Here is a 57,671-nt window from a genome sequence, read left to right as displayed (position 1 = left end):
CAGATGTAAATATATCGACATCACTTTTACCTTCAAAATCATCAACTCCACTCTTTCTCACTTCTTTGACCATTGCATCAATAGCTTCATAAACAATTTTCTCTGCTATAAATCTCTTACCCTCCCACATAACGCAATTAATAAATTTAGCCAATAAAACATCACCATACTTATAATCCGGTGATATTTCACGCCTATTAGCTCTAGCACGACGAGACATAATTATTTCCCTCCTATAATCTCAATATATTATTTTTTTGTTACAGTTTTAGCAATTTTCGCTCCATATCTAGAACGCCCCTGAGACCTATTTTTGACTCCAGCAGCATCAAGAACACCTCTAACAATGCTAAAATTCACTCCAGACAAATCTTTAGGCCCACCACCACGAATCAAAACCTTACTATGCTCCTGTAGATTATGTCCCATACCAGGAATATAAACTGTAGCTTCAACTCCATGAGACATACGAACACGAGCAACTTTTCTTATAGCAGAGTTAGGCTTACGAGGAGTAGTAGTAAAAACTCTTGTACAAACAGCAGATCTCTGTGGAGCTCCGCGCAAACTCACAAGCGGAGTACCTTCTTTCTTAGGAGATCTACCCTTCCTAACCAGTTGATTTATAGTAGGCATCAATAAAAAACAAAAAAACACATGGAATAGTATCTATCAAGATATTATAAAAAATCAATAGCAAATTTAGTTTTAAAATGTAAATAAGCATCAAAAACGTGCACCAGCAATTTCTAAAATCATGCATAATTACTTTGAGTTTAAGCAAAAAATCAGTATCTGACATATAAAAAAACTAAAAACACAGTTATCTTAACAAAACAAAATCACTAGAGAATTGAATCAATGTAAATCCATATTAAATTTTTTCATTTTCTTAGATCTAGTAACTCCTCCAGTACCAGCAAATATTAACTTGCCCGCTATAGATGCAGCTTTATTACTTCTTAATAAATCAACCATATTATTTATGGCAGCTTCAGTAATTATAGGTATAGGAGCTCTAAAAGATGCCGCCGACATAAAAGAATCACTTGCCAGAGAAGCTTTTGTGATACCATCTAATCTACGCACACCAACAGGAGGCCTTTTGCCCTCTTCTAACATTGCCTTACGAACATTAATATAGTTATGAAAACTAATGACACTATTTTCCATATATTCAGAATCACCAGGGTCTACAATGTTCACTCTTAGTAGCATTTGCCGCACCATTACTTCAAAATGCTTATTACTTATCTTTATTCCTTGCATTCTGTAGACATCTTGAATCTCATTGATTAAATAATCAGCAAATTTCTCAACTCCCAATATAGCTAATATATCATGCAGAGAAGCCTCTCCATCGGTTATCAAATCTCCTGCACGAACCTTATCTCCATTTTGAACCATAATCTTTCTACTACGTGGAATGAAATAACTATCACGCTCTCCATCCATAGTATTTACATATACTATATTTCCAACCTTAAGATCATAATCAATAGATATTGAACCATTTCTAGCAACCATCACACCAACTTCTTTTTGCTTTTTAACTTCAAATAATTCAGAGACTCTCTGCAAACCATCAGTAATATCTTTAGATTTTAACATCTCTTTAGGCAAACGAGCCAAAACATCACCAACAGAAACAACATCTCCATCAGAAACTTGCAAAACAGATCTCGGCAGAACAGAATAAGACACTTCAGATCCATCTTCCAATTTTACAACAATAGATGGAGAAATTTTATCACCCTTAGATAGGGTCTTCCAATCCAAGACAGAAACAACCGATATACCTGTAACATCATCGACAATTTCCTTCAAAGAGACACCATCAATCAAATGTCTAAACACTACAGTTCCACTAAATTCAGAGATAAGAGGGGTTGCATAAGGATCCCATGAAGCTAAAACATCATTAGCTAACACTTGTTGGCCATCCTTAATATTCATTAATGAACCATAAGGCACCTTATACCTCGCAACCTCATCTCCAAATTCATCAATAAGAACGATATAACTAGATGTACCAACAGAAATTGTATTATATTCAGACTCAATAAATCTACAATTATCAAACACAGCCTTTCCCCCAACAGATGCAATAATCGCAGATTCTCCCGTATCTGCCTGAGCCAAACCACCCGCTTGAAAGTTACGCATGGTAAGCTGAGTACCAGGCTCACTTATAGATTGCGCAGCTACAATTCCAACAGATTCATACATATCAACAATGTGAGACTTAGCCAAATCCAATCCATAACACATTTTGCACACACTTCCATCTTTAGAGCCACAAACCAAAGGTGACCTAACCCACACAGCATCAACATACATTGAAATTTTTGCAGCCAACTCTTCAGAAATATACTCATTTCTACTACAAATAACCTCTCCACTTTTAGAGACCACATCTTTTGCAGTAAATCTACCAAATATTGCCTCAAACAATGAAACTATGGTCTCTCCCCCTCGCTTAACAGCTCGAACATAAATACCTTCTTCACAACCACAATCTTCTTCGCAAATTATACAATCTTGAGCAACATCAACTAATCTTCTAGTCAAGTAACCAGCATTCGCTGTTTTGAAAGCTGTATCCATCAAACCTTTTCTACCACCATGAGTAGAAATAAAATATTCAATCACGGTCAAACCCTCTATAAAAGAATGCACAACTGGCACTTCAATAACCTCATCTTTGGTATCAGTCATCATACCCCTAATAGCACAAAGTTGACGAATTTGCCCTTCAGAACCTCTTGCTCCAGAAGCACTTATAACATGTATATTGTTAAAGAACCCATCATTTTCAGCTTTTATTTTTTTCATCAGAGATCCATACAAAACCTCAGTCGCCTTAGACCAAGCCGCAAGAACTTTGTTATACCTTTCAGAATCAGTAAGTAATCCATTTATAAATTGCTCTCTATATTGAGAGACCATTGCCTCAGTTTGAGCAACAACTTCTTGCTTATCAGTTGGCACAATCATATCTTTCATACAAAAAGAAATTCCTGACATAGTAGCATAATAAAAACCTAAATCTTTTAATATATCTGCAATCTTAACTATACAACTATCTGGTACTTTCTTAGCAATATCAGTAAAAAACAACTTTATCGTTTTAGACGAAAAGACAAAATTCACATTATCAAAAGACAACAATCCAGAACTCACTTCATCAAGTTCAGTTTCAAATGCATGAAATAGAACACACCTACCAGGAGTTGTAACAACAAATCTAGGCCTACTTAAAGATAATCTCAGAATAATTTTCTGATGCATATAAACAACTTTAGAATTTAATGCAGAAATTACATCAGAAACAGACGCAAATCTTTGACAATCCTTATCATTAGAATCAGGATTCACCATGTAAGTCAAGTAATATAAACCTAAAATCATATCTTTGGTAGGTACTATAGAAAATGAACCATTTGCAGGGCTCCTAATATTTTTAGAAGACATCAACAAAACTCTAGCTTCAATCTGAGCCTCAATAGACAAAGGAACATGAACCGCCATTTGATCTCCATCGAAATCAGCATTGAAAGCACTACAAACTAATGGATGCAATTTTATTGCCTTTCCATCTGTAAGCACAACCTCAAACGCTTGAATACTCTGCCTATGCAAGGTTGGAGCACGATTTAAAAGAACTGGATGGCCAGAAACGACTTCTTCAAGCACATCCCAAACTTCACTAGCCCCAACTTCAATCATCTTTTTCGCACTTTGCAAAGTCTGAGCATACCCATGCCGACGTAGCATATTTAACACAAAAGGTTTAAATAACTCTATTGCCATCTCTTTGGGCAACCCACATTGATGAAGCTTCAAATCATGCCCTACAACAATTACAGACCTACCAGAATAATCAACTCTTTTACCAAGTAAATTTTGCCTAAAACGACCCTGTTTCCCACGAAAAGAGTCAGATAAAGACTTCAAAGGCCGCTTATTCATCCCCAAAATTGGACGAGGCCTTCTACTATTGTCAAACAGAGCATCAACTGACTCTTGTAACATTCTCCTCTCGTTTCGAATAATTATGTCTGGGGCTCTTAAATCAATCAACCTACGAAGACGATTATTTCTATTAATAACTCTTCTATACAAATCATTCAAATCAGAAACTGCAAATCTACCACCATCTAAAGGCACTAACGGCCTCAAGTCAGGTGGCAAAACTGGCAAAACATCTATCATCATCCATTCTGGTTTATTTCCACTGCGAATAAAAGATTCCACCATATCCAATCTCTTCATCGCCTTCTTTTTCTTTATATCAGAATTCGTAGCAGATATTTCATGCAACAACGCATCACGCTCAGCCAGCAAATCCAAAGATGACAACATATTTTTTATAGCCTCAGCTCCAATAAAAGCTACAAACTCATCTCCTGTTTCTTCGCATTGATTTACTTCTTCTAAATATTCTTCTTCAGAAAGAAGTTGATTTTTTTCAAGAGCTGTAGTGCCAGGGTCAACCACAACATATTTCTCAAAATAAAGGATAGCATCCAATTCCTTCATAGACATACCCAAAAGAGTAGCAACTCTACTAGGAACTGACTTTGTGAACCATATATGAGCTACAGGCGAAGCCAAATCGATATGACCCATTCGAAATCTACGAACTTTTGATAAACAAACCTCCACTCCGCATTTTTCACAAACCACACCTACTGACTTGCCAGCATATCTACTGCGTTTATATTTTCCGCATATACACTCATAATCTCTCACAGGACCAAATATGCGACAACAAAACAAACCATCTCTTTCAGGCTTGCCAGTCCTATAGTTTATAGTCTCTGGACGCTTAACTTCTCCACTAGACCATGACCGTATCATATCCGGACTAGCTATTGATAATGATATAGCATCAAAATTTTCAAACATTGAATCTACATCTGCAACTCTATTAGATCCCTTAAAATTAAACATATTCATACCAACCTCATCAAAATTAAAGAATTAACGTAATCACTATTCATCATCAGTTGTTGAACCAAAATCACGAGCAACCGCAGTTTCATCAGATTCATCTGAAATGACATCACTCACATCGAACACCTTCTCAGAATCAGAAATATGACCTTCATCTGAAGATTTGCTATCAAAAAACTTACAAGAATAACGAGAACTATCATTCATAAACTTCATAGAATAAGCATCATCGGCCGAATGCAAATGAGGATATATACACAAAGCTTCCAGCTCTTTGCACAAAACTTGAAACGCAGCAGAAGTACTAGAACCAGCTTTATGAGAATGCTGTCCCTCTATAATTCCAGAATAGATACGACCTCGGCCTTCAACAGAATCAGATTTATCTGTCAACATCTCTCGCAAAATATAAGCAGCTCCATAACCTTCAAGAGCCCAAACTTCCATTTCTCCAAGTCTTTGACCTCCAAACTGAGCCTTTCCACCAAGAGGTTGCTGCGTCACCAAACTGTACCCTCCAACAGAACGAGCATGAATCTTATCTTCAACCAAATGGTGCAACTTTAAATAATGCATTACTCCAACAGTGACTGGACGGTCAAATTTCTCTCCAATTCTTCCATCAAATAACTCATGCTCTCCACTTGCATCAACTCCAAGAACATTAGCCAATTGCTTTATATCTTCATTTGAGACTCCATCAAATATCGGAGAAGCAATATGCATACCACGTGATAATCCAGTTGCAAAAAGAATCACTTCATCATCAGTCATACCATCAACAGAAAAACCACGCACAAAACAACCATCTCTAATCACGTCACAAGAATACAATTTTAGTAAGAACTCTCTCAATTTAGAACAATCAAAGACCTCTTGAACAGATATTTCACACAAAAATTGACGAATAACTTCACCAACTTTTAACAAAAGACCACCAAATACAGTCTCAACAATCTGCCCTATATTCATACGAGAAGGCACACCCGTAGGAGTAACAGCTATATCAATAGGAGTCCCATCACTAAGATAAGGCATATCTTCAACTGGTAAAATACACGCAACAACACCCTTATTTCCATGACGACCAGCCATTTTATCTCCAACCATCAAACGCCGCTTCGTCATCAAAGTAAATCGAACCTTAATAGAGCCAGAAGGCAAATCATCCCCCCTCAAAATTCCACTACGATCCTCATCATACTTATTTTCTAGAGCCACAAACTCTTTCTTATACAAATCGACAACAGAGTCAATTTCTTTTTTATGAAGCTTATTAGTCGATGAAATAAGAAAAAACTTCTTTAAATCAACCATTTCATTTAGCAAAGACTCTGTCAACTTAACTTTATTTACATATAAATCATAGCCCTTCTCAATCAAAGTCCTAAAAAAATGCCTCAAGCCAAAAACAAAAAAAGTACAATCATCTTTAAATTTTTTCTCAAGCTCATCAAGTCTTTTCCTTTCCATAAACAGCACAGAAGAATCCTTTTCCTGACCACCTTTTACAAAATACTCAACATTCACAACAGTTGCATTCCTCACACCTGGGGGCACTCGCAAAGACAAATCTTTAACATCATGAGCGACATCACCAAAAAGCGCTTTTAATAACCTCTCTTCAGGTAAAGATCTATAACCCATAACATTTCTACTGACTTTACCAGCCAAAATATCACCAGTATTGACCACACTTCCAACACGAGCCAAACCAAATTCATTTAAATGCACAAGCTTTCCGGAAGCCACATTTGGAACATTTCTGGTAAATTCTTCTTCCACTCCCTTTGAATTAGAAACTTTGCACTCATACTGAGACAAATGACACGACGTAAAAGCATCAGCAACTTTATCTGACACAACAATAGCATCTTCGAAATTCATTCCATGCAAAGAAACAAAAGCAACCAACAAATCTCTTCCAAGAGCCAACTCACCAGCATTAATTGCCGGGCCAGTAGAAATAACCTGTCCAGATTTTACAAAATCACCAACACTAACGAAAGGCTTTTGATTAACGCAAGTTCCAGCATTTGACTTCTGAAATTTCCTCAGATAATAGACATCAACTCCTGAAAAATCACTTCTATTAACAACAATCACACTTCCATCAACCTTAACCACATATCCATCAAAATTAGCTCGCACGACAGCCCCAGACTCTCTAGCAACATAAGCTTCATATCCTGTACCAATTAATGCCTCTTGAGGGTTCAAAAGTGGAACAGCCTGCCTCTGCATGTTTGCCCCCATCAAAGCCCTATGCGCATCATCTTTCTCAACAAACGGAATAAGCGAAGTTGCAACAGAGAACCCTTGAACCGAACTTACATCGCATAAAGTGACTTCATCAGCAGATACAAGAACATAATCTGGACCACTTCTAACAACAACTTCTGTTTTTTTTTCTCGATCATTCAACAAATCTGTAGCCTGAGCAATTTTATGACCAGACTCTTGACCTGCCGTGAGATGAACACAATTTCGATCAACCACTCCACTCACCACAGGATGATAAGGCGTTCTCAAAAACCCATGTTTATCAACATTAGCAAACATCGCGAGCGACACAACCAACCCCAAATTCGGCCCTTCCGGCGTTTCAGCAGGACATATCTTACCATATTGAGTATAATGCACATCGCGAGCTTCAATTCCAGCACTCCTATCTCGAGAGATAGCTCCATGACCAAGAGCAGACAACCTTCTTTTATGACTAACCTCAGAAAGTGGATTGGTCTGATCCATAAATTGCGATAATTGACTCAATAAAAGACAATCTCTGAGAGGAATATCCAAAAATTTAACACTAACAAGATCAGAAGGCATAACCGTAGACGGATCAGACGCATTCAAAGCATCTACCATACTTCGCTCAACACGACCAAAGCTCAAAACACACTGATTTAAAAACAATTCACCAACAGATCTAACCCTTCTACAAAGCAAACTATCGACATCATCAATATTTTCATTTCCAGCGATGACGTTTATTAACATCTTAACAACTTTTATTAAACACGCAGGAGTCAATACATGCACATCATCATCAACATTCAAACACAAACGCTCATTTAATTTTGCTCTACCCACAGATGTGAGATCATAACGCATAGAATCAAAAAATAAACCATAGAAAAACGATCTCGCTCCATCAAAAGACGGAGTATCACCAGGCCGAATTGCCCTATACACATCACAAATAGCATCTACTGGCAAAACATTCTTATCAGCAAGAATTGTATTCATCATATGAGGAGACTTATTAACTTCACAACTAAAAATAATAGTCAAACTTCCAACATTAGTATCTCGAAAAACTGAGAGCATATCAGAAGAAATCATGTCACCAGCTTTAGCAATACACTCACCAGTAGCCATATCAAAAACATCTGAAACAAGATAAGAATTTATCAAAAAAGACTCATCAATTTCGACACTTGAACTATCACGACTAGCATATTCAATAGACAAAGAATCAACCACCCTTCCTTTTTTAAAAAGCACATTCCCAGTCTGCAAATTCACGAAATCATTACTCATGATACAACCTTCAAATGTAGAGAAATCAGAATTAACAAGCCAATTATCACCAACTCTTGAAATTTTCTTCACTCCATAGAAAAATGCCAACAATTTAAATTTATCAAGCTCAATCGCACTATCCGAATCATGATTTGAAGACAAAAAATCACACGATTCTGCAGGCAAATTCAAACTTAGCAAATGAGATCTCTTTAATAAATCATTTAAAGAAAGCAAAAAAGTGCTAGCAAGAACCTTTCTTTTTTTATCAATTCTAGCAAAAATCATACTCTTAGCATCTTCAAAATCAATCCAAGACCCCCTATAAGGAATGATCTTAGCATAATAAGAAGAATGCCTATCCTTTAAACCGTCAGAACCAAAAATCACTCCAGGAGAACGATGAATCTGTGAAACTATCACCCTTTCAACGCCATTTACAATAAAAGAACCATTCCTCACCATGCATGGCATTTCTCCCATATATATCTCTTCTGGTCTAACAAACTCCTCGCCCTCATTCTTATACACAATCTCAAAAGTAGCAAATATTGGCACAGAATAAGTCAATTCTCTTTTGATACACTCTTCAGGAGAGAATCTATGAATTCCAAAACGATAATGCAAATACCTCAATTGCAACGACTTCGAAGAATTGTACAAAGGGAAAAACCTTCGCAAAGACAAAGACAAATCACCTTCAAACTCATTACTTCCCATAAATCTAAAGTAAGATTCTTCTTGAACAGACAGTAGGGAATTATCAGGAAAAACAATAGGCAAGCGAGAAAAAGACCTACGAGTCACACAACGACCGCGAACAGGACGATCATTACAAAATCCGATCTTCATATGTAACACTTAATACAATTATTTCAATTCGACAGAAGCGCCAGCCTCTTCAAGCTTACTCTTCAAAGCATCAGCATCAATCTTAGATACCCCTGTCTTAATTACACCTAATCCCTCTACCAAATCCTTAGCCTCCTTCAAGCCCAAACCTGTCAATTCTCTAACAACTTTTATCAACTCGATTTTCTTAGCTCCCACTGAAGTTAACTTCACATCAAAAGAAGACTTCTCTTCTTGAGAAGGCATCGCAGCAGCTGAAGGAGCCGACATAGAAACAGCTGAGACCCCCCAAGCCTCTTCCATTTTTTTGCACAACAAAGCCGCCTCTTCAATACTTAACTTAGACAAATTATCCAATATATCATTCAACCTTTCCGACACAAATTCCTCCCAAAGTAAAAAAAACGTAAAAACATTCACAATCACGGTGATTTTATACCACACAAATAACAAATGCAATATAAACTCAGGATTTTTTTACACTTTCATAATCCAAACAACAATCAAAATATTAAATTAAAAATTAATGAAAAATAGTAAATATTACCGCAAATTTAAGGCAATAAAAGATTGTAAAAAACAACCAACATCATATCAAAGCACTCATAGATCATGAAAAACAATTCTTAAAAAATCATCACAAATTCACACAAATCTTCATGCACAAATTCATAAAATCACAACCTCATAGACAAATCCACACAAATCAAATATTAAGACCTTTTAGCCAATGCATTCATAATACACGCAAGTTTAGATCCAACCGAAGACAAGCAAGATATCATTTTAGATCTAGCATCATCAATAGAAACAACATTTCCGATACACTCAATCTCAGCCGCGTCTAAAACTCCGCTTGTAGATATTCCACCCAACACAAAACTCACTTTTGTCGATTTTAAGAATTCATTCAAAATCCTAGAAATCGCTGCAGAATCATTTCCAAAAATCATAAAAATGGAGTTAGACAAAAATTTCATCAAATCTGAATATTTATCACCAAAACGACTCAAAGCAATAGAAGCCAAAGTGTTCTTAGAAAAAAGAACAGCAGCACCAACTTCTCTCAATTTTCTACGCAAAACAAAAATTTCAGAAAAAACCAAGCCATTATTTGATAATATAACGAAGAAAGAATTTTCACTAAGCATTCTTTCAAAATTATTAACAAATTCTTTTTTTTCCAACTTATTCATTTTACACCCCCACAAACCGTAGACAAATCTATCTTAACAGAAGGCCCCATCGTTGAAGAGACAAACGCACTCAAAATATACGAACTTCCCTTCAAAGTCGCTGGACGCATACGAACAACTTCATCAAAAAAAGCAGAAGCATTCGCAACCAAATCATCAACAGAAAACCTCACTCGCCCAATAGAACAGTGCAACGCTCCTTGCTTGTCATTTTTGTAACGTATCACTCCAGACTTAGCGCGCTTGACAGCATTTAACAAATCATCCTCTTTTTCAAAAATTGTCCCCATTTTTACATCTGGCATAAGACCTTTTGGCCCCAAAATTTTAGCAACCTTCGAGAGTTGAGACATTGCACTCTTCATCGCAAAACATATGTCAAAAGAAATAGCCCCACTCTGAATATCAGACACCAAATCATCAAATCCGACATAAGCCGCACCAGCCGCCTTAAAATCATTTGACGACAACCCTTTTCCCACAACAGCCATCACCAAATCCCTTCCAATTCCAGCAGGAGGAAAAAGCGAACCTTTCACAACTTGCGTAGAAATCTTTGGATCAATAGCCAAACGGACATTCAAATCAACAGACTCATTAAAATTCGCAAAAGCCATATCTTTCACACACGAAAAAGCATCTTTCATAGATACAGCACTCGAAGGCAACGAAGCGCACGCAGTAACGAATTTTTTCCCCATTTTTTTCATACACCCTCCAAAATACCAGGCGCCAACAAAACACCCATCGACATAGCAGAACCAGCTATAATCCTAAAACCACCAGTTCGATCATAACAATTCAAATCATCTTTCTTTTTGTCAAAAATATTTTCCATATCCTCAAGGTCTAGAACACCAACCACAGATTTTCCAGGAGCACGAGCTCCCTTAAGCGGCCCATCAGCAGAAGAAACCTTAGAAGTAGCAACCTTTTTTGCACCCTTCTTCACCTGCACATCTTCCTCCACAACATTCTTCACACCTTTCTTCGTCAACGCCTCCTTTATCAAAAACGACACTGACGGAGATTTTATATCAAAAACAAAACTTTTATCATCATAAACAGTAACAACACAAGGCAATTCGATGCCTTTTTCATAACCAGCAACACGCTCTTCAAAAGCCTTGCAAAACATAGGAATATTAGCACCGTGCGCACCCAAACGAGGCGCAACAACAGCAGTAAGAGCTGTACCAGTAACCAACCTCAAACGCAAAACAGCCTTGATATTTTTCTTTACAGCCATTAATCCTCCTTAACTTTCTCAACTTGATCAAAAGCAACCTCCAAAGGAGTTGACTGACCAAAAACAAAAACAGACACCTTTAAAGAACATTTTTCCATCATAACATCCTCCACAGTCCCAACAAAAGAAGTAAAAGGACCATCACAAATTCTAACTCGCTCCCCAACAACAAAAGCACTTACAGACGACGACGCGATATCATTTAGCCTACCAATCATAGAGTTAATCTCTTTATCAGAAACTGGCATTGGAGCCTCTCCACCCAAAAACGAAGTAGACTTATTTATGGATGATATCGCAGACAAAACATCATCATTAAGATCCATCTTGATAAAAACATAACCAGGTAGCGCTCCTCTCTCTTTTTCTAAAAGAGCTCCCTTAACAACCTCAACAACCTTTTCCCTAGGTGCAAAAATTTCGCCAATTCCCGAAACTCCCCCATCTCTCACAGCTTCCATCTCACGCACAAAACGCTTCTCTTGACCAGCATAAACTTTTAAAACATACCATTTCATCCCCATAAGAGCCTCTTAAGAACGCAATACAAAGGAAAACTTACACAATATAACATAAAATTCCAAAAAGAAAAACACTTTTTATAACTATCAATCAAGTAAAAATGCCACAAACTTCGAGAGCAAAAGATCAACAAAGAAAAAAAATACCATAAACACAAACATCATCAAAAAAACTATAGAGGCATGAGCGTAAACCTCTTTTTTTGAAGGCCAACTGATCTTACTTATCTCCATAAGTGAAGATTTTATAAAAACAATCAGAGAAGACAAAACACTCACAATAAATCACTGGATAATAATTACACATTATTTCATAAAACAACCATAATATAAATATCTACAATAAAAAAACAGGAGAGAAGGGACTCGAACCCCCAACACTCGGTTTTGGAGACCGATGCTCTACCAATTGAACTACTCTCCTAAAAGCAAAGAGCGGGTGATGGGAATCGAACCCACATCAACAGCTTGGAAGGCTGAGGTTCTACCATTGAACTACACCCGCGGAAATTTGGAGGGGGCAGGATTTGAACCTACGTAGGAATTAACCGACAGATTTACAGTCTGTTGCTTTTGACCGCTCAGCCACCCCTCCTCATCACGATTTGGATTATCACAGCATTTTTCAAAAAAATCAATAGAAAAACTCAATAACATAAAAAGAACTAAAGAATTTATACAAATAATTTCAACTCAAAAGCAAATACCATTTTAACATAATTTGAGTAAGCTATTCATCAAATTTACAATACATTAGATGATCATGCACATCTCATATATAATCAAATTTAAAAAAACAATCCACAAAATACAAAACAAACTGATATAGCAACACTGGACAAACTTTGTAGCACAAAATTTTTCAAAAAAAACAATTTTATTATCATAAGGTCAATTAAAAAAACGCAAAATCTTCAAAAATTGAAAGATTTTCCACATCCACAACCACCTTTTTCATTTGGATTATTAAATACGAACCCCTCACTTAACAAACCAACATTGTAATCCACTTCACAGCTATTTACAAACGAACTGATCGAAGAATCGACATAAAACTTAACTCCATTCAGCTCAAACACCAGATCATTTTCATCAATTTCCTTCACCACCGACATATCATAACTCATTCCGGAACAACCATACCTCTTCATAGAAAGACGCAACTCTCCACTTTTCGATAGATCGAGAATTTTTCGAATCGCCACATCAGTAAAAAACAACTTAACATCTCTATTAATCGAAATCAGCTCCATTTTGCCTCCTAAACCTTCTTTAACGCAGCTAGAGACTTCCTTTTTTGCTTATAATCCTCCACAGCCTCCTTTATTGCCTCTTCAGCAAGGACAGAACAATGACTTTTTATTTTCGGCAACTGCAAATCAGATGCTATATCAGTATTTTTGATTGAAAGCACGTCATCAATATGCCTGCCCATTAGCAATTCAGTCACAAGCGAGCTAGAAGCAATAGCAGACCCACAACCAAAAGTCTTAAAAACAACATCATTTATCATTCCAGTCTCTGAATCAACCATAATCTGCAATTTCATAACATCACCACATGCGGGAGCTCCAACTATTCCAGTGCCAACGTTCATATCATTTTTATCAAAAGACCCGACATTTCTGGGATTCTCGTAGTGATCAATCACTTTCTTACTGTAAGTCATAATAAAAAAAAACACAACACAAAGGATTATAGACACATATCAATCAAAAAAAACACTATTAAGTATAAATTGAATTTACAGCAATTTTTAAAGCAATCAAATTAATTAAATCAGCAGAAGAAAAACCCACTCCTTGATTAATATAAACGAGAGTACCGCCATCAACTGAAACAGCTTCACTATGAGACTTATCTCGAATAAAATGATCTCGACAATCGTATTGCAGTCTCAATTGCTCCAACAATCTTGAAGGATCGCTTTTCAAATTCATAAGCTTATCTATCAAAGACTTATGGGCAGTTGCATCACTCGACAAAGGGACAAAAACTCTCAACACTCCCGCATCTTTCAAAGATAAAAAAATCATACTGTCAATGTCATTTATTGAAGACATTGCTTTACGAACTAAAAGTCTAATACTATCTATCTCATTTTTAAAAACAGCAAAAAACAAAAGAGCATTTTTACGACTCACACCAATATTAGCACAAGATCCCAAAATTAAGTCAAAATCCCTTCCAGTAGCAGAAATAACAAAATCACGCACATCTCTGTATTTGACCTCACGCGAATTAGCGTAGAGATTAAGCATATTTAATATACTCGCACGAATTTTTTTATGTACATTAATCATATCAGAATCAGTTACTCCGAATATATTTTTAAATAACAAGCACATCTGTTCTACATCGCTATTACACACAACAACATTATGAATAGTACGAACGTACTGATCGGAAATTCCCCAAGAAAAATGAACAAAAAAGAGAGAAAAAATAAAAGCAATAAAGAACATACACACTCACTAAGAGGCTATAGCATTAAAAGAAGATACAATATAATCCCTTATAACACCAGCAATAACATCGGGCGTATCGGATGAAAATCCACCACTTAACTTACAGTGCTCAAGCTTTATCGGAGAGTTAATGGATGTTTTTTGAACAAACTTAGACACTTCACTCGTACATTGCAAAGACTCACCTTCAGAAACAGGAGCATCAATAATTATTCCAGAACAAGGACATGGAGCCAAAAAAGAGAAATCGCTAGTCTTAATAGGAGGATTAATTGCTATAAATCTATCAAATTCCGGTCTCCTCATTAAAAGCTGCATTCCGACCCAAGCACCATCATTGACTCCAATGACAAAACACTTTGAAGCGTATGGATTCAGAGAGCGCAACCTAGACCAGCAAAAAACAGCATTCATAAGATCTCGATTAGTGGATCTAGCTTCCATAACCAAAACATTAAAATGCAATCCACGCAAAGTATTTACAATAGAATTCTGAACAGAATCATTTACACGATGAACCAGAAACAAAACAAGAGGAGAGTAAGAAGAAGACCTTAAATACTTACACCTAACCTTATCTCCGTTTTCTACTGTAATACTCAATATTTGCACAACAAACTTCAAAAAGAAATGCTGAATTGTACCATTAAAATTTTCATTATTCTATAACATGTTCAAAAATTTCAATCATAAAGATTTTTCACTATAAATTTGCAAAAAAATCAAATAAAATGCAATACTTAAATGATAAGAAAAATGAATATAGAGGACATAATTCTCAATCTGCAGCAATTTTGGAAAGATTACGGATGTACGATTTTACCACAGTATGATATGGAGATGGGAGCAGGCACATTTCACCCAGAGACCTTTTTCAGATCAATAACCAAATCAAAATGGAATTGCGCATTTATTCAGGTATGTCGGAGACCATTTGACGGAAGATACGGAGAAAATCCTAACAGATTGCAGAAATTTCATCAATTTCAGGTCACTTTAAAACCATCTCCACTTCATGCACAAGAACTCGCACTAAAAAGTTTAGAGAAAATAGGAATTACCCCAGACGAAAATGAGATTCGATTTCTGGAAGACAATTGGGAAAGCCCGACATTAGGCGCATCTGGAATAGGATGGGAAGTACAGTACAATGGAATGGAAATTCTACAGTTCACATACTTTCAGCAATTTGCATCTGTTCAATGCAATCCCATTACTGTTGAGATAACATATGGAATAGAAAGACTCGCTATGTGTGTTCAAAACTGTCAAAATACATACGATCTAATATGGTCAGACGATGTAAAATATCGAGACTTATTTTACATTCAGGAGAAAGAGTGCTCAGAATTCAATTTCAATGAAGCTGCAACAGATATAATATCTCGACAATTTTTCGAATCACTACTTGAGTGCAGGCGTTTAATTGATAAGGGCTTAATACTTCCTGCATACGAGTATTGCATAAAATCAAGTCATTTATTCAACTTAATGGAAGCTAGAGGAGTCATAAGCACAAGCGAAAGATGTAACAATATTTTAAAGATTCGAGAACTTGCATCTTTATGCGCTCACAGATATCTTGAGAACAATCAAGAGCATTCATTACGTTTTAGCCTGGGAGATTTATAAATGAAATCACAAGACCAAAATACTTTCATATTTGAGTTATTATGCGGAGAATTGCCATCACATTCTCAAAAATTCATCTTACAAGAGTGGAATAAACACATAAACAGCACATTCAAAACTTACGGATCTACTGAGATACCATGTGAATTTCAGCTATTTTCGACTTCTCGCAGAGTTATAGCTAAAATATGGAATTTTCCTTTAACTTTCATATCAAAAGCTGTAAGAAAGCAAGGTCCAGAAATATCAAATATTGATGCATTTGAGGCATTTTTAATTGCAAATAATGCTACAGAAACAAATTGTACAAAGAAAACATTCAAAGATAAAACTTTTTGGGAACTTACAAAAGAATCATCTACACAATCAATTGAGTCTTTACTACAACATTTATCTAATAAATTTATTTACGAAACTAAGGGGCCAAAAATGATGAGATGGAGCGAATCCACACTTCATTGGTTTCGACCAATAATATCAATATTATCCTTACTAAACGATAAACTCATGACATGGCAGTACGATTACATCACCACAAGCAACAAGACTTCTGATCATCGTCAATTAAATCGTCAAGTAATAATCACAAATGCTACAAATTATGAAAATTCCATGCAACGGGTAATATTAGCTCAAAAAGAGAGAGAAGAAAAAATCATAAATCAATTAACTGAAGCATACAAAAACAACAAATGTGAGTTTCATCTCACAAATGAGAACGCATCAATCGTAGAAGAGAATGCTTACAATGCGGAATTTCCATCTGTTCTCACCGGGAGCTTTGAAAAAAAATTTCTAGAACTCCCTTCAGAGATAATCTTCACTGTTTTAAAAAATCACCAACGTGCTTTTTATATCAAAAACGATTTATTTCCAAAATTTTGCATAGTATCAGACTCATTATCTGAAAGAAAAGATAAAATCATCAATGGGAACGAAAATGTTATATCAGCTCGTCTTGAAGATGCTCTATTTTTCTGGAGATTAGATATAAATACTCAAAAATCGGTATGCGAGAACAAACTAAGACAAAAGACATATTATGAAGGATTCGGAACAATCTTTGATAAGATACAACGAATGAAGGAGATCGCGAAATGGATTTGCAGTCAGAAAGAAATTTACGATAACATCATTATAGCAATTGAGTATTCAAAATTAGATCTAATTTTACAAACCGTTCAGGAATTTCCAGAATTACAGGGGATAATAGGAGCTTATCATTTCAAGCATCAGCATCAGCATAAGAATGAAATTTTCGATGCAATATACAATCAATATAACCAGTATAAAATTACTGATAAATTGAATAACATTACTAAACACATCATTCTTATCGACAATATAGATAAACTGATTATGTTTTTCATGTTAGATATCACTCCCAAGAGCAGCGGTGATCCCTTTAGCTTAAAACGTAGTGGAAATTCTGTAATAAAAATGCTTTGCAACATTGAAGATTTTTCCATAAATGATCTAATATCACTTATAGAAGTATGGGCAAAATCATTTGCATCAGACAAGCAAAATTTTGATATACAATCACAAAAACTCTCATCATTTTTAATAGATAGAACCTATAGAGTCTTCTCGGACGAAATGAATATTCATAAAGATATTTTGAGCAAAATGAATTTACTCAAAAAATACAATTTTCACACTGAAATGAATCGTGCAAAAATATTGCAAGAAAATTATGAGTATTTTGATAAAATGATCAGCCTTCATAAAAGGTTATCTGGACTAATAACTGAATACAATCATAATATTAACGAACAAGATAAGATGGATAGCCTAGATCACAAAACTACATTTCACAGGACATTAATGAATAAAATAGAAGGTGTGTCTTCATCAGAATTGGAATCAAATATAAAATATGCAATTGAAAACATTGATAAAGTAAACCATTTGATAGATACAGAAGCTATTCACGATTCAAAGGAGTCAATTAACTACGATATCGCGTTTATGTTTCATAAATTACTTGACAACATCATTTTTTGCGAAACAAAATGATTTACCGTGATTTCAATCATTAATGAATCATCTAGAACACGCAAGCAGCATATTAATATACTTATGTACATACCTAGGAATTATGCTAATACTGAGCATCGTATTCAGGTCAAAAGCAATAACAGATCATATGCTAGCAGGGAGACAGATGACAACAATACAAACAGCAATGAGCGTCGCATCAGCAGACACTAGCAGCTGGGTCATAATATCTTTACCCGCAGCTGTTTATACTTATGGAATGAGTCAATCACTAATTCCAATAGGTTTGATCATTGGGTCATACATTAGCTGGAAATACGTAGCAGCAAAATTAAGACAAAGGACTATTGAGACAGATTCAATGACAATTCCAGAGTATTTAAGTAAATGCTGTGTAAACGGTAAAAACTCATCAATTATAAAAACACTCAGTTCAATAATCATCTTAATATTTCTAGTAATATACATCGCGTCTGGATTAAAAAGTGGAGCAATACTAGTACAGTGTTTCACAGGTATAAAATACCACAATGCACTAAAAATCTTCACAATTTTCATAATATTGTACTCTTCAATTGGAGGAATGAAAGCGATGGGGAAACTTGATATTATTCAAGTATCACTTATAATGCTGACATTAATATCAATTCCTTTGTACACAAGGCGCAGCACGAACATAATAAATGAAATTCACCAGTGGATATACTCAAAGAATGATTATTCTTATATATCGATAATTTCATCTTTGTGCTGGGGGCTTGGATATCTTGGAGAACCTCACTTACTGTTAAAATTCATGGCATCAAAATCTTCAGAGAACATCGAGAAAGCAAGAAAATTTTGCTTAAGCTGGATGATAATTGCTTTTTCTTGTGCTGTAACAATCGGGTGCATAGGAAAAACCATGTGGACGGTTGAAGACCCTGAGCAACTATTTTTTCATGCCGTATTTAATAGCTTTGGAACACACATGATCGGAATAATTTTCTCTGGAGTAATAGCTGCTATACTAAGTACAATTTGCGCACAAACATTAGCATGTTCTTCCATATTAATGAGCAAAATAAGCTATTATATAAAGCTAAACTCATTTGGATTATCGTTCATACCAATATTCATAACATCCGGACTATCGTTCATAGTGTCATTTAATCCAGAGAACAAAATTATGGACTTAGTAGCATATTCGTGGGCTGGATTAGGATCATCTTTTGGTGCAGTAATTGTATACTCAATTTACTCAAAACGATGTTATTTTTATGAAATATTTCTAGGAATTGTTATGGGGTTTTTTGGAGTAATTCTTTGCGGATTTTTAAAATGGTCTCAAATAGTGGATCAAGACCTGTACGAAATGATTCCAGGGTTTGTTTTGAGTATAATTGGCATTTTATTTGGAAGATTCATACACAAAAATAGCAACAAATCATTATCCTGCTCATAATTATCTGATAAAATTGTAAAATTTCACTTAATCACATGTACGAACTATCTTCAAAAAACATACAAATAATCCTTATTGGATATGGGAAAATGGGACACGCGATAGAGTCATTAATTCAAAAAAATGACTTACATTCAATTATAAACAATGAAGATGACTTCAAACAATTGTGTATACTTGCATCACAAAACGAGGAATTTTTGCAAAATATAGTGATTATCGACTTTTCTGATGGAACAGGATGCTTGGACAGAATAAAAACTCTACTAGGTATGGGGTCAAAAATAATATCCGGAACAACAGGATGGAACTATGAATTCATATACGAGAATTGGAATAAATTTCCATACACGACAGATTCAGCATTTTTACATTCATCAAATTTCTCAATAGGAGTAAATATATTTTGGAATTTGATAAAACAAGCAACAAAAACATTATCCAAGTTTAATTTTTCAGCTACAGGACATGAGATTCATCACGCAGAAAAAAAAGATGCACCTTCAGGCACAGCAAAAAAAACATTAGAAATCATAAGAGAGCATATTCCTAACACAAGGGAATTTTCTTTTGAGAGAAAAGGAAATGAAAAAGGAACTCATACAGTTAGTTATTTCACAGAATTTGAGGAGATTTCGATCTCTCATAAAGCTCTTTCAAGAGAAATTTTCGCAAAAGGCGCAATCGAAGCTGGAATATGGATAAGCAAGAGAAAAGGAATATTTAGTATGAGCGATTTTTTAAAAGACTACTTATCATTGGACGAATAATTACTTCAATATATAATCTTGCAAAATAAAACTTATTCACATGCAAAGATTTATAGATTTGATATATAACTGCAATATTATCAGAGATATACGTACACAAATTACTCTTGATTTTTTAATTTTATTGATGCCATATTTCTTGATAATTGGAATTTTATGTCATTTAACATACCAAAACTTCTTTATATATTGCACATTATCAGTATTTGCAATATCTGCATTTTATGCAAAGTACAAACAGGATATTTTACAGAAATTAATATTAATCACATCGGGATTGTTAACAGGAGCAATCATTATTCATCTTCACATATTATGCTCAACCACAGAATTATTAGCTAATTCAGAAAAAGTTCACTTACAGGGTGAAATTGTATGTGTAAAAACTCATATAAAAAACAAAATGGGAGAAATTCGCCATAATGCAATTCTAAAACCAATAAGTATAACAAAAAACAGTAAGAGTGAAGATTTATTAAAATCAATAAAATACATTAAATTATCATCAAACAAACCCATATTTACAGGAGATATCATCGAAATAGATACAACGCTTAAGCCGATTAGCAACACATCATATCAACCGTATGAAAGAATAATTAGCAAATTAAGTGGAATTTCATGTAAATGTACTATTATTCACGATAAATTATCACGCAATAAATATGAAAAATTAACATTTATACAAAAAGTCAGAATAAAAATTCATCAAAATTTCCTCAAGCAATTAGGGCAAATTAACGGAGGCATCGCATCAGCACTAATTACCGGTATATCAGAAGAAACAGCTTACATAAAAAGAGATTTCAGTCAATCTGGATTAGCTCACTTACTCGCCATATCTGGATTGCACATGTCGATCATAGCTTCCATAGTATTTTTCATTTTTCATACAATACTCATGCCATTTTTCATGATAAATTCAAAGAGATTCGCTGGAATAATATCTATAATATGCACATCAATATACTCTCTTTTGTCTGGCGGAAGTATATCTGCAATCAGAGCCTTCTTGATGACATCATTCATTTTTGTTGGCATAATTTTTCATAGAAAAACAATTCTTGTACGAAATATATCAGTTGCTGCATCAATAATCCTATGGATTACTCCTTTATCTCTGATGAATCCGGGATTTGTATTATCTTTTGCAGCTGTCATAGGGCTAGCAAGTATATCAAGAAGCATTTCAACTAAAAGAAATATCACATCATATACGAAAGAAATACTTTCATCTTCGCTTGCGTCAACTTTTGCAACAGCTTTATACACTGTTTTCTTCTTTAAGCAATTCACACTTTACGGCATAATATCAAACATCATAGCAATTCCATTAACAATATCAGTAATAATGCCACTATGTATAGTTACACTAGTACTGAGCCTATTTTGTACCAATCCAATAACTATTTATCCACTTGATATAAGCATTGATATTTTACGAAAAATTGCATCATTTGTCGCAAATTTACACTCAATCAATTTTGAATACTACAGCATTTCTGGAGCAGAAGTTCTATTTTTCACATTTGTAATATTCTTTGTATGCTTTACAAAAAGTCTATATAAAATTCCTATAACAGCAGCAAGTTTTATAGTATTGATTTACAACAACTTTCATCAACCGATCTCAATAATCGAAATAACAAACGATAAAATCGTTCAGCGAAATAAATACGGAAAGTTATCATTCAAAATTTGTCATACAACAAATACTAAAAACCTGCAGAAATTTCTTGGAAATGGAGCAGATCTCATAATCGATGATATTAGATTTTCATTAATGAATGAAGGTATTCAAATAACATACAAAAATTTCCTTAAAATATTTAAATTTATAGATATAAGCCAATTTCACATATTGGTAGAAAAATATGGTGATAATATTAAAATTGTCAAAAATCAAATTAAATGCATTGCTTAGACAAACGAAAAAATCATTTATATTGTACTCAAACTGTAACAACATCAGTTAAATTAGATTTGAGCAGCAAATACTTCCTTGATCAACATCATTGTGATCAAATTCTTCTTGTTTAATCGAAGATATATAAAAACATAAACTATAATCATTATTTTAAGATGATCGTCAACAGTCATACAATACATCTTCGTCATGAAAAATTACCTCAATACAATGAATATGTAACAAACAACTTTGAAACATAACTGAGCGGGTGAAGAGACTCGAACTCTCGACCTCAACCTTGGCAAGGTTACGCTCTACCAACTAAGCTACACCCGCACAACATAATAATACACAAATTTTTCCTATTAATCTATATTATATAAACAAACTTATGTATCATGCACTATATTATGTAGGTATCTGCAATGAGCTTAAAAATATCAAATCTATCTGTATCTAAAGACAGCTCATTTTGGAGAAAAAAGAACTTTATCCTACATAACATATCTTTTGACCTAGCAAAAGGAGAAATACTGACAATAATTGGTCCAAATGGAGGAGGGAAAACAACTTTAATAAAAACTATTCTTGGATTGAGAGATTCCTTCACTGGACATATAGAATCAAATTTCAACACTATAGGATACGTTCCACAAAGAGTATCTACAAACAACAAAATTCCATTATCTGTAGAGGAATTTTTAAATCTCGCACCTAATCGATTTATGCAAATAACGGAAGTATTAGATATTGTAAATTGCCCACATTTAAAAGATAATTGTGTCCTTAATCTGTCGACAGGAGAATTTCAAAAAATTCTGTTTGCCAGAGCAATTATCAGAAAACCAGATTTAATAGTATTGGATGAAGTAACTCAAGGAATGGATTTGCATAGCCAATTGTATTTTTTTGATCTAATATCACATATAAACAAGTTGTGGAATACAAGCGTTATGCTGATATCCCACGATATGCAAAATGTTATGGCAAAAAGCCATAAGATAATCTGCTTAAACAGAGAAATTTGCTGTATGGGAAGTCCATGTGAAGTGCATTCTGATATTTTTTTGCAGATGGGCCACTACCATCACAAACATTTTTAGAAAAATTATACTCACACATAGAAAGTGTATTATTTTTCTTATAAATTCAAATTCAATCTTATCTTACCAATATGAAATAACTCATTCATTAAGGATATTCGATGTTTTATTAAAGAACATAAATTAATTTAAACAAAAGATTATTTTAATTAGGCATTACAAATCAAACATGAAAACTGCAGTTAATTACTGGAAAACTTTTATACATATTCAACATTGCTTTATTATAAAGTTGACATTATTCTTCTCACAAATAAATAGTTTTTTAGATGAATTTTAAATTTTTGAATATCGCAACAAAACAGATTCACTGCTATAATATTCATTCTATGAAGATGGTGTTTTTAGCCTATGCAACCTATATAGCCAAAGCTCTTCGTCAATTTGATTATACTCAAATTATAAACACATTTGAAAGAAATGAGAATATTATAACAGAATTCGCAAACAGTTTCGTAAAAAGATTCGATCCAAATGATGATTTTTCTGATAATCAACTAAGCTCGATACTTGAAACTTCTTCATTAACAGGAAATGACCTAATCATATTTCAGATACTTGAGCGAGTAATGATTGCAACAGTCAGAACGAATTTTTTCAGACCATCATCTCAAGAATTTATAGTATTAAAATTAGATAGCAATATAGCAAGAAATGGTAGCAAATTGAAGTTCGAAACGATCATATACTCTGATACAGTCGAAGGGATTCATATGAGAGGAGACTTAATATCAAGAGGAGGAATTAGATGGTCACATAGAGAAAATGATTATCCTGTTGAAGTAATGGGTCTCGTAAATGCGCAAATTCAAAAAAACGTGACAATTATTCCTTCAGGAGCCAAAGGCTGTTTCATAGATAAATCTCAAAATTCAACTCCAGCCACTGGATTAAAAGCTTACGATACGTTTATTCGAGGGTTGCTCGAAATTACAGATAACATAAAAAATGGAGAAATGTTATTTGCAGAATCCGTAAAAAGCTTAGATGGGATTCACGACTCATATCTAGTCGTTGCTGCAGATAAAGGAACGGCCTCGTTCTCCGATCATGCAAATAATATTTCAAAAGAGTACAACTTTTGGCTTGAAGATGCTTTTGCATCTGGAGGATCAAATGGATATGATCATAAAAAAATAGGGATAACATCTCTTGGAACACTTGTTGCTACAAAACATCATTTCGCCAACCTAAATATAGACTACAACGAAATTACAGTAATCGGAGTTGGCGGAATGTCAGGAGATGTATTCGGTAATGCAATGATTTTGCTAAATAATATAAGATTAATCGCCGCATTTAGTCATTCTCATATTTTTATAGATCCAAATCCCGATACAAATAAAGCATTTTGCGAAAGAAGTCGATTATTCAAAAATACACTTTCATGGAAGGATTATGATCAATCAAAAATATCATCTGGAGGAGGAATCTTCAAAATCTCCGATGCATCAATATCTTTAAGTCAAGAAATTAAAAATTTATTTGAAATAACAGTTAATGAGTGTTCAGGTTACGAACTGGTAAAGTATATTCTGAAAGGCAAATCTGATTTGTTGTTTTTCGGAGGAATCGGTACTTTTGTAAAAGCATCTCATGAATCCAATCGTGATGCATTTGATAATGATCGAGATTTAATGAGAATCGACGCAAATCAACTTAGAGTAAAAGTAATATCAGAAGGCGCAAACTTGGCAATGACAATGCAATCAAGAATTGAAGCAGCAAAAAATGGTATTTCGCTCAACACTGATGCTGTGGACAATTTTTCAGGAGTAAATTGCTCAGATCATGAAGTTAATTTGAAAATTTTGTTTAGCTCTTTAGGAATTGAAGAAAGAAATACGTTAATAAGACACTTAGAGACTGAAGTTGTACAAATGATATTAGTAGAGAATCAACACAGAAATATCGGAGTTTTGCATGATCTTATACTAAGCCAAACTGAATTGAAAAATGAATATGTGGAATTGATCAAATTTTTAAAATCTCAAGAAGCATTAAGTGAGAATTTTTCTTCAGGAATTGATTTAACAAGGCCGGAAATATGCGAATTAATGAGCTTAAGAACTCATTATTTAAAGAAAAGACTAATGAATTATCAATTTCCACATGAACTATATGATAACTACGTAAATGATTACTTTCCAAAAGAGTTGTGCGAAAATTTCTCAAAATTGATTTCAAATCATTTACTCAAAAAACATATAGGAATCACAACTTTTCTTAATTTACTCATATATTCAATGGGCAGTGTAGCTATAAGCATATTAATACAAAAGAATTTCTCAAGTGATTTTATAAAAAACATTGAAAAAATTGCAAAAATCGAAGAAATTGTCAATATGAATATAGATTCTAAAAACCTTTTCTGTTTATTCGTTCTTGTAATGTACTATAATCTTCGAACTTCCTTCTTAAACAAAAAGCTTGAGCAAAACAAAACATTAGTAGGAAGAGTAAAAGAAAAATCAGGAATTATCTATTCCACACAGAAGCTCATTCTCGACATCTTAACAGATGTGATCGAAGGTACAATCACGATAGAAGAAGGGGAAAGTAAATTGAAAAATTTTGATATAATTGTATAAAGAATGAGATATGAAATTGATAGATATTTGTAGGAGTACCAAAAAACTTTAATCATCATGAGATGTCGTGAATGTTAATAGTATACAGAATCTAGATTATTGATACCAAAAATATCGCACTAGAAATGGGAGTGAGTTATGGCTGAATGTTAATTCTATTTAGCTTTTCGCAATCAAGAAAATTCAGATCGCGAGCTACGCATTGCTCTCAATTTAGCAAAATCCTCATCAGCATGATAGGAAGATCTAGTCAATGGTGAACAAGATATCATCATAAAACCCTTTGCAGTTGCTACTTTTTTATAACGATCAAAATCACTCATTGTCGCATACCTAATAACTGGGTGGTGCCGTGGACTTGGCTGAAGATACTGCCCTATTGTAAGAAAATCTACATTAGCACTTCGCAAATCATCCATTACTTGATATATCTCTTCATCTTCTTCGCCCAAACCAACCATAAGACCAGATTTAGTAAAGATAGATGGATCAAGCTTTTTCGCCATGTACAACAAATTTAGAGAATGAAAATATTTAGCAATAGGACGAACTTTTTTGTACAATCTTGGAACAGTTTCGATATTATGATTAAAAACATCTGGCTTTGCTGCGACAACTTTCTCCATAGCTCCATCTTTTTTCAGAAAATCTGGAACCAAAATTTCGATCGTAGTCTCAAAAGAAGATTTGCGGATTGCGTCTATAACATTAACAAAATGCTGAGCACCTCCATCTGGTAAATCATCTCTATCAACTGAAGTAATAACTACATGTTTAAGACACAAATCACCAACTGCCTTAGCAATATTTTGCGGCTCATTTTCATCAACAGCATTTGGCACCCCTTTTTTTACATTACAGAACGAACATGCTCTAGTGCAAGTATCTCCTAAAATCATGAAAGCAGCATGGCGATTCTTCCAGCATTCACCTATATTTGGGCAAGCAGCTTCTTGACAAACTGTATGTATATTCAAATCCTTCACCATAGATTTAACATCAGCGTATTCTTTTGATGTAGGAGCCTGAACCTTCAGCCATTTTGGTTTAACATCTACATTGTTAATAGAATTTACTGAAACCTTTATCCAATCTGGCATAGTATTATATAAAACTTATACTAGATGATAATTCGAATATAAAAATTTAGAAAGCACTTTTAAGTGTAGTCATAATTTCAATTCAATTAATGAATATTAAATTCACCAAAAAAATTGAATATAATGTAGAAGAATATACCAAAACAAAAAACCACTCACCAATATGAAGATTTTATATTATGTTTCGTAAAGGAGTTTTATATAAACTCACTATTATATCAACATTCATATAGAAATAAGATATTAGACACTGTATGAACTACATTATCTATATTTTAGAAAAATTTTAAAGGAATAGCACAATCATTAAGCACAATATACTCAAAGCTTTTACCATAGGATTTATACTTGGACCAGATGTATCTTTCATCGGATCACCAATTATATCACCAATAACAGATGCATTATGTAGATCTGAGAAGCTAATCAATCTATTATCATATAAAAATCGCCCACTCTTAATATGTTTTTTTGCATTATCAAATGCTCCACCACTTGATGTCATAAAAATAGATAGAACAAATCCAACAAGTGTTGCCCCTATCATCAACCCAGATAGAAATTGCATACTACAAAAATCAAATGAGAAAAAACAAGGTAAGCAATTGGTTAGCACAACATACAACAGCAACGGAGTAAAAATCAGCATGGAGGGCATGATCATCTCCTTAATCGACTCTTTAGTCAAAATATCAACTGCCGCAGAATAATCAGGTTTTGCTTCACCAGACATAATTTTACCATTCGCAAATTGCCGTTTAACTTCGAGCACAATTACTCTTCCGACTTTACTAACAGAAATCATGCTCATAGAACTAAATAAACATACTACAATCGCACCTACAATCGCACCTACCAAGAATATTGTACTTACAACACTAGCATCATCAATGCTATCATTCACTCGAAAGATCTTAATAGATTCAACAAAAGCGCTAAATAAAACTACTCCAGCAAATAGAGACGACGCAACAGCATAACCTTTTGTTACAGCTTTAGTAGTATTACCAATTGCATCCATCTCATCAGTAATAGCCCTAACAGACTCGCCCATAGATGACATTTCTGCAATACCTCCAGCATTATCTGTAATTGGTCCGTATGCGTCCATAGCTATTACCGTCGCAGATATCGATAACATAGCAACAGATGCAATTCCAATCCCTACCAATCCATAGCTAATATATGATAAGAGAATGCTAATCGCAATTACTAAAGCTGGTAATCCACACGCTTCCAAGCCCATTCCAATTCCCTGAATAATACCAGTTCCAGCACCACTAATATAAGAATTAGATATACTTTTCACAGGTCTGTAAGAAGAATCTGTATAGTAATGAGTAATTCCAAATATAGAAACTCCTGTTAATAAACCTATAAAGCAACATTGCAATAATTTCACACAATCGATGTTATCACTCATATATAATGATGAATCAACATTTAAGAAATAGCATGTAACTAAAACCATTCCCATCATGGAGAGAAAAGCAGATAGAAATAAGATTTTATACATCTTATTCATTATATTGTCTCCGCTTTTAACTTTAAACATCATACATCCAATAATGCATGCAGGAATAGAAACTCCTGATATAGCTAGTGTATAAAAAAACATCACAAGGTAGTCTTCTTGAGAAAAAATACAATAAGCAAGATATATAGTCCCAATAATCGTAGCAACATATGTTTGAAACATATCTCCAGCCATACCAGCACAATCACCAACATTATCACCAACATTATCTGCTATAACAGCTGGATTTCTTGCATCATCTTCTTCTAGATTAGAGTCAATTTTGCCAACCAAATCAGCTCCAACATCTGCCGCTTTTGTAAAAATTCCTCCACCTAGTTTTGCAAAAATCGATATTAGCGATGCTCCAAAAGCGAAAGATATGAAACATTTTATCAATTCTGTAGCCTTACCTGTAAACATTTGAACGACGAAATAGCATCCCAGCAATCCAAATAATCCCAATCCCACAACAAGAAAACCAGTAATAGAACCTCCACCAAAAGCAACTGAAAACGCACTAGACAACCCATTTTGGGCTGCTATAGCAGTCCGAACATTCGCCCTAACTGAACAAGACATTCCGACATATCCACATAGTCCGGATAAAAATGATCCAAGAAAGAATCCGAAAGCTCCATACCACTTCCAAAATGGGAAAAACAATATCTCAAGAATGATAAATACTAAGAATATCGATCTATACTGACGGCGCAAAAATGATTCTGCTCCACTTTTTATAGCTTCAAAAATAGTCCTAATCCTCATATCTATTTGCACATTTTTTATCACTCTTTTTGTCATAAAAACGGCATAGAATAATGCTAAAAATGAGCAGAACACTAGAAAAAAAATACACTTATCAGGTAAAGAAGAGAAAAATCCAAACTGCTCCGGAATTAAGGTCATAAACTTATTCAAAATAACATTGCAGATTGTTGACAAAAATATAAAAAAATTGCAAGATTTTTGTGAATAAAATCTAACGCAGTGATCTTTGCTTATGGTCAATCAGTCTTATACAAAAAACAACACAGCCCTAATGAGACTTATCAAACTCACTATTCTTTTCATTCTTTATTAAGAAAAATCCCATACATCCTATGAAAGATAAAATAGGAATTGACGATATAGAAATAACAGCAGATGCAACATCACCCATAGAGTTAGTAGCCTCAGCAATTCCACTAATCAAGGTATGAAATACATAACCAAACATCATCACCACCATATTTGTATACGCAGCCCCCAAAGAACTTTTTTTAGCATGAGCTAAAGTACTAGTTATAAGAGGAATTTGATATGCAGAAGCTATTCCAGATAATAACATCAATACTCCAACAATCAACAAACTATTAATTTTGAAAAAAAGTGCTGTAAATGATAAAGTGATAACAGAACCACAGATCGCAATTATCCTATTAAAATTACCAAATTTATCAGTAACATAACCAACTAATGGACCACCCAATCCCATACCTAGAAATATAAGAGATCCCAAGAAAGCCGCATCAGCTTTATTAATTCTATAAAATTTCATAAAAAATTCCACACCCCACATATCCGCAAATCCTTCTAAAGGCCCCATCATAAGTCCTCCAAAAAAACACAAAATTGCAATATTTTTGTTAAATACAACATTCTTCAAGTCTTTCACCATAGAATTTTTAAGAGAAGTTTTATCAGTATCCTGTATCATTATGCATAATAAACTAAGGCAAAGGCCAAATATTATAATCAAGCCAATTAACTTATCGATACCAACATGCTGCATTAGTAAGACAAGTGGCTTGCCTCCGAAAACAGCACAAGAAAGGCCAAAAGTAGCTGCAATCCCAAGAAGTTTTGAGAAAGAAGAAGAAAAATAAACATTCAAAACTTTTAGCATTGCAAGAATTGCTCCAGACGAACCAAATCCAGATAAAAACCTACCAAGTAAAATCATAGTCCAAGAATCAGAAAATAATATAGGTATCAAGCCCAAAAAAGACAAAATAACACTAGTAACAAGCACAATCTTCAATCCTATTCTATCTATGAGAATTCCAAATGGAATATGCGATAAAGTATAACCTATGTAATATATTCCTGAAAATTGGCCCAAAGCACTATCAGATAAGCAAAAATCATACTTTAACACATCAGATATGACTGACGGCAAAACCCTTATAATATACTGATATCCATAGAATATCGACGAACAAATAAGGGCAAAATATCTCACAAATTGCATAAAAATAAGTAAGAAATACCGAGGATTTTACAGCTGAATATTATTTTAATCAATAAATATATTGATAATCTTTTTCAGTATTATGCAATTGATTATGTTTTAAATAAATTTATTATATAAACAAAACGTTAATAATCATTCAATGAAGGAGTCAAAATTTGCATGCATAAAATGCGGGTCAATTCACTCAAAATGGAACGGGCAATGCTCCGAATGCAAAGAGTGGAATTCAATAGAAATGACAAAAAAATCATCTCTTCAAAGCGATAAAAAGTTAGAATTCACTACATTAAATAGCACAATTAATTTATCAGAAAGGATGATCACTAGCTATGATGAGTTCAACAGAGTTTGTGGAGGTGGAATTGTCTCTGGGTCAATTCTTCTCATCGGAGGAGATCCAGGAATCGGAAAATCAACTCTCTTACTCCATTTAGCATCAGGAATGACCAATGATGTTGCTTATATATCAGGAGAAGAATCCGTAGAACAAATATGTTTACGCGCAAAAAGATTAGGAATCTCAAACTCGAACGTTCACATCGGAGCAATCACTGATGTAGCATCTATCACAACATCTATAGTAAACACCAACATAAAATTAGTAATTATAGATTCCATTCATACAATGAAAATGAATAATGTTGACTCAGTTCCAGGTAGTGTGAATCAAATTCGTTCGTGTACTCAAGAAATTATGAATTTCGCAAAATCAGAAAACATTACATTCATTTTAGTTGGACATGTCACTAAAGACGGAATGATCGCAGGACCAAAACTCCTCGAGCACATGGTTGATGCAGTTCTGTATATGGAACATTTTGGTTCTTATAGACTTCTAAGATCAATGAAAAACAGATTTGGATCTACATCTGAAACTGGAATATTTGAAATGCATCATACGGGCCTCAAGGAGATAAAGAATCCCTCAACATTATTCCTAACAGAAGCACATGAAGGTAATGGCACATGCATATTCCCTAGCATAGAAGGAGAAAGACCTATATTAATCGAAGTACAAGCACTCGTTTCTAAAACGAACTTTCAAAACCCAAGAAGATCTGTAGTTGGATGGGAAGTAAACAGAGTCAACACAATAATCGCAGTATTAGAATCAATATGCCAAATCGATTTAAATTCTCATGACATATATGTAAATATGGCTGGAGGGTTGAAAATATCAGAACCAGCTGCCGATTTAGCAATTGCTACCGCGTTAATTTCATCAAAAAAGCAAGCAAAAATCTCAAGAGATTGGATAATTTTTGGAGAAATCGGATTAGCTGGAGAAATAAGACAAGTAACTCAACAAGCACGAAGAGTCACTGAAGCAATAAATATAGGATTTAAAAATATCATTATGCCATATGCAAAAAACCTCGATATTCCAGTTGAATCAATAAAAAAAATAAATATTTTTTATGTAAAAAATATGAACGAATTTCTGACACAGTTTCAAAAAAATTTCGTAAAGTCAAATCAAAAATAAAGTAGTAATAAAAAATAAACGCATAAATTAATTGATTTACTACTCATAACATTTAAATTCATAGATCATTGATCTATAATCTGAGCATATCACCCAAACAAATGAATGAATTTTGCTCAAAATTTTTTTGATCTCACTTTTGAACCAAACTTCACAAGGGATTCATTTTTTACAGATGAAAGCAATCATCATGTTCTTGAATGGATCGATTCAACAAACACAAACATAATCCTGTTATCTGGAATAAAATCATCAGGGAAAACACATTTATCAAAAATATGGGCATCAAAATTTAAAATAACTAAATTAATATCTTTCACTGAATTTTGTGATTCCCCAATAGATAAATTATACTCCAGCAACGCAGACGCTTATATTTTGGATAATATTCAGGAAATTTTCTTAAACAATTCACTATATATTAAGGAATTTGAAGAAAAGATGCTACATTTTTATAACTACATCATATCATCTACGAAAAAACTCCTAATTTTAACAGACACAACTATTTATAGTACAAATTTTGGGCTCAAAGATCTGTTATCTAGAATAAATTCAACTTGCTCAATGGATATCCCAATTCCCTCAGATAAAGTATTGCAAATGGTAATTCGAAAACTATTCAGAGATTACGGAGTATCCGCAAGCGATAGTACAGTAGACTTCATTTCAAGTCGCATAGATAGATCTTTCAATACAGCAGTGGAAATTGCTAACATAATAAATAATGAATCAATTAGGCAAAATTCACCAATATCTATCCCCTTCCTTAGACAAAACTGCATAATTACATGATAAAACTATCAACAACATATAAGAGAATGTATACATATCCATGAGCAATATTTGAAATTATCATTATAAAATGAAAAAAATTTTAATCATACGATCGTCAAAATTTTAAACTATGAACTATGGATATTGAGTAAGCGACATGCTACACTTTTGGAGTTGGGGTGTAGCCAAGCGGTAAGGCAGCGGGTTTTGGTCCCGCCATCCTGGGTTCGAATCCTAGCACCCCAGCTTTGCTTTTTATTACAATGACTTTATGAAAATTTGGTTTCTAACAGACCAGTACACTTAAACTTTAGCTCTGGAGATAATATATATCATGTAATCAAAGATTCATACACGCATTAACAGAAGATACAATTCGATCATACAGAGTCAATTGCAATAGTTTTTCAAACTTAACTGCAAGACTCATCGATCTTCATCAAGTTTTCACAGTTCATTCAACATAAATTGTTTGATTTTCGTACAGATTTTTACATCCACACAGAAAAATACCAAAAATTTTGATAAAATAATTCAAATTGATATTTTCAAAATGTAAAAGAATCAACATCTTTTTGCAATCACAACACGTTGATAGCCAGCATAATCCACAAGACATTCAACATATAACATTTCCAAATTTGATTCAATAATCTTCTTAACTGCATTTAATTGCTTATGACCAATTTCCAAGAGCAAAAATCCTCCTTTTTTGAGATACAAATGAGCAGATTCAATAATTATTTCATAATTTGCAATTCCATTTTTCTGAGCAAACAATGCAACGCTCGGATCATATAAGGCACTTGAATCTATATCATCATCATGTGAAATGTAAGGAGGATTGGCAACTATAACATCAAAAACTTCATAGTAATTGATTACTGGCATACTAAAGTCATTGTGAAAATAAAACTGACCATCCTTCCTCATAAATTTGTTAAAATCTTCAACAAATCTATTATAGTAATCAAAGCTCCTTAACTGATATTCGTCATAAAAATCGAACCAATCTCCATGAATTAATAACAATCTGTCAAGTAAATTTAATCTAGCTGCATTAAAAAATGCAACATTCAGTGCTTCAAGTGAGATATCTACACCAATACATATTGCATTCTCAATTTCATCTAAAATACTCAAAGACAAACACCCAGAACCAGTACCTAAATCCAATATTCTAACTTCAGACCTACCATGTAAGAGAGAAATTGATTTTTCTACCAACAACTCACTTTCTTGTCTCGGATCAAGGACATGCTCATTGACATAAAAATAATGATTCCAAAAATATTTCCTATTTAAAATCTTTGATAAAGGCATGCCTTCACCCATTTTGCTCAATAGAGCAAACAATTTAATTTCATCTTCATTCGTAATTTGATCTTCTTTATGAGCAAAAATCTCACTAAAACGAATGTCTAGATAGTGAATTAAAAGCTGTTCCACTTCAATTTGAAGGTCTTGATTTGAAATAACAACACATCTTTGCAAATAAGCGTCTTTTAACATCTTCAAAGCGTTATTCATAAATTCCGCTATAGTCATGAAGCAAATTCAATAAATTTCAAATCGATTATACCACTAATCTCAAAACTCATTCGTCATGTAATACAATATCCACCACGTTCACCACAAGCATAATGTAGTCAGCAACATATAATGTAATCCGCAACAAATTTGTTTCTAAACCAAGTGATCTGACGCTTAGCATAACGCACTGTATCAAACGTAACAGCAGTCATCATCTCTTGAAATGAAATCTCTTCATTAGCAAAATTTCTCACTGTATTTGCTCCAATCATACGCCATATTGGCGCACAATTTTCTTTATCTCCCATTTTTTTTAAAAAATCTTGCATTTCTCTTTTTAACTCAGACATCTCAGCAAGTCTTGAACTTATATTTTTTTTCAACCTCTCAAATGGTCTTGTCACAAAAATGCAAAAAAATTTGTAGTACGGATATGGAATATTATTTGTATAAGACATAATACTTCGACCACTTGATCGCATAACTTGTATAGCTCTAATCACTCTATGCCTGTTATTGCAATCAATAGATTGCGCAGCAATAATATCTATATCTTTCAAAATTTTCTTCAACTCCGTTATTTCGAGACCAAAAAGCGATTCATCAACCCCAATATCAGGAATATCAACCAACCCATTTACCAAAGAATAAATATACATTCCTGTCCCACCTACGACAATTGGCAATCTCCCTCGAGAAATTATTTCTCGAATTTTATAGTGCACTAAATCAAGCCACTGCCTAACATTCATATCATCAAAAGGACTTGCAAAATTGTATAGATGATGAGGAACGTAATTCAAATCCTCGTCGAGAGGAGAAGCTGATAAAATCCTCAAATCTTCATACATCTGCATTCGATCAGCATTTATAATCTCTCCACCAAACCGAAGAGCGTATTCGATCGCTAGCTTTGATTTTCCTGACGCAGTTGGGCCTCCTATTACTATAACTTCCCTCATAAGATCCGCTCTTTTTGAAGCAATATCGCATTTATAAAAAATATAATCAATCTAAAATCAAACTGATTACTAAAATATTTCGTTGCTTTTAAAGAAAAAACTCACTTCTGTTATAGCATTTTCATGAGAATCAGAACCATGAACAGCATTAAAATCAATTGATTCTCCGAACACATTACGCAAAGTGCCAGGAGATGCATTTTGAGGATTTGTTGATCCCATTAAATCTCTGTAAGCTTTGATCACATCATCATATTTTGATGAAGTAAGCACTTGAACAATGCAAGGACCATCACTCATTATTTTACAGAGATCATAAAAAAATTGCTTATCTCTGTGAACAGCATAAAATGCCTCAGCTTGCTTTACATCCATATGTATCATCTTTTGAGCAATTATTGAAAATCCAGCTTTTTCTATATATGAATTTATTGCACCAGATAAATTACTCTTCACAGCATGTGGCTTGATGATTGATAAAGTCTTCATAACTATAATTTTAACAATAAAATTACTATATTATACATAATTTAACGTATATATATAAAAAAAATAATAAAAAAAGTGGTGAACGTAACAGGGATTGAACCTGTGACCCTTACAATGTCACTGTAATGCTCTACCGCTGAGCTATACGTCCATGAACTGATTGTGTCACAATTATTGAATTGATTCAATAAACAAATCGATTTTACTCTTGATATTGAAGTAAAATTTTGTCATCCTCATGTAGACCTTTTTGATCTTTTGATGTATTTATTTTTTATAACTCTCTACGTGATAGTTTGCATTTTACTGATCATGCTCATACTTTTACAACAAAGCTCTGGTTCTTTGGGAACTTCTTCTACTCGAGAAACAAGATATAGAGAAGCTTCAAATATAATGACCAAAATTACTGGTATTTGCGGGGCTATTTTTATGATAGTTGCCATGTCTCTTGCAATTATCATGAAATCAAAATCGATCATCGCAAATGAGACAAATGATGTACCTGTTACTCAAAAAAATATTGATATCTCTTCTTGATTATTAGACATATTGGTTCATTTCAATTACAATTTAGCTATTCGTGAATTTGTGGAGATTTGAATGGATAAAGAATTTTGTAATGATAGTGATTTAAGTATTTTTGATGACTTTTCTATCGCTAAAGCAAGTTTTGATAACTCAGATTTCGTAAGTTTTTCAATTAATGATACTATATGTATACCTGTTAATACAGATGATAATGGACGAATAGAGTTAAATTCATTACATCGATTTGAATCTCTCAAGAATAAATTAGGAGAATTCTCTTTTGAATTTCTAAACAAGCTTCAATTTGTAAAAACAGGCGATAATATATCTTTTTTTATGCCAACCGGAATTAAGTTAGTAATATTCTCATTAGGATCAAGAGAATTGTCTAAGCCAGATATTGACCTATTATCATCAAACTTATTGCATAAATTTGAAAATCATTCAACTGTACATTTTCTTCTTGACAGCTTAGATGAAGAGAATAGAATTCTTATCATGTCTAGCTTGATTTCTCATAGCTACAATTTTGTAAAATACAAAAAGAATAACCTTCGTCAATGGGAATTCAAATTTTATAATTGCAACCAAAATTGGCAAAATGAGTATAATATCATACTTTCGATTTGCATTTCTAAGACTTTGAGTAATTACTCACCAAATACACTATATCCAATTGCATACGCTTCATTAGTAAAGAACATATTTAAATCAACTAAGATGAAGGTCACTATAATCAATCACGAAGAATTACAAAGATTAAATATGCATGCTCTATACTCTGTCGGTAAAGGGAGTCAACACAAGCCTTGTGCTGTAATTATGGAATGGAATAACGGAACGAACGATCCTGTGTCTATACTTGGTAAAGGAGTAACTTTCGATTCTGGAGGAATATCTATAAAACCATCACAAGATATGGAAGATATGAAGTTTGATATGTCAGGATCAGCAGTCGTCGTAGCAACAATGTTTAATATTGCTAAAAATGATCTTAATATAAATACAATAGGAGTAATTGGACTGGCAGAAAATATGCCATCTAGCTCAGCTCTAAAACCATCAGATGTAATATCTTCAATGTCAGGGAAAACAATTGAAATTTTAAACACAGATGCAGAAGGCCGCTTAATACTTGCAGATATATTATGGTATGTTCAGGATATCTACAACTCACGCAAAGTAATTGATTTAGCAACTCTAACCGGAGCAATTGTAACAACTTTCGGATCAGAATATGCAGGATTATTCTCAAATGACGAAGAATTTTCTCAAGAATTTTTGAAAATTGCAAAAGAATCAAAAGAGAAATTTTGGCCTCTACCCATGGACGATGCTTATGATAAAGTCATAAACAGCAAAATTGCAGATGTGAGAAATATCTCCAAAGGATATAAAGGAGCTGGTAGCATCACGGCTGCAAAATTTTTGCAGAGATTTATAAAATCCTCAACATCATGGATACACCTCGACATAGCAGGAGTATCATACAAATCAGATCAAGCAACTGGATTTGGAGTTAGATCTTTATATAACTGGATCAACAATCAGATATTATAAATACACATCAAATTGTGCCAAACTGTAACAAAAATTTCACTATACACAACCATAATTAAAATATTATATTGAACAAAGCTAAGATGAAACATCTTGTATAAGCGATAATAATCTAGCAATAGATGAGTTAAAAAAAATTATAAAGATTAAATCTTCTAAAAGAATCAGCAAAATCATTTCATGATATGTGAATTTATAAAATTGATTTACCTAAAAATAATATTATCAAATGTATTTATCACAAACTTATATTGATTATCTTATAAAAGAGAAATTGACTCAGTAGATTTTATCTAATAAAATGCAATTTTACATTCAGTGAATCAAGATTTATTAACTGCCTGGCCATTTCGAGAAGCAATTCGAATCCTCAATGAAAGACAAGGAAAATCTTCAATATTACTCGAAACTGGATATGGACCTTCTGGATTACCTCATATGGGGACTTTAAGCGAAATTGCTAGAACTTGGATGGTGTTTAATGCTATACGGTTTCTTAACAAAGATATGAGAGTCAAATTAATCTCATTCTCCGACGACATGGATGCATTAAGAAAGATACCAGAAAACGTTCCAAATCAGGAAATTTTATCAAAGTATATTGGCAAGCCTTTGACATCTGTTCCAGATCCTTTTGAAAAATATGAAAGTTTTGCTCACCACAACAATGCAATGTTAATAGATTTCTTAGCAAATTTCTCAATTGAAGTTCAGTTTATAAGTTCTACAGAAACATACAGATCTGGAATGTTTAACGATGTTTTATTACAAATATTGCACCATCACCAACAGATCATAGACATTATATCCCCAACATTAGGAGAAGAGCGCAGATCAACTTATAGTCCATTTCTTCCAATCTCACCCACAACCGGCAAAGTACTACAAGTTAAAGTTCGATGCAATGAAACGACAGGAACTATCATTTTTTGCGATGAAGATGGGGTAGAAAAAGAGATTTCTGTCCTTAATGGAAATTGCAAAGTTCAGTGGAAAATAGATTGGGCGATGAGATGGTGTGCGTTTGAAGTAGATTTCGAAATGTATGGCAAAGATTTAATAGATTCATATGAATTATCAAGTAAAGTGTGTAAAATTTTAGGAAAAAATCCTCCAATTGGTCTGTTATGCGAGCATTTTCTCGATAATAATGGAGCAAAAATATCAAAATCAAAAGGAAATGGAGTGTCTGTAGAAGAGTGGCTTAGATACGCACCTAAATTTAGCCTTATATACCTTATATTCAAATCTCCTCAGCGAGCAAAAAAACTTTCCTTTGAAATTATTCCAACTATCGTCGATGAATACCTAAAACTTCTCGAAGAAATCAGCGAAAATTCAGATGATATGTATAAAAAATTTAACAATCCAATTTGGCATGTACATGGGGGAAATCCTCCTAAGTATAAGGCCAGAGGGCTGAATTTCTCACTCTTATTAAATTTAATTAACGCATGTAATGCCAACGACATAAATATACTGAAAAAGTATATTGACAAATACATCGAAAATATAGATCATCCACTCCTCGACGAAATTCTTTCATGCGCTTTACTTTACACAGAAAAATTTATCTCTGGTCAAAAAATTTACAGATCACCAAACAAAATTGAGCAAACAGCATTAATCGATCTAATGAATGAACTAGAAAGAAATGAGAACGATGATGCTGCAAAATTTCAACACATCGCTTATGAAACAGGAAAAAAACATAATATAGAACTTGCAGAATGGTTCAAGACCATATACCAGGTCATACTCGGCCAGAATAGCGGCCCTAGAATAGGCAATTTCATCGAATTATACGGAGCTAAAAACTTTACTCAACTCATGAAAACCAGACTGAATAAGTAATTTCGATATTCCAAATCTTCAATTGTCAATCTAAAACCAACAAATACATTTTTCACTCGTATAGAGGCTGTCCGTCAACAAATTCAATGCGATCCCCATTTTATAGATTTTATATCCACTCCTTCTTTTATCATTTCCCACAAAGGACTCATATTTCTCAAACGATTGACTTCATATATCAACCTTTCAGCAAAAACATTAATTTCATCAATAGTGGTATACCTTCCGATACTAATCCTAAGAGAGGTATGCGACAATTCTTCCGCAACACCTATAGCCTTCAAGACATATGAAGGTTCAAGAGAAGCAGATGTACAAGCGGAACCTGATGATATTGCAAATTCCTTTAATCCCATCATCAATGCTTCTCCTTCGACACACGCAAAACTCACATTAAGATTTCCAGGTAATCTCTCTATTAAATCACCATTTACATAAACTTCCTCCAAAGAAGAAGTTATTTTATCTAGCAAAATATTTCGCAATTTTAGAATTCTTTCAACATTCTCTTTCATTTCAGCCTTAGCAAGGCTACATGCTTCTCCAAATCCAACACACAACGGAGTTGAAAGAGTACCAGATCTAATTCCATATTCTTGCCCTCCTCCATTGATTATAGGTCGCAGACGAATCGAAGAATTCCCACGATTAACATATAATGCACCTATACCTTTCGGCCCATATATTTTATGAGAAGAAATACTCATCATATCAATATTCATCTCATTAACATCAATTTCGATATTTCCTATAGCTTGAGCGGCATCTGTATGAAAAATCACTTCATTTTCTCTACATATTGCCCCTATTTCTCTTATTTTCTGAATGACTCCAACTTCATTATTAGCCGCAATAATTGAAACCATCGCAGTAGTGCTTTTGATTGCATTTTTTATATCAACTGGATCAATAAATCCGTTTTTATCTACATGCAAGTAGGTTATTTCAAATCCATGATCTAATTGCATGTAACGACAAGTCTCTATAACACATTTATGATCAATTGTCGAAGTTATAATATGCTTTTTTCCACTTTTAGCAAGAATATTACATAAACCTTTAATTGCTAAATTATTAGATTCTGTTGCTCCACTAGTAAATATTATATCTTTAGGGTTAGCTTTTATAATATTCGCCACTTGTTGTCTAGCATTCTCTACGGCTTCGCTAGCTTCCCATCCAAATGAATGAGTATTAGAATGGGGATTCCCAAACTTTTCATAAAAATAAGGAATCATTTTTTCAACGACCCTTTTATCGCATGGAGTAGTAGATTGATAATCCAAATAAATTCTATTCATAATCAAATTTATACAGTTCAACTGAGTTTAATACCTTTATTCAGTAAATAGAAGATACGTAATAAAGTCAATTGAATTGATGAGTCGTATCTAAAAGTAAATTGCAAGTCCCATCAGTAATTTCTTCAATATAACAAAACAAAATGACTAAAATCAATATCAACAATTTATATTTTCTTATCATATAAAATCTCACTAATGACAAAATTAAAAAAAAAAATATAATTCAATGTAATCTGCAATTTTCTTAAATGAAAGAAATTTTAAAATCTGTAGAAACTTATCTATCAAATATAACAAATTCAAAAAATATATACTTAGACTATAATGCAATGTCTCTAGTAAGACCGGAAATATTATCTGTTGTGCAAGATATGTTCTCATTATATGGGAACCCTTTCGCAGCACATTTTCATGGACGAGAAATGAAATCGATACTGAATCTCTGCAAAGAAAACCTTGCTGAATGTATAGATTGTTCTCCAAATGAAATATATTTCACAAGCGGAGCATCAGAAGCAAATAATATCGCAATATTGGGCATGAAAAATCATGTAACTCAATACATTTTTGGAGCAACAGAGCACGAATCGGTTCTGAATACAATTCATGATCACAAAACTGTACAAATAATAAACGGCGAAGTTGATTTGAATCAATTAGAAAATTTGCTAAAAAATTCTTCTGTGAGTTTTGTATCAATAATGGTGGCTAATAATGAGACAGGAATTATAACAAAGAATATAAAAGAAGCGATAAATCTTACTCATAAATATAACGGAATATTTCATACAGACGGTGTACAATCAATAGGAAAAATGGATATATCATTTCGCAAAATGGAATTTGATATGATGTCAGTATCTTCTCTCAAATCTGGCGGAATAATCGGCGTAGGAGCATTAATAAAATCAAGTAAAATTCAGAATTGCTCTTCGTTAATGTTTGGCAAGATGGAGAATTCACTAAAACCAGGTACTCCTGCTGTGCCATTAATAATCGGATTTGAAAGATCAGTGGCGATTGCGCGTGAAAATTTACCTATAGAATCAAAAAAATACACAGAAATGAGAGAAAAATTTGAAACAATCTTAAAAAGCAACGGAGCAATTATATTGGGAGAAAATACTGAAAGAATACCAAATACAACATACTGCATCATGCCTGAAATAGACCAATCTGAACAAGTTATGATGTTTGACATGCGTGGAATATCAGTTAGCGCTGGATCTGCGTGCTACAAAACAAGATATTTTTGCGAAAATTTTATGAAAAGTGTTTGCGTAAATGAACAAACATACCGATCCGGAGTGCGATTCAGCATGGGATTTTGCACAAAACTCGAAGAATTAATAACTGCAGCAGATTTATGGAAGGAGATTAAGAATTCAATTTAGTATATGAGTAAATTTCATTCATTGTGAAAGATCACTGGCTATTATGCATGAGAATTTCCCCATGTTACTCATAAAACCTATATATAACCCATTGTTCGTTCATTCCATTTATTGCATCAATTTGATTTTATTACATGAAATTCGAAAGATCACTGGCTATTGCATGATATTATTGATAAAAATCCACAGAACAATATTAATTAACGCATTGTAGCTGCCATTGCGACACCTGTACGCCTTCGTGATGGCCATGATCTGCCATTCGTTTGGCTTAGTAGAGGAAGTAATCAAAAACGAATAATAATTCGAACAATATAAAATTATGAAACACAAAAAGAAACAAACAAATCAGTGCAAAACACAAGAAAAGAGAAAAAAATAGAGAAAAGGCCAGCGCAGAAAAAGGAGGTGATCCAGCCGCAGGTTCCCCTACGGCTACCTTGTTACGACTTAGCCTCAGTCATCAACCAAACCTTATTCGAAAGTCCCCACCAAAGGTGGTTAACCCAATCGGCTTAAGGTCCAACCGACTCCCATGACTTGACGGGCGGTGTGTACAAGGCCTGTTTACGTATTCACCGTGGCATACTTATCCACGATTACTAGTGATTCCGACTTCATATCTTCGAGTTGCAGAAGATAATCCGAACTGAGACAGCCTTTATGGATTAACCCATTGTAGCTGCCATTGTAGCACGTTTGTAGCCCTACTCGTAAGGGCCATGATGACTTGACATCGTCCCCTCCTTCCTCCGGCTTAGCACCGGCAGTATCCCGAAAGTACCCAACTAAATGCTGGCAACACGGGAAGGGGGTTTCGCTCGTTGCGGGACTTAACCCAACACCTCACGGCACGAGCTGACGACAGCCATGCAACACCTGTCTTCGGATGTTACAAGTAACACCCCACCTATTAGGGTGGGTCACCGAGATGTCAAGAGTAGGTAAGTTTTTTCGCGTAGTATCGAATTAAACAACATGCTCCACCACTTGTGCAGGCCCCCGTCAATTCCTTTGAGTTTTAATCTTGCGATCGTAGTCCCCAGGCGGAATGCTTATTGCGTTAGCTTCAGCACCGAGAGCAAAACTCCCGACACATAGCATTCATCGTTTACAGCGTGGACTACCAGGGTATCTAATCCTGTTTGCTCCCCACGCTTTCGTGCCTCAGCGTCAATAATGGCCCAGAAAATCGCCTTCGCCTCTGACGTTCTTCCTGATATCTACGAATTTCACCTCTCCACCAAGAATTCCATTTTCCTCTACCATCTTCTAGCCAAGCAGTATAGTGCGCTAGCCCAAGGTTAAGCCCAGGGATTTTACACACTACTTACAAGGCCGCCTACGCACCCTTTACGCCCAATAATTCCGAACAACGCTAGCTCCCTTCGTATTACCGCGGCTGCTGGCACGAAGTTAGCCGGAGCTTTTTCTTTCGTTACTGTCTATATCATCACGAATAAAAGAACTTTACAACCCGAAGGCCTTCTTCATTCACGCGGCATCGCTGGATCAGGGTTTCCCCCATTGTCCAATATTCCCCACTGCTGCCTCCCGTAGGAGTCTGGGCCGTATCTCAATCCCAGTGTGGCTGATCATCCTCTCAAACCAGCTACAGATCTCGGGCTTGGTAGGCCATTACCCTACCAACTACCTAATCTGACGCAGGCCCATCCCCAGGCGATAAATCTTTCCTTTCTCAAGAATATACGGTATTACCTCCAATTTCTCAAAGCTATTCCGTACCTAGGGGTAGGTTCCTACGCGTTACTCACCCGTCCGCCACTAAGCACAGTAACCGAAATTACCATACTTCGTTCGACTTGCATGTGTTAAGCGTGCCGCCAGCGTTCGTTCTGAGCTAGGATCAAACTCTTATATTAAATTGACTCAGGATCAAGAATGGCATATAAAAGCAATAAAAATTGCAGCCAATCACACCTGAACGCTAGCCTTTTCTCTATTTTAAATTTCTCATAATTCCTTGAAGAACTATCCGCCGAAGCAGGATGTGTGAATCATAAGATTCTTGATATAAATTGTCAAGCAAATGTATCATAATTTTTGAGAATTGTTTTAATTGATTATGATCTTGATAAAAAATCGAGCAATAACACACGAATTTAATATAGAAGAAAGATTTCAAGCAGGAATATCACTCCTTGGACTTGAAGTAAAATCCATAAGAAATGGACAATGTAATATAAGCGAAGCTTACATTTCTCACAAAAAAGGTGAATTATTTCTACAAAATGCACTTATTTCACAATACAAATTTGCAAGTGTTGAAAAAAATTATACTCCAATGAGATTAAGAAAATTATTATTACACAAGAAAGAAATTAATAAATGCATCGGAAAATCACAAAAAAAAGGAATGACAATCATCCCAATATCAATGTTTCTGAACAAAAGAGGATTAATAAAGATAGAAATCGCTATCGCAAAAGGAAAAAAATTATTTGATAAAAGGAGATCTGAAAAGGAAAAAGAATGGACGAGAGAAAAAATCAACGCAGAAAGAATTTAAATCAGCAAAAAAAATGCTAAGAATATCAAGGATATATCATTCCCAAAATACATCAATAGCATTCTCGACAAAAATTTCATTAACAAATCAAGCATTGCATTACACAAATTCATAAATTAACATTAATAGCAATAAAACATTCAACGAATGTGTCATTTAGCATACTAAAACACATACCAAACATTCTATCATCTCTTAGGTTAATTTTAGGGTTAATGTTTATAATATTTGACAGCATAGATAAATATCTTTTCATTACAGGCTCTGTATCTGACTTTTTTGACGGATTTTTTGCACGAAAATTCAATATAGAATCAAATTTCGGAAGATTAATAGACCCAATAGCAGACAAAATATTCATAACATCATCGATGATTATTCTTTTTAAACACAACTTAATTGGAATATTTTGGCTGGGACTGAGCATCACAAAAGATGTACTAATAATACTTGGATACTTAGCAAGATCTAAAAAAAATCAAGCAATCAAACCAAATATATTTGGCAAACTCAGCACGGCATTTCAAATGCTTGGATGTGCAACAATTTTAATAGGTTCAGAATCCTCTTGGATATGGTCTTTTTACGCAATATTCACAGTTTTGGCACTCTACAAATACGCAATAACTTTAAATAAATTTTAAATACCAAAACAATTTGTCAAACATCTTGCAATATTCCATCATTCTTAATCATTCTCTTGTATCGAAAGTATATTAATGGAATCGAAAGCAAGTAAACCCCAGATAGAAGCAAAATTGCCAGCCATTTATTGTACAAAAAGAAGGACACAATACACGTTAAACAAAATGAAATCATCCAAAAAAACCTTCGAGGAATTTTTAGCTTTTTAATAGAAATCGTTGGCAATTTACTGATCATTAATATCGCACTAACAACACAAAAAATTCCATGAATATAAGAAGAAAGTTTAATATCAAAAGCAAGGTAAAACATCATGGGCATAGATGCAATTATCGCTCCAAATGGCGCCGGAACTCCGACCAAAAATGGACCAAGCGATTGTATAGAACTATTAAAACGCGCCAAACGAATAGCCATAGCACCCAAAAATAGCAAGATTATTGCCCAGCCAGCCTGATTCAACTCGCGCAGAGAAAACAAATAAAACATCACTCCGCTTGCAGAGCCAAAATTAGCAAGATCAACTAATGAGTCGAGATCAGCTCCAAATTCAGTCGTTCCATCAATCAATCTAGCAATTCTACCGTCAATTCCGTCAAGAAATGATGCTACTAATATGCATAATACAGCCTCACTCCATGCTTCATTTAATGAGAAAAATATACATGAAAATCCACTGCACAAAGCGAGCACAGTCACAAAATTAGGAAAAATTCGACGAGCTCTTATAATATACCTCTTCTTCATACATAATGACACACACATTGCAACAGAATATCAAAGCAACTATCCTTGATAAAGTAAAATTATGGAAAACAATAATTATCAAGTTTTTCACTGTTTTTTTACCAATCTCTTGATAAAAGAACAAATTGGCACTATACCACCAAATGCAAATAAACAACAAACAATACGGATGGTTTATAAAAATCGATCACCATTCACAATCAAAAATAAAGGGATTTGAAGATTATGTTCCATTAATCCATTTTAAAGACACCATCAGTGTGCCTAAAATCGGAATAGATGATACAAAAGTCAGCACAAATAAACGATTCACTTGCGGAATATTGATAATCTCAGTGAATCCAACTTCAAGAAGCACAGAAATTACTCACAAGCTCATGGGAGAATCAACTGATAATGATGCTCATAAATCGACAATGGATACAATAAAAATCATTCGCTCAGAAATCGTAAATGGAAATAATCACTCAAAAATACTAGAAGAAATCGAATACACAAAATGCATGGTAAATGAAATGACACTAGAAGGAACCGAATCTATTCGAACTTACACTATAATTTATAAAAAACGCTTAGAAAAAATTCACGATTATGACACAAATGGCGATCATAGAGGATCAGCAAGATGCGAAATCGACTTTGATCGAGGAAATTCGAGGCACTTGTAATTAAAAAACACTAAAATTCCAATCAAAAAATACGTAGAAAGATCAAAGAATAATAACTCAAAGCTTAGACATCAAAAACTATTAAAACGCGCCAAACGAATAGCCATAGCACCCAAAAATAGCAAGATTATTGCCCAGCCAGCCTGATTCAACTCGCACAGAGAAAACAAATAAAACATCACTCCGCTTGCAGAGCCAAAATTAGCAAGATCTAAACAAGTCGTTATGCAAAAATATTTGTGTATATTTCAAATTGTATTGCAAAATCAAGATAAGAATTGAGATAATCATCGAAATATTAACAATATAAAAAATTGATCATCACAGTGATAACGCTATGTCCAGAAATATTTCCAGGAGGACTTAGCACTTCTGTCATAGGGAAAGGATTAAAAAATGGTATTTGGCAGCTTAATGTCATTAATATAAGAGATTTCGCTAAAGACAAGCATAAAACCGTTGATGATACATGTACAGGAGGCGGCCCAGGCATGCTAATAAAACCTGACATCGCACACTTAGCAATCGAATTTGCTATCAAATCTTTAGCAGATAAAGGATTTAATGAACATGTTTTTCTCCACCCATCTCCTCGAGGTAAAGTATTTTGCCAAGAAATCGCTCATGAACTCAGTCAGGCGAAATCAATCATTTTCCTATGTAGCCGATACGAAGGAATAGATCAAAGAATAATAAATCTTTGGAATTTTGAAGATATATCAATAGGAAATTATATACTAACAAACGGAGATATCGCAGCATCAGTGATAATGGATGCATGTATAAGACTTTTGCCAGGAATATTACACAATGCAACGTCATTCAAATGCGAATCTTTTGCAAACGATTTGCTCGAATGTGATAATTACACAAAACCTACAAATTGGAATGGTATTTTCAGTCCAAGTGTGCTATCATCCGGAAATCATGCTGATGTAATCAGGTGGAAGAGTGAAAACTCTCAAATGGTAACCAAAACCAAAAGACCTGATTTATGGCGCAAGTACTTGTTGAATAGGAGTGAAAATGACTAGTCCATTAGTTGAATCATTTAATAGAATGCAGATTCAGAAAATAAATGAATCAAGAGCCAAATCTAATATTTCAATACCAGAATTTAGACCTGGTGATTTACTTTCTGTAGAGATGAAAGTTAACGAATCAGGCCAATTACAGACATTTGAAGGAAGGTGTATCGCTAAGAGAAATAGAGGCCTTCATTCATCTTTTACTTTGAGGAAAGTCAATGCTGGCACAGGAGTAGAAATTGTGGTGCCGATTTTTTCTCCTATGATAAGCAATTTGAAAGTCATCAGAACAGGAAAAGTCAGAAGAGCAAAACTTTACTATCTAAGGTATCTCTCTGCAAAGAAATCCCGCATTCAAACAAGAGAGCCAAAGAAAATTTCCTGATATTGTTGAGACATGTTAAAAACAATAAAGGTTTTTTAAAAAATTCACAGATTCGAATGTACATTCTGTGATAAGATAGATGATCAATCGCGTCATAATAAAAAAAAGACAGGTGATGCAGAAAATATCATCATAAATATATGATCATAGATTAGTCTTATGCTCAAAATCCTCATCAATTTAAGAAAATTATTTAACTAAAAGTCGATCGTATAAAAAAATTACAATAAATAAGAAGTCTCTTTAACATAAAAATTTAAACTTCACTTTATGCTGACCTTTGCTCAACTTTTCACTTAAATTCAATTTTGCACACTTTCTTAATGCATTGATAACCGATTCCCTAACAATTGCATAATATTCATGAGAATGAGAACTCTCATCATCTATCACCAATATACCTGCTATACAAGAATCTTCAAGAATGACCTCAACACTGACAACAATATTTTGAATTTTTTTATAATCCATAACGCTAATCGACCAAATACTTACGATTTGCCCTCTTACCGATGCAGTATCCGATGCAGAAAGAGACGTCACACTATATTGTGGAACGTTTTTGAAGACATCACCAAGACCAAAACCAAATTTTCCCTTCGCTGAAGGCTTCTTATTAGTAACTTTCTTCTGTTTTGTATCTTTTAGAACATGCGGATCGACAGTCTTTTTGCTATTTGTAGAATTTTGCTTTTGAATTTGCTTTTGATTTTCTACTTTTGACAACTGGACAGATTCAGCAACATCAACATTTTTAGGAGTCTTATCAACCTCTTTAATGGTGTTTTGCTTTTGATTTTCTACTTTTGACAACTGGACAGATTCAGCAACATCAACATTTTTAGGAGTCTTATCAACCTCTTTAATGGTATCATTAGTTTTTTGATCTATAATATTAGTTTTTTCTTTATGCTCGGTCGAAACTGGTAATTCATTCTGAAGACATTTTGTCTGTATCATGATTGCATCATCTTTTACATCTGAATGATCTAATTCAACTGCGTTTTCAAAGTCTTGCTGAGATTTTTCATCTATCTGCCCTCCAACACCTTTGACATTTGATGAAGTACCAGACTCAACTTGCACTTGAATCGCAATGACATTTTTAAATGTAGCATTTTCTAGTTGAAAAAGGAAACAAATTGCACATAAAATAGCATGTAAAGCAATAGATAGAAGATAAGGATACTTCAAAAAGTTCCAACGCATAACAAAACAGTTCACACATCGTACTTTTATAGCACACTAATCTAATAAATGATATTTTCTAAAGAAAATTACAGAAACAGCGTAATGTCTTAGAAATGACCTGTATACATATTAGAAATTTTAGAAATATGAGCATCTTTAGATATAACATATACACACATTATTGAAATGAGACTAATCACACATAGTATATATTTCCACGCAAATATATCAGAGAAAAATAGAACTCCGCTCACAACAAATATGCGAGAAATAGAGGAGAATGATCCCATCATTCCAATATTCATAAAACTGTCACTACCGATATAATCTGATTTGATCACAAACGTACGATAAGCCATCATCGCAGTAGTACACAAAGCACTCACAAAACTATCGATACTTGCTATAATAAACATTAGAAAACAATTTTTTCCAACAAAAGAGTGAATATAAAAAAGGAGGCTTGAAATAGACTCACCAATCGATCCTAAAACTAACATTTTTTGTATTGATGTTTTTTTTATCAAGAAATTAAATAACATCACTCCAAATCCAGCAAAAACCATCCACCATACCTTAACAATCGACGCAATTTCGATATTTGAATAACCTAAATCGATAAAAAATGGATTACTCATTCCATGTAAAGCAGAATCGCAAAACTTAAATATAAACATAAAACGTAATACTGAGTAAGATTTTTCATTAAAAAAATTTCTTAAAGTATCTCTGATGGATGAATAGATTATTTTATCGCTTTTTACACAATCTTCATCTTCCTTTAGTAAAATTATTCCACAGATTCCAACAATGATCGTAAATATCATAAAAACAAATGCGCAAATCCAATTAAAAAAATCAACAATAAATAGAGCAAAAGCTCCAGAAGCCATCATACCAAATCGAAAAGCAAAATAGCTCATAGATATCGACAAACGAAATATATTTTTGCTTGTGACTCGAACTCGGTAATTTTCAATGGAAATATCCTGAAAGACAGCACAACAAGAGAGCAAAAATGTTACAAGCAAAGTCAAAATTATATCTTTAGAGGGATCAACAACCATCAATAATAATAACAGAATAACGATTAACACTTGGCTAAATATCGCCCAATACTTGTAAATCTGAAATATTGATATCTCTTCATTTACGTGTAATTTCAATTTTTTAATAGGATTAGCAAATTTATTCATCATCACACTGAGGAATATTTTCATCGCATATGGAATTGTAAGAATTGTCGATACACCCAAAACAGAATTGCAAAAACCATAAGACTTAAGCCATATACCAACTGTAGATACCAAAAAAAAGAATACACTTCCACTGGAAAAACTCATCATTCCTATAGCAAAAATCTTTCTATATTCTTGCATTATACTTAAATACTTAATTTCGTTGATTGTATCAAATTGGAATACAAAATACTAAAAGAAAATTTCACAACAAAAAAAATCAGAAAGCTAACCCATATATTGTATGTAATATATTTCAATCACCATCATACAAATAAAAAGCTATAAAATTAAAAAAATATTTCACATATAGAAATTATACTGCTAACATATAGCGTTTTCTGTTTTTTAGAGTATATGAATACTTTTACATCATTACCTATTCATATAGAAATAGAAAATTTGGAAAATGCGTTAAAAAATCAAAATAGTGATGAGGTAATAGAAATAATAAAAGACAAGCACTACAGCGATATAGCTCTAATGATACAATCTCTTTCAATCCCTTTGATCGAGTATTTCATAAAGAATTTTCATGATTTTATCACACCAGAGCTAATCTCTGAGCTCAATCACTCCATAAGAGAAGTACTTTTTGAAAATATCGACCTCATAAAATTAGCAGAAATATTTAAGAGCTTAGATAGTGACGATGCCATCGAAATATTTGAAAGTTTGGATGAAGGACAACAAGCAATAATTCTGAAATCAGTTTCTAAAAAAGATAGAATGATGATACAGAGCACTCTTTCCTTTCCTGCAAAAAGCGCTGCAAGGTTGATGCAAAATGCTCCGTATGTTAGGGATTCATGGAGTGTAAAGCAGGTATTAAATTATATAAAATATGCTGACTACAAATTCGACTACATTGCAAGCATTTTCGTCATAAATAGCGAATACAATTTAATCGGTTACGTTTCCATGTACAACCTTATAAAAAACAACGGCACCAGCATCGTCAGCGATTTAATGGAGACTAAAATTGTCACTGTATCTATCAGCATGGACCAAGAAAATGTAGCAAACATATTCAAAAAATATGCATTATTATGTGTACCTGTAGTAGATTACGATAACAGATTAGTGGGAATGATAACTGCAGACGACATATTGAGCGTCATAGAAGAAGAAACCATTGAAGATTATGCTGGAGTCAAAACTGAAAGTGATTTTTATGCTCCTGTCGTAAATACTAGCTTATCCAGATTAAGATGGCTAATAATAACAGCTGTAAGCAGCCTTATATCTTCTTTCGTTATTTCAAGATACGATTTTATATTATCCCAAAACGTTTATCTATCAATTCTATTACCAATCGTTGCTGCTATGGGTGGAGCCTACGGATTACAAGTCAACACAGTAATAATAAGAGCAATTGCAACAAAACAATTAATTTCAATTAATACATCTAGAACTATTGTAAAAGAGGTGTTTGTAGCATGCATTAACGGATTTTTTTTCTCAATATCACTATCATTTTTATCATTTTTATGGCTTGAAGATTTTATCGTAAGTATAATTCTGTGCTCAGGGTTATTATTCAATATATTATGGGCAGGAGTTGTTGGTACACTATACCCAATGATATTGCATAAGTTGAAACTTGATCCAGCACTTAGTTCAGGCCCATTAGTAGGCATGAGTACTGATATATTTGGATTTATAACATTTTTGGGACTTGCGAACGCATTTTTGTAATTAGCCGCTCAAAATATTTATAAGCGTAAATGCAATAATCATAATAAAATTCATCATAGATTTTTCTCATATAGCAATTTGCATCATTTGTGTTTGCTAGAACTAGTCATTAAAGTTATGTATACAAAATTATCAGTGCAACATAACAGAATAACATCTTCATGAAGAATATTTACAATAAAGACAATTTCAATAAAAACGCATGAGAATATGTTAAGAAATTACTCAAAATAAGAAAAATTTTTCACATTTATTTATCGACATTAATTGACAATTCGTTGATAATCGTATCAGAAATTTACTATCTTATCATGTCCGACTTATTTTATGAGATTAAAGAATCATTCGAACAAGAACGTATCGAAAAATTCTTGAAAATTATCAGATATCCTTTTCTGATAATCTCTATTATTGCATTGATTGGAGCAACAGCATTCTCTATCATAAAATCAAATAAATTAGCAAAAATTCACCAAGATGCTAAGATTTATACAGAGATACTGTACATGATAAACAATGGTTATACTAGCTTAGCAATAGAGAAAGTGGATGAATTGATCAACAATGGATCATTGGGATACAGAACTTTATCTCTTATACTGAAATCGAAAATAGAAACTCAAAATGGTAATTTTGAAAAAGCAAAGAATCACCTTGCTCAAATAAAGTTAATAAAAAAATACTTAATTAATTTCATAACTTCTATCGAAACTGTAAATTTCTCTCTTAATAAGAATGATGTGGAACTATTAACAGATATCGTAAAACAGAGTAACCATTTTGCGAATATATGCAAATTTTCTCTAATTTGCTATCATATTCTAGATAAAAATTCGAAAGAGGTGCTTGATATATTAAATGACAAGCACTTTGTTGATTTCATGCCTTCAAACTTAATTACTATTATACACGGAAATTTCTGAAATGATAAAAAGGAGAAATATGCTCTGTACATTACTAAAAATTGCAACTTGTTCAATTATTGCAAACGGAATTTTTTACAGCAATATTACAGTGTCAGATAATAAAATTATCAACAGAGATAAGAAAGTGATAAAGAAAATAAAGTTACCTGTAAATGGCAAACCAATTAGAGTAATAAATACACAAGGAAAGATCTATTTTTTATGCATTAATAATGAAGATGCACAACATCAGTTAGAATGCCATAATATTACAAACATTATTGACTCAAATGGTACTAAAAAAATATGGACACTGGCTTTGAGTAAAAACAGTAAAGATATTATTTTATCACGCTGTCAAAATAGAGATAATCAAAATGAAACGAATATATATATAGGAGATAATGACATCTTGCATATTATAAATATCCATAGCGGAAAGATCATATATAGCAAGCAATTCCCTGCTAATATAGTTGAAATTGCACACGTTAATCAAAACTCACAAACAAAATTGGTAATTAGATGTACAAATAATAGAACTTATGTTTGCTCAATTAATCCGCTAGACGAAGTGATTAAAGTTAATTATATTCATGCTGAATTTCCTCATAATTTCATTCAGAGCAAAGATTCAATCGCAATTTTTGATGATTCCTATATCATTTTATCTTGTTCAAGCAAAGATTATTCACTAATTTACGGCATAAAAGACGGAGAAGATTATTTCATAAAAACACCACCAAAAAATGAAGATGTGGTAGAAGCTTACATATTAGCTAGAATTTATATAGTAGGAAGCTCAATTGTATGCATATACAATAACAGGAAAATCGTTGCATCAAATATGGACGGCAATAACATATGGACATACACTTTACCGCATTTTGTAAATAATATTATCGTGGAAAAAGATTATATTTTATACCAAAGTAATAACAGAATTCATTCTATAGATCCAACAAATGGATTCATTCGTGAAAAGGTTGATTTCAAGAAAACTAATATTACCTTCATAAGGGTATTTAATAATATTATTATTGCTGGTTCAGAAAGAGCTCTGTTCCTACTAAATCAGAAATTAGAAATAATCAGCAAAATAGACATAAAAATCAATGAATCATCAATAATATTTGATGAAAAAGAATATTTAGGATTTTTAGTAAAATCTAACAAAGATATTTTTATATATCTAGTAAATGCCATATAGCAAATCTCATCTATATTTAGGGAAATATTGACTCCACAATGTGTGTCGTGTCTTTTTTTGCTAATACCCAACCATGGATATCATTTCTTTTTCTTTTGCTCTGGTGCTACTAATACTACACGATCTAGTAATCCCTTACTAATGTAGAGCTTAATACAATCTATCACTGCAGGTAAGTTTTGCCCTCTCAGAATCAGAGGGCTCATCGAATCAACTTTAGGTTTATGATGGTATTCTGTTCCAATAATTCCAAATGAGTATTTCTCATCACCGACAATAAGAGTCCATGGTTTTGCAGTATTATTGATAACTTCAGTATATTTATATAATATATCATAAAAGGAATTTACGTTATATGATTTACATTCTAGCAAGCAACGCTCAACTATCTCTCTTAATTTCATTACCGTTCCATACGCTGTACGGTATTCAAGCTCTCCAAGTCCACCCAATACATCAGCAATAAATAGCATGTTTCCAAGGGGTTGATCTAAAACATCACAAGCAAGATTATACTTGTCCTTTGAATGTATGATACTATCAAATTTGGCACTCAATAGTGTAATAACATCTATCTCTCCAATTGAATTATGCTCACTATACAAGGTATTTTTATTTATATCAGCAGGTGAATATTTATCTTGCTGGTAAGAAAATGTAATACACGAGGCAGCATTCATTAACATTATCATGAATAAACTTGAATTAATTAATTTTGACATATGAAGTATAATCAACGTACACTACAATATACAGAATTGGAGTATGTGATTCAAGAATTCGATATCATCATTATTAAGCTAATTTTAATATTTCTTTAATTTTACATTGAATTTTTAATAAATAATATTACTATTTTAATAAAATTATTAACAATATAATAAGAATGTTACAAGATTAAATAATGAAGATTTCAATAAAGACATGCACTTTAATCCTTTCATACTTGAAGCATTTTTTTCACATATTATGGAATATATATTAAATAATTTTAGCAACAACTCTTTTCTCCTGATCTTCTAAAACTGTTGATAAGACAACATATAGCAAATAATCATAGAGACATTCGGGAAACCATATACATTCCACGTAAATTATGCGCAGATAGTTGAAAATACTCGCATTTACTTATCCAGTACACTCAGAGAATTTATCGCACCAAATACTTCAACAATAAACTCGCAAATATGTCAAGTAAAGTGTTATTCTGCGAATAAAGAAGGTATTTGAAAGGTCTTAATTTTTACAAATGGAGCTATAGAATGCATGTTTTTTGGAAATTGTATATGAATAGAGTCATTTTTTCTGTAAACTTAGTCTAGAAAATATCATAAAATCATGTTTACAATTGCGCTAATTGGAAGAACGAATGTAGGTAAATCTTCATTATTCAATGCTTTGGTCAAGAGAAGATCTGCAATTATTTTAGATATACCGGGCACTACAAATGACTACAAAGAAGAGACTATTAATTTTTTTAATAAAAAAGTTAAGTTAATAGATACCGGAGGTTACGAAAGTAATGCTCAATCAATCTGGAATATGACAATTACCGCAATAAACAAGGCAAATTTAGCGATTTTTGTACTAAATGCGCAAGATGGAGTAATGCCAGATGATATTACTTGTGCAAAAATAGCAAGAAAATTACCATGCATAATGGTGATAAATAAAGCAGATAAGGCTTTATCCAAATACGATTTAAATGAGTTTTATCAATTAGGATTTGAAAATGTAATTTTTACTTCTTGTACTAACAATACCGGACTATTAGAACTGCAAGAGAAAGTACTTGATATACTGAACGATGAAGAAAAAAATAATGATAAACCGCAAGATAAAATTGACGACCACTGTGATGGTGAGCAAAATTTTGATAAAAAGATAAAGCTCGCAATCATAGGACGGCCAAATTCTGGAAAATCTACGATGTTAAATAGTATTCTTCAGGAAGAAAGAGTTCTCACAAGCCCAATTGCCGGAACAACTCGCGATTCAATTCATACACATTTTATGCATCAGGGCTACGAATTTGAGTTAATAGATACTGCAGGAATAAGAAGAAAACGCCGTGATGGTGGACAAATTGAAACCGCTTCCGTAAAAATGGCTCTAAGATCGGTTAAGATTGCTGATATCGTACTAATTGTCATAGATGCATCGATCGCTATGGACAAGCAAGACCTAGCACTTTGCTCGATGGTAGGAAATGAAGGAAAAATTCCAATTTTAGTTTTCAATAAATGGGATTTAATAAAGGAAAAGGATCTGTTTTTGAAAAATGTTGAAGATATAATTCTCAAAAAATTACCAGAAATCAGTGGAGTAGAGTGCATGTTTATTTCTGCAATTAATTCCAAACAAAATTACGAATTAATGTTTGATATATGCATCAAATTGATGAATACATCCAATCTTTCAATAAAAACTCATAGAGTTAATGAAGTTTTAAGAGAAATTC

47 protein-coding genes, 6 tRNA genes and 1 rRNA gene (2 of these 54 running past the window's edge) are annotated in these 57,671 nt (G+C 33.4%); 23 read left to right on the top strand and 31 right to left on the bottom strand.

Features of this window, described 5'->3' with window-relative positions; genetic code table 11:
• From rpsG to Gromo_RS02200, 17 genes are all read right to left on the bottom strand, one after another.
• Positions 1-220, bottom strand: partial view of a 30S ribosomal protein S7 gene (gene rpsG, locus Gromo_RS02275; RefSeq protein WP_231158843.1) — the 5' portion only. 278 nt of this gene lie to the left of the window's left edge; 220 of the gene's 498 nt are visible here — the first part of the coding sequence; its start codon is at positions 218-220; its stop codon lies off the left edge, out of view.
• A 29-nt stretch (positions 221-249) separates the two neighbouring features.
• Positions 250-636 carry a 30S ribosomal protein S12 gene (gene rpsL / locus Gromo_RS02270; protein WP_231158842.1) on the bottom strand — a complete coding sequence of 129 codons (387 nt, stop codon included), beginning with the start codon at positions 634-636 and terminating at the stop codon, positions 250-252.
• 222 nt (positions 637-858) lie between these two features.
• On the bottom strand, positions 859-4,956 hold the full coding sequence (gene rpoC, locus Gromo_RS02265; RefSeq protein ID WP_420797326.1) for a DNA-directed RNA polymerase subunit beta': 4,098 nt from the start codon (positions 4,954-4,956) through the stop codon (positions 859-861).
• A gap of 42 nt (positions 4,957-4,998) precedes the next feature.
• The gene (gene rpoB / locus Gromo_RS02260; protein WP_231158840.1) at positions 4,999-9,339 is read right to left on the bottom strand and encodes a DNA-directed RNA polymerase subunit beta; all 4,341 of its coding nucleotides are present in this window, start codon (positions 9,337-9,339) and stop codon (positions 4,999-5,001) included.
• Between the two features lie 18 nt (positions 9,340-9,357).
• Positions 9,358-9,720, bottom strand: a complete 363-nt coding sequence (gene rplL / locus Gromo_RS02255) for a 50S ribosomal protein L7/L12 (RefSeq protein WP_231158839.1) — start codon at positions 9,718-9,720, stop codon at positions 9,358-9,360.
• A 332-nt stretch (positions 9,721-10,052) separates the two neighbouring features.
• Complete coding sequence (locus Gromo_RS02250; protein ID WP_231158838.1) at positions 10,053-10,535, bottom strand: 50S ribosomal protein L10; 483 nt, start codon at positions 10,533-10,535, stop codon at positions 10,053-10,055.
• Positions 10,532-11,245 (bottom strand): 50S ribosomal protein L1, encoded by a 714-nt coding sequence (rplA, locus tag Gromo_RS02245; RefSeq protein WP_231158837.1) that lies wholly within the window; start codon positions 11,243-11,245, stop codon positions 10,532-10,534. The genes Gromo_RS02250 and rplA overlap by 4 nt, the downstream gene beginning before the upstream one ends.
• On the bottom strand, positions 11,242-11,784 hold the full coding sequence (locus Gromo_RS02240) for an uL11 family ribosomal protein (RefSeq protein ID WP_231158836.1): 543 nt from the start codon (positions 11,782-11,784) through the stop codon (positions 11,242-11,244). Before Gromo_RS02240 ends, rplA begins: the two co-directional genes overlap by 4 nt.
• Entirely contained in the window at positions 11,784-12,308 is a 525-nt protein-coding gene (gene nusG / locus Gromo_RS02235; protein ID WP_231158835.1) for a transcription termination/antitermination protein NusG, read from the bottom strand. The genes Gromo_RS02240 and nusG overlap by 1 nt, the downstream gene beginning before the upstream one ends.
• A gap of 84 nt (positions 12,309-12,392) precedes the next feature.
• Positions 12,393-12,584, bottom strand: a complete 192-nt coding sequence (secE, locus tag Gromo_RS02685) for a preprotein translocase subunit SecE (RefSeq protein WP_420797322.1) — start codon at positions 12,582-12,584, stop codon at positions 12,393-12,395.
• A gap of 72 nt (positions 12,585-12,656) precedes the next feature.
• A tRNA-Trp gene (locus Gromo_RS02230) sits at positions 12,657-12,729 on the bottom strand.
• A 10-nt stretch (positions 12,730-12,739) separates the two neighbouring features.
• A tRNA-Gly gene (locus Gromo_RS02225) sits at positions 12,740-12,810 on the bottom strand.
• A gap of 7 nt (positions 12,811-12,817) precedes the next feature.
• Positions 12,818-12,900 (bottom strand) — tRNA-Tyr (locus tag Gromo_RS02220).
• Positions 12,901-13,219: 319 nt separating this feature from the next.
• A complete protein-coding gene (locus Gromo_RS02215) occupies positions 13,220-13,558 on the bottom strand; it encodes a HesB/IscA family protein (protein ID WP_231158834.1) in 339 nt (112 codons plus the stop codon).
• An 8-nt stretch (positions 13,559-13,566) separates the two neighbouring features.
• Entirely contained in the window at positions 13,567-13,974 is a 408-nt protein-coding gene (gene iscU / locus Gromo_RS02210) for a Fe-S cluster assembly scaffold IscU (RefSeq protein WP_231158833.1), read from the bottom strand.
• A 58-nt stretch (positions 13,975-14,032) separates the two neighbouring features.
• The gene (locus Gromo_RS02205; protein ID WP_231158832.1) at positions 14,033-14,770 is read right to left on the bottom strand and encodes a hypothetical protein; all 738 of its coding nucleotides are present in this window, start codon (positions 14,768-14,770) and stop codon (positions 14,033-14,035) included.
• Between the two features lie 9 nt (positions 14,771-14,779).
• A complete protein-coding gene (locus Gromo_RS02200; RefSeq protein ID WP_231158831.1) occupies positions 14,780-15,385 on the bottom strand; it encodes an alpha/beta hydrolase in 606 nt (201 codons plus the stop codon).
• A gap of 144 nt (positions 15,386-15,529) precedes the next feature.
• Between Gromo_RS02200 and Gromo_RS02195 the strand changes: the two genes are divergently transcribed.
• From Gromo_RS02195 to Gromo_RS02175, 5 genes are read left to right on the top strand one after another with little or no spacing between them, the layout of a single operon-like run.
• Positions 15,530-16,405, top strand: coding sequence for a glycine--tRNA ligase subunit alpha (locus tag Gromo_RS02195; RefSeq protein WP_231158830.1), 876 nt, complete (start codon positions 15,530-15,532; stop codon positions 16,403-16,405).
• Positions 16,406-18,424 carry a glycine--tRNA ligase subunit beta gene (gene glyS / locus Gromo_RS02190; protein WP_231158829.1) on the top strand — a complete coding sequence of 673 codons (2,019 nt, stop codon included), beginning with the start codon at positions 16,406-16,408 and terminating at the stop codon, positions 18,422-18,424.
• Between the two features lie 22 nt (positions 18,425-18,446).
• A complete protein-coding gene (locus Gromo_RS02185; protein WP_338015378.1) occupies positions 18,447-19,850 on the top strand; it encodes a sodium:solute symporter family transporter in 1,404 nt (467 codons plus the stop codon).
• Positions 19,851-19,885: 35 nt separating this feature from the next.
• Complete coding sequence (locus tag Gromo_RS02180; protein WP_231158827.1) at positions 19,886-20,620, top strand: 4-hydroxy-tetrahydrodipicolinate reductase; 735 nt, start codon at positions 19,886-19,888, stop codon at positions 20,618-20,620.
• A 40-nt stretch (positions 20,621-20,660) separates the two neighbouring features.
• A complete protein-coding gene (locus Gromo_RS02175) occupies positions 20,661-22,544 on the top strand; it encodes a ComEC/Rec2 family competence protein (protein ID WP_231158826.1) in 1,884 nt (627 codons plus the stop codon).
• A 248-nt stretch (positions 22,545-22,792) separates the two neighbouring features.
• Here the strand turns inward: Gromo_RS02175 and Gromo_RS02170 are convergent.
• Positions 22,793-22,865 (bottom strand) — tRNA-Gly (locus Gromo_RS02170).
• An 89-nt stretch (positions 22,866-22,954) separates the two neighbouring features.
• Here Gromo_RS02170 and Gromo_RS02165 point away from each other — a divergent pair.
• Together Gromo_RS02165 and Gromo_RS02160 are read left to right on the top strand one after the other, a co-directional pair.
• On the top strand, positions 22,955-23,632 hold the full coding sequence (locus Gromo_RS02165; protein ID WP_231158825.1) for a metal ABC transporter ATP-binding protein: 678 nt from the start codon (positions 22,955-22,957) through the stop codon (positions 23,630-23,632).
• A gap of 329 nt (positions 23,633-23,961) precedes the next feature.
• Positions 23,962-26,223, top strand: coding sequence for an NAD-glutamate dehydrogenase domain-containing protein (locus tag Gromo_RS02160; RefSeq protein WP_231158824.1), 2,262 nt, complete (start codon positions 23,962-23,964; stop codon positions 26,221-26,223).
• A 173-nt stretch (positions 26,224-26,396) separates the two neighbouring features.
• On the opposite strand, the gene lipA is transcribed toward Gromo_RS02160, so the two are convergent.
• From lipA to Gromo_RS02145, 3 genes are all read right to left on the bottom strand, one after another.
• Positions 26,397-27,323 carry a lipoyl synthase gene (gene lipA / locus Gromo_RS02155; protein WP_231158823.1) on the bottom strand — a complete coding sequence of 309 codons (927 nt, stop codon included), beginning with the start codon at positions 27,321-27,323 and terminating at the stop codon, positions 26,397-26,399.
• 286 nt (positions 27,324-27,609) lie between these two features.
• Entirely contained in the window at positions 27,610-29,748 is a 2,139-nt protein-coding gene (locus Gromo_RS02150; protein ID WP_231158822.1) for a V-type H(+)-translocating pyrophosphatase, read from the bottom strand.
• A gap of 130 nt (positions 29,749-29,878) precedes the next feature.
• Positions 29,879-31,072 (bottom strand): MFS transporter, encoded by a 1,194-nt coding sequence (locus Gromo_RS02145; RefSeq protein ID WP_231158821.1) that lies wholly within the window; start codon positions 31,070-31,072, stop codon positions 29,879-29,881.
• A gap of 142 nt (positions 31,073-31,214) precedes the next feature.
• Here Gromo_RS02145 and radA point away from each other — a divergent pair, with 142 nt between their 5' ends.
• The 3 genes from radA (at position 31,215) to Gromo_RS02130 (ending at position 33,584) form a co-directional block, all read left to right on the top strand.
• Positions 31,215-32,561: a DNA repair protein RadA gene (radA, locus tag Gromo_RS02140; protein ID WP_231158820.1), complete on the top strand. Its 1,347-nt coding sequence runs from the start codon at positions 31,215-31,217 to the stop codon at positions 32,559-32,561.
• Positions 32,562-32,666: 105 nt separating this feature from the next.
• Positions 32,667-33,356, top strand: coding sequence for a hypothetical protein (locus Gromo_RS02135; protein ID WP_231158819.1), 690 nt, complete (start codon positions 32,667-32,669; stop codon positions 33,354-33,356).
• Positions 33,357-33,513: 157 nt separating this feature from the next.
• Positions 33,514-33,584 (top strand) — tRNA-Gln (locus tag Gromo_RS02130).
• 318 nt (positions 33,585-33,902) lie between these two features.
• Here the strand turns inward: Gromo_RS02130 and Gromo_RS02125 are convergent.
• The 4 genes from Gromo_RS02125 to Gromo_RS02110 all read right to left on the bottom strand — a co-directional run bounded on the left by Gromo_RS02125 (position 33,903) and on the right by Gromo_RS02110 (position 36,473).
• Positions 33,903-34,886, bottom strand: a complete 984-nt coding sequence (locus Gromo_RS02125; RefSeq protein ID WP_231158818.1) for a HemK/PrmC family methyltransferase — start codon at positions 34,884-34,886, stop codon at positions 33,903-33,905.
• A 101-nt stretch (positions 34,887-34,987) separates the two neighbouring features.
• Entirely contained in the window at positions 34,988-35,833 is an 846-nt protein-coding gene (gene miaA / locus Gromo_RS02120; RefSeq protein ID WP_231158817.1) for a tRNA (adenosine(37)-N6)-dimethylallyltransferase MiaA, read from the bottom strand.
• A 69-nt stretch (positions 35,834-35,902) separates the two neighbouring features.
• Positions 35,903-36,322: a nucleoside-diphosphate kinase gene (gene ndk, locus Gromo_RS02115; protein WP_231158816.1), complete on the bottom strand. Its 420-nt coding sequence runs from the start codon at positions 36,320-36,322 to the stop codon at positions 35,903-35,905.
• Positions 36,323-36,398: 76 nt separating this feature from the next.
• Positions 36,399-36,473: transfer RNA gene (locus Gromo_RS02110), tRNA-Val, on the bottom strand.
• A gap of 110 nt (positions 36,474-36,583) precedes the next feature.
• Here Gromo_RS02110 and secG point away from each other — a divergent pair.
• From secG to Gromo_RS02095, 3 genes are all read left to right on the top strand, one after another.
• A complete protein-coding gene (secG, locus tag Gromo_RS02105; protein ID WP_274381149.1) occupies positions 36,584-36,862 on the top strand; it encodes a preprotein translocase subunit SecG in 279 nt (92 codons plus the stop codon).
• Between the two features lie 63 nt (positions 36,863-36,925).
• Complete coding sequence (locus tag Gromo_RS02100) at positions 36,926-38,413, top strand: M17 family metallopeptidase (protein ID WP_231158814.1); 1,488 nt, start codon at positions 36,926-36,928, stop codon at positions 38,411-38,413.
• A 318-nt stretch (positions 38,414-38,731) separates the two neighbouring features.
• A complete protein-coding gene (locus Gromo_RS02095) occupies positions 38,732-40,267 on the top strand; it encodes a lysine--tRNA ligase (RefSeq protein ID WP_231158813.1) in 1,536 nt (511 codons plus the stop codon).
• Between the two features lie 83 nt (positions 40,268-40,350).
• Here Gromo_RS02095 and Gromo_RS02090 read toward each other — a convergent pair whose 3' ends face one another.
• On the bottom strand, positions 40,351-41,568 hold the full coding sequence (locus Gromo_RS02090) for an IscS subfamily cysteine desulfurase (protein ID WP_231158812.1): 1,218 nt from the start codon (positions 41,566-41,568) through the stop codon (positions 40,351-40,353).
• 251 nt (positions 41,569-41,819) lie between these two features.
• Here Gromo_RS02090 and Gromo_RS02085 point away from each other — a divergent pair, with 251 nt between their 5' ends.
• On the top strand, positions 41,820-42,965 hold the full coding sequence (locus Gromo_RS02085) for a cysteine desulfurase family protein (protein ID WP_231158811.1): 1,146 nt from the start codon (positions 41,820-41,822) through the stop codon (positions 42,963-42,965).
• A gap of 401 nt (positions 42,966-43,366) precedes the next feature.
• Here Gromo_RS02085 and Gromo_RS02080 read toward each other — a convergent pair.
• A 16S ribosomal RNA gene (locus Gromo_RS02080) occupies positions 43,367-44,848 on the bottom strand.
• A gap of 203 nt (positions 44,849-45,051) precedes the next feature.
• On the opposite strand from Gromo_RS02080, the gene smpB reads away from it, so the two are divergent.
• Positions 45,052-45,495: an SsrA-binding protein SmpB gene (gene smpB / locus Gromo_RS02075; RefSeq protein WP_231158810.1), complete on the top strand. Its 444-nt coding sequence runs from the start codon at positions 45,052-45,054 to the stop codon at positions 45,493-45,495.
• A gap of 149 nt (positions 45,496-45,644) precedes the next feature.
• Positions 45,645-46,139, top strand: a complete 495-nt coding sequence (locus tag Gromo_RS02070; RefSeq protein WP_274381148.1) for a CDP-alcohol phosphatidyltransferase family protein — start codon at positions 45,645-45,647, stop codon at positions 46,137-46,139.
• A 16-nt stretch (positions 46,140-46,155) separates the two neighbouring features.
• Here Gromo_RS02070 and Gromo_RS02065 read toward each other — a convergent pair whose 3' ends face one another.
• The gene (locus Gromo_RS02065) at positions 46,156-46,887 is read right to left on the bottom strand and encodes a CDP-alcohol phosphatidyltransferase family protein (RefSeq protein ID WP_231158808.1); all 732 of its coding nucleotides are present in this window, start codon (positions 46,885-46,887) and stop codon (positions 46,156-46,158) included.
• A 143-nt stretch (positions 46,888-47,030) separates the two neighbouring features.
• Here Gromo_RS02065 and Gromo_RS02060 point away from each other — a divergent pair, with 143 nt between their 5' ends.
• From Gromo_RS02060 to rplS, 3 genes are all read left to right on the top strand, one after another.
• The gene (locus Gromo_RS02060; RefSeq protein ID WP_231158807.1) at positions 47,031-47,555 is read left to right on the top strand and encodes a hypothetical protein; all 525 of its coding nucleotides are present in this window, start codon (positions 47,031-47,033) and stop codon (positions 47,553-47,555) included.
• A 326-nt stretch (positions 47,556-47,881) separates the two neighbouring features.
• Positions 47,882-48,589 carry a tRNA (guanosine(37)-N1)-methyltransferase TrmD gene (gene trmD / locus Gromo_RS02055; protein ID WP_231158806.1) on the top strand — a complete coding sequence of 236 codons (708 nt, stop codon included), beginning with the start codon at positions 47,882-47,884 and terminating at the stop codon, positions 48,587-48,589.
• Entirely contained in the window at positions 48,582-48,968 is a 387-nt protein-coding gene (gene rplS, locus Gromo_RS02050) for a 50S ribosomal protein L19 (protein ID WP_231158805.1), read from the top strand. Before trmD ends, rplS begins: the two co-directional genes overlap by 8 nt.
• Before the next feature lie 243 nt (positions 48,969-49,211).
• Here the strand turns inward: rplS and Gromo_RS02045 are convergent, their stop codons facing one another.
• Both Gromo_RS02045 and Gromo_RS02040 read right to left on the bottom strand, forming a co-directional pair.
• Positions 49,212-50,177, bottom strand: coding sequence for a hypothetical protein (locus Gromo_RS02045; RefSeq protein WP_231158804.1), 966 nt, complete (start codon positions 50,175-50,177; stop codon positions 49,212-49,214).
• Between the two features lie 89 nt (positions 50,178-50,266).
• Positions 50,267-51,538 (bottom strand): MFS transporter, encoded by a 1,272-nt coding sequence (locus Gromo_RS02040; RefSeq protein ID WP_231158803.1) that lies wholly within the window; start codon positions 51,536-51,538, stop codon positions 50,267-50,269.
• A 216-nt stretch (positions 51,539-51,754) separates the two neighbouring features.
• Between Gromo_RS02040 and mgtE the strand changes: the two genes are divergently transcribed.
• The 3 genes from mgtE (at position 51,755) to Gromo_RS02025 (ending at position 55,210) form a co-directional block, all read left to right on the top strand.
• A complete protein-coding gene (mgtE, locus tag Gromo_RS02035) occupies positions 51,755-53,095 on the top strand; it encodes a magnesium transporter (protein ID WP_231158802.1) in 1,341 nt (446 codons plus the stop codon).
• Positions 53,096-53,406: 311 nt separating this feature from the next.
• Positions 53,407-54,018, top strand: coding sequence for a hypothetical protein (locus Gromo_RS02030; RefSeq protein WP_231158801.1), 612 nt, complete (start codon positions 53,407-53,409; stop codon positions 54,016-54,018).
• Between the two features lie 19 nt (positions 54,019-54,037).
• The gene (locus tag Gromo_RS02025) at positions 54,038-55,210 is read left to right on the top strand and encodes a hypothetical protein (RefSeq protein ID WP_231158800.1); all 1,173 of its coding nucleotides are present in this window, start codon (positions 54,038-54,040) and stop codon (positions 55,208-55,210) included.
• Between the two features lie 80 nt (positions 55,211-55,290).
• Here Gromo_RS02025 and Gromo_RS02020 read toward each other — a convergent pair whose 3' ends face one another.
• The gene (locus Gromo_RS02020) at positions 55,291-55,932 is read right to left on the bottom strand and encodes a hypothetical protein (RefSeq protein WP_231158799.1); all 642 of its coding nucleotides are present in this window, start codon (positions 55,930-55,932) and stop codon (positions 55,291-55,293) included.
• Between the two features lie 616 nt (positions 55,933-56,548).
• Here Gromo_RS02020 and der point away from each other — a divergent pair.
• Positions 56,549-57,671, top strand: partial view of a ribosome biogenesis GTPase Der gene (gene der / locus Gromo_RS02015; protein ID WP_231158798.1) — the 5' portion only. Its footprint extends 218 nt past the window's final position; the window shows 1,123 of its 1,341 coding nt (coding positions 1-1,123); the start codon lies at positions 56,549-56,551; its stop codon lies beyond the right edge, outside the window.

The organism is Candidatus Gromoviella agglomerans, from assembly GCF_021065005.1.
Taxonomy (GTDB): domain Bacteria; phylum Pseudomonadota; class Alphaproteobacteria; order CAJXXZ01.
The sequence above is the reverse complement of the archived record's forward strand: the minus strand, read 5'-3'. Positions and strand labels throughout refer to the sequence as shown.

Bases quoted from the DNA above. Each gene is read 5' to 3' on its own strand.
- Gromo_RS02145 (WP_231158821.1), bottom strand. From the start codon at position 31,072: ATGCAATTTGTGAGATATTTTGCCCTTATTTGTTCGTCGATATTCTAT.
- Gromo_RS02100 (WP_231158814.1), top strand. From the start codon at position 36,926: ATGGATAAAGAATTTTGTAATGATAGTGATTTAAGTATTTTTGATGAC.
- Gromo_RS02175 (WP_231158826.1), top strand. From the start codon at position 20,661: ATGCAAAGATTTATAGATTTGATATATAACTGCAATATTATCAGAGAT.
- Gromo_RS02045 (WP_231158804.1), bottom strand. From the start codon at position 50,177: ATGCGTTGGAACTTTTTGAAGTATCCTTATCTTCTATCTATTGCTTTA.
- rplA (WP_231158837.1), bottom strand. From the start codon at position 11,245: ATGAAAAAAATGGGGAAAAAATTCGTTACTGCGTGCGCTTCGTTGCCT.
- Gromo_RS02240 (WP_231158836.1), bottom strand. From the start codon at position 11,784: ATGGCTGTAAAGAAAAATATCAAGGCTGTTTTGCGTTTGAGGTTGGTT.
- Gromo_RS02205 (WP_231158832.1), bottom strand. From the start codon at position 14,770: ATGTTCTTTATTGCTTTTATTTTTTCTCTCTTTTTTGTTCATTTTTCT.
- smpB (WP_231158810.1), top strand. From the start codon at position 45,052: ATGATCTTGATAAAAAATCGAGCAATAACACACGAATTTAATATAGAA.
- iscU (WP_231158833.1), bottom strand. From the start codon at position 13,974: ATGACTTACAGTAAGAAAGTGATTGATCACTACGAGAATCCCAGAAAT.
- nusG (WP_231158835.1), bottom strand. From the start codon at position 12,308: ATGGGGATGAAATGGTATGTTTTAAAAGTTTATGCTGGTCAAGAGAAG.
- Gromo_RS02250 (WP_231158838.1), bottom strand. From the start codon at position 10,535: ATGAATAAGTTGGAAAAAAAAGAATTTGTTAATAATTTTGAAAGAATG.
- Gromo_RS02020 (WP_231158799.1), bottom strand. From the start codon at position 55,932: ATGTCAAAATTAATTAATTCAAGTTTATTCATGATAATGTTAATGAAT.
- Gromo_RS02160 (WP_231158824.1), top strand. From the start codon at position 23,962: ATGAAGATGGTGTTTTTAGCCTATGCAACCTATATAGCCAAAGCTCTT.
- Gromo_RS02150 (WP_231158822.1), bottom strand. From the start codon at position 29,748: ATGACCTTAATTCCGGAGCAGTTTGGATTTTTCTCTTCTTTACCTGAT.
- Gromo_RS02090 (WP_231158812.1), bottom strand. From the start codon at position 41,568: ATGAATAGAATTTATTTGGATTATCAATCTACTACTCCATGCGATAAA.
- Gromo_RS02040 (WP_231158803.1), bottom strand. From the start codon at position 51,538: ATGCAAGAATATAGAAAGATTTTTGCTATAGGAATGATGAGTTTTTCC.
- Gromo_RS02185 (WP_338015378.1), top strand. From the start codon at position 18,447: ATGAATCATCTAGAACACGCAAGCAGCATATTAATATACTTATGTACA.
- radA (WP_231158820.1), top strand. From the start codon at position 31,215: ATGAAGGAGTCAAAATTTGCATGCATAAAATGCGGGTCAATTCACTCA.
- Gromo_RS02215 (WP_231158834.1), bottom strand. From the start codon at position 13,558: ATGGAGCTGATTTCGATTAATAGAGATGTTAAGTTGTTTTTTACTGAT.
- rpoC (WP_420797326.1), bottom strand. From the start codon at position 4,956: ATGTTTAATTTTAAGGGATCTAATAGAGTTGCAGATGTAGATTCAATG.
- secG (WP_274381149.1), top strand. From the start codon at position 36,584: ATGTATTTATTTTTTATAACTCTCTACGTGATAGTTTGCATTTTACTG.
- Gromo_RS02165 (WP_231158825.1), top strand. From the start codon at position 22,955: ATGAGCTTAAAAATATCAAATCTATCTGTATCTAAAGACAGCTCATTT.
- Gromo_RS02065 (WP_231158808.1), bottom strand. From the start codon at position 46,887: ATGAAGAAGAGGTATATTATAAGAGCTCGTCGAATTTTTCCTAATTTT.
- mgtE (WP_231158802.1), top strand. From the start codon at position 51,755: ATGAATACTTTTACATCATTACCTATTCATATAGAAATAGAAAATTTG.
- Gromo_RS02030 (WP_231158801.1), top strand. From the start codon at position 53,407: ATGTCCGACTTATTTTATGAGATTAAAGAATCATTCGAACAAGAACGT.
- ndk (WP_231158816.1), bottom strand. From the start codon at position 36,322: ATGAAGACTTTATCAATCATCAAGCCACATGCTGTGAAGAGTAATTTA.
- Gromo_RS02025 (WP_231158800.1), top strand. From the start codon at position 54,038: ATGCTCTGTACATTACTAAAAATTGCAACTTGTTCAATTATTGCAAAC.
- lipA (WP_231158823.1), bottom strand. From the start codon at position 27,323: ATGCCAGATTGGATAAAGGTTTCAGTAAATTCTATTAACAATGTAGAT.
- glyS (WP_231158829.1), top strand. From the start codon at position 16,406: ATGAAATCACAAGACCAAAATACTTTCATATTTGAGTTATTATGCGGA.
- rpsL (WP_231158842.1), bottom strand. From the start codon at position 636: ATGCCTACTATAAATCAACTGGTTAGGAAGGGTAGATCTCCTAAGAAA.
- Gromo_RS02195 (WP_231158830.1), top strand. From the start codon at position 15,530: ATGAATATAGAGGACATAATTCTCAATCTGCAGCAATTTTGGAAAGAT.
- Gromo_RS02135 (WP_231158819.1), top strand. From the start codon at position 32,667: ATGAATTTTGCTCAAAATTTTTTTGATCTCACTTTTGAACCAAACTTC.
- Gromo_RS02085 (WP_231158811.1), top strand. From the start codon at position 41,820: ATGAAAGAAATTTTAAAATCTGTAGAAACTTATCTATCAAATATAACA.
- rplS (WP_231158805.1), top strand. From the start codon at position 48,582: ATGACTAGTCCATTAGTTGAATCATTTAATAGAATGCAGATTCAGAAA.
- Gromo_RS02125 (WP_231158818.1), bottom strand. From the start codon at position 34,886: ATGACTATAGCGGAATTTATGAATAACGCTTTGAAGATGTTAAAAGAC.
- Gromo_RS02180 (WP_231158827.1), top strand. From the start codon at position 19,886: ATGTACGAACTATCTTCAAAAAACATACAAATAATCCTTATTGGATAT.
- rpoB (WP_231158840.1), bottom strand. From the start codon at position 9,339: ATGAAGATCGGATTTTGTAATGATCGTCCTGTTCGCGGTCGTTGTGTG.
- Gromo_RS02060 (WP_231158807.1), top strand. From the start codon at position 47,031: ATGCAAATAAACAACAAACAATACGGATGGTTTATAAAAATCGATCAC.
- miaA (WP_231158817.1), bottom strand. From the start codon at position 35,833: ATGAGGGAAGTTATAGTAATAGGAGGCCCAACTGCGTCAGGAAAATCA.